Below are 56,069 nucleotides of genomic sequence, written 5' to 3'. Positions count from 1 at the left end.
TACCCGGAAGGTTCGCTGCAGCCGTGGGACAAGGCCAAACCGTATGAGGTTGTAGATCTTGGCGGAGTGGTTCACATCATTGTGGTTGCCGCGGCCTACCGTTCGCCGGATGATCCGCTGCCGGGTGTGGGTATGGCGCAGGAGGTCGTCCCTGGCAAGACGCCGTACACCAAGGGGTCTGAGTTGATGAATGCTGAGACTTCGGCGTGGGGTCGTGCGATTGTCGCGGCGCTGGCGGCTGACACGAAGCGTGGGATTGCTTCGGCTGAGGAAGTGCGGAACCGTCAAGCGGAACGCGATGTGCCGGATTCAAAGCCTGCAGCTCAGCCCAAACCTGAAGATGCCGAGGCAGCAGACCTTCGGGCGAAGATCATCGCTGCAGCACAGGCTGCTCAGTTCACACCCGCTCAGGTGACCGGCCTTGTTGGTGAGGCCGGAGGCAAGGGCGGGTTGAACACTGAAACTGATCTGGCGGTCCTCCGCGCTGTACTTGCTCTGATACCTCCGTTCTGATGAGCGGCGATGTGAGAGACGTTCTCCTTTCTGAGCAACTCGATCCCACCTCGCCTGCCTACGTCAACGCTCGACTCTACGAACTCGAACAGTTCTTTCAGGAAATGCCTGATCTGTTGGAGTCGATCGAGGGTGCCCACGATGAGGCGACCGAAGCTCATTTGTTGGCTGAGGCGTGGGCGCAATTGGAGGCAGACGGGAAGACTGCGGCGGATCGTGAGGCGCAGGTGTTATTGAAGACGGCTGAGTCTCGGAAGGTGTTGCAGGCTGCGAAGTCTGCTCTGCGTCATGCGAAGGCTCGGGTGAAGGCGCGTTCGGAGGAGAAGGACACGTTGATTACGCGGTCGGTGAATTTGCGTCGTGAGATGGATTTGAGCGGAAGGGGCAGGCCGTGAGGGTGTTTGAGTTCGGGGATCTGATTCCCGATGACGTTGAGCGTGTGGGGTCGCCTGACGGTGATGAGTATGTGCGGGCCGAAAACGGTGCGTTCAAGTTGGTGCGGGATCCGGGCGAGTTGCCTGGATATCTGCGTTCAAATACGGGCGCGGTGGGTCCAGAACCGCTGCGCGCAGCTTGGTTTGATTTCGAGTTTCCTTTGATGGAGGTTGCGGTATGAGTGTGACGGCAGATCAGATTGAGGCAGTAGCTGAGCATGCTGAGGCTGTGCATCTTGTTGGTGCGGCTCAGCAGTTGCGCGGTCGGGCCGCTCATGTGCGGTTGGTGGAGTCGCAGCCTGCTGAGGTTGTGGAGTTGGCTGCGGCGATCCGGAATGCGTACTACAACGATGGTGTGCGGCGGGAGTTATTGTCGTCGCGGGATCCGGGTCAGTGGTTGCGTATGGCGGTGGAGGCTAAGTCTGCGTTGGATGCTGGTGCGGTTGGGCCTCGTGTGTTCGAGCGCGGCAGCATCATTCCCGACGATGTACAGAGGGTTGTCGACACAGACGGCGACGTGTGGACTCGTAGACCCAACGGCGAGTTCTCCTTGCAGGGGTCATCCGAGGACGGTTACATGCCGTCAAATACTGATGGCGAGGGCCATGGTGGCGATTTGTGGGGCTACTATCTGCCACTCACCGAGGTGCTGGACGAACCGAAACCGCCGACGCCGCGTGTCTTCCATAAAGGTGACGAAATCCCGGACGACGTGACGCTCGTTCGCACCGCTGACGATCAGACCCTCGCGGTGAGGCTGAAAACTGGCGTTTGGCGTTACGTGGAGGACCTTGAGGAGGCGCGAACCGCTCGCGAGAATCGACGCAACGGCTGGAGCGTGTTCGGGGAGTCGGAGTTTCCTCTGACAGAGGTGTTGGAGTCATGACACCCGAAGAGGTCGACCAACTCGCCCTCAACCACGCCGGCGAACCCGACATTCACAACGCAATCCAATACATCCACACCCTGCAACAACGCAACGACAACCTGTCCAAAGCGCACAGGATAGCCGAAAACCTTGCAGAACAGTATCGGATCCCGCTGACAGCGTTGCGCGGGTTGAACCGCAAGTTCCGGGCAGGCGAGATCGATCAGGTCCAATTCAATGCGGGCGTCAACTACCACGCCACCGACAACTAGGAACAACACAACATGGGTTGGCAACAACAAGCGAAATGTCTGACCGCCGATCCTGAACTCTGGTACGTCACCAACCTTCCTGCCGAGGATCCTGTCGGGGCAGCTCGCGAGTTGTGCGCTGGCTGCCCCGTGCTGCGGGACTGCGCTGCTGATGCGGCGAAACCTATCGACATGACAGCGCTGTTGGGGACGTTCGAAGAACCGGACCTCATTCACGTGTCTGGTGTGGTTCGTGCGGGAATCATTTGCGATGAGTAACGCACTCGCGCAGCTTCTTTCCATCGCAGAGGGTGAACCGGTCGCCGATTGGTACGGCGGATCTTGCGTCGATTGTGGGCGCAGCATGTACCGCAAAGGACACCTCGCGCAGGGCAAGCCGCGTGGATGGGTTTGCAAGGGCGCACAGGGCAAGTGCATGTCGTGCTATCAGAGGAAGCGTCGTCGGGAGCGGGGACATATGCCGCGCCGTTCTGCAGCGTTGAGCCGTTGCGTGGTGTGTGGGCGTTCGATCAGGTATGCGGATGAGCCTGCAACGGTGGGTGAGTTGGTTCGGTCGAGTTTGTCGACGTGTAGGTCATGTATTGCTCCGAGGCCTGACGATCCGGTGGCGTGTTCGTTGTGTGCGCGCAGGTTTGGGTCGACGGGGCCGTTGGGTGGGCGTGTGCGGTTGGGGATTCGGAGGTCGGGTGTGTGTACGACGTGTCGGGATCGTGAGTCTCAGAGGAGGAAGCGTGGCCGGGCGAAGGACGGGGCCGGATAGGCGGACGGTGGAGCTGGTGACGAAGCGGGCCGGCGGGGATTGCGAATGCTGCGGTATGGGTGCCGCGGAGCAGATACATCACAGGAAACCCCGCGGTATGGGCGGGACCAGAGACCCGGCTATCAATGCGGCATCAAATTTGCTTTTCATTTGCGCGGCGTGCCATCGCGATATCGAGTCGAATCGTTCATCGTCTATGGAGTTTGGGCATATCGTCCGGAATTCTGGGGATTCTTTGTCGACGGCGGTTTATCGGCGTGGAGTGAAGTCGCTTTTGGATGATGATGGAGGTTGGATGATTTGCGTATCAGATCCATAAAACCTGAGTTCTGGCGTTCGCTGGATGTGACGCAGCATTCGATTCCAACGCGGCTCCTGTTTATTGGGCTCTGGAATTATGTGGACGATAACGGCGTGGGGTTGGACTCGGCGGAACTCATTCGGTCCGATCTGTTCCCGATGGACGATGTCACTGAGTCCTCAGTGAGGGTTCACGGAGGGCTCACTGAGCTCTCAAGTAGTGGTCAAATCGTGCGATACATCGGGGCCGATGGTCGGCCGTACTTGTACATCTCGAATTGGGCCGTTCATCAGAAGATCAACCGACCTACTCGCTCGAATAAACCGCTCCCTACCAGCGACGGCGTCAAACTCACTGAATCCTCAGTGAGTCCTCACGGAGCCCTCACTGAGCCCTCACTGCAGGAGCAAGGGAGCAAGGGAACAAGGGAACGAGGGATCGAGGGTGGTTCACGCAAGCGTCCCAGCCTTCCAATCCCTTCGGATTGGGTTCCGAATCAGTCGCACATCGAACGAGCGCGTGCCCGCGGCATGAACGTCGAAGTGCTCGCAGAGGAGATACGTAACTGGGCGGAGTCCAAAGATGAGCGGAAAGTCAATTGGGACGCGGCTTTCACCAATTGGATTAATCGGGCCGACAAAAAGCCCAGTAACACTCTCGTGAATCAGGATGCACCTTTATGGCAGGAGTGAAATGGATTGATTGAGGTTGAATACGATCGTGAAGTAGCGTGGGATGAATTGCAGGAGAAAACCCTTCTCGGGTTGGCGGTCCAATTCCCTGACCGGTGCGGTGACGCGCTACTGACTGTTGAGCCTGACGATTGGTATCACCCGGCGCATAAAGAGCTCGCGGCGGTAATCGTGAAGATGTTGCGCTCGAAGCAGTCGGTGGACACGGTGACCTTGGCAGGGCAGTTGCAGGCACAGGGTCTGACGAGGTTTTGGGATGCGGTGAAGATCTTCGGGCTAACTGAGTTGGCTTGGAGGCCTGAGAGCGCTTCTCAGATCGCCGCAAGGCTTAGGGAACTCTCTGGTAGGCGGAAGCTTGCTGACGCGTGTCAGCGGACCACTCAGCGGCTGCAATCGCTCTCCGACATCGACGGGTCAGCGGAAGTTCGCGTAGCGACCAAACTATTACGCGAAGCCTGCGATGCCGCAGAAGACACCGCAGCGGATCGAGAAACGCCACTCCCCAGAGGTATGAGTGACTTTCTTGCAGCCGAAACTCAAGCGCGTCAATGGCTCGTTCCAGGGCTACTTGAGCGGATGGACCGAACTGTCATCACTGGGGCAGAGGGTGGCGGTAAATCCGTTCTCTGCTCACAAATCGCGGCATGCCTCGCCGGCGGAGTGCACCCATTCGGCGGCAACGTCATGGGTGACGGAAACCAATCAGTGCGAGTGCTCGTAATCGACTGCGAAAACTCCGACGATCAGTCACGCCGCAGATACAGGTGGGTCATCGACCGTGTGAAAGCGATCCGAGAGCAGCACGGGCATGGCTTGGTGGACTGGAACGATCAGATGCGAATTGATACGAAACCGGCTGGGATCGATCTTCTGTCGGGTCGAGACATTTCGTGGCTGGAGAACGCGATTCAGTCGTTGGCACCCGACCTGTTGGTGTTAGGGCCGTTGTACAAACTGCACCATCGTGACCCGTCTGAGGAGACTTCGGCGCGGGAAGTGGCTCACGTGATTGACGGGTTGCGTGAGCGTCACGGGTTCGCGTTGCTTACTGAGGCGCACGCGGGCAATTCGAATGACATGCAGGGGCAGCGGGTTATGCGTCCGATCGGGTCTTCGTTGTGGCGTCGTTGGCCTGAGTTCGGGTTCGGTATTCGCCGGGCGAAGAGCGATCCGGGTTTGGCTCGGGCATCGATGGTGGATGTGGTGTCGTGGCGCGGGTCTCGTGAGGAGCGTGCGTGGCCAGCTTCATTGCAGCACGGAGCGGTGGGATTGCCATGGATTCCTGATGCCGAGTACTACGACTCGATGAACAACTATGAGTAGGAGTGTTTATGGCTAAATCTGTTGTGGCCGAGGACTTTGAGAAGATTCTTGTGGCCGTGTTTGTGTTGATCGGTTTGTGGGTGTTGTCGCCTTGGTTGTTGATGGTGGCGTTGGGTGCGATCTATCCGTGGGGGATCAGTTTCTGGCAGGCGTTCTTCGGCCTGTTGGTGGTTGGTTTGGTCGGGGGACGCTGGCACGGCTCACGGCGAAAGGTAGGTGCGTGATGCCCCTGAACATCACGTTCTCGACAGGGCAGAAGTCGTCAATCACGTTGAAAGACATCCGCGAACTCCATTCTGCAACCCGGGACTGGCATGAGAACACGAGGGTCGATTTGAACGTCGATCGCGGCTACAACCAGTTAGATCCTGGCGGGACAACGATCACGTGCTCTCAGGACCAGAGACTGGAACAGGGGAGCGCGAGGCGTATGGATGCTCGCGGCCCGAACGCATGACCAACCTGGTTTGGCGAATCATGCCACCCGAGGAGGTCGGCGAATTGGAGGCATGTCAAGCGCTGGAACCTAAGCGGCGCGCCAGACAGATGCAGTGCGTCTGTGGTCGATTCGTCAAGCGGTCTACGTTCTGGCGACGGGGTTACGACGTCAATGGCATGTCCAGTTGGGGCTGGCACTGCTCCCAGTGTGGCGACATGGTCGAACGATCGTGAAACGCCTGAAACATTCTGTAAAACAAACCATCTAACGAAAGAGAGCATCACATGGCTTTGGCCAATCTGAGTGGCAAGGGTTTCATCATCGGAGAAATTGAACTCAAATTCATCGGCGACCGACCCGTCGCCAACTTCCCCGTCGCATTCAACAAAGACAAGAAAAACGAATCAACCGGGCAGTGGGAGAAGGACAAGAGCGCAGTAATCCGTTGCGCCGCATGGGGACCACTCGCGGAGTTCGTGAAGGAAAACTTCGACGCGAAGACTGAGATTGAACTGTCGGGTGAGTTTTACATCCGCCCGTACGAGAAGGACGGGGAGACTCGCCAGTCGGCTGAGTTGACGGTTCGGACGGTGTCGAGCCCGATCCCGAAGCGTAAGAGCAACAATGACGCACCTGCGGACCCCTGGGGCAGCGCATAACCCATAGCTGAATACACCTGCACGGGAGGATCACACAGCTGTGGTCCTCCCTTTCTCATGCCCAAAGGAGAAAACATGACTGCAATAGCCTGGCCCACAGCTCAACCCGCCACCGGGTATGCCGGCCACGCCGAGATCTACGACATCGAAGACGGCCCCACAGCCCACGGCAAACAACTGTTGGTGTGGACGATCATCGAGCCGGATGCGTCGGATCCGGATGTTGAGCGTGCGTCGACTGTGGTGTTTACGCGGTTTGGTGGGGTGCCGTTGTTTGAGGGTTCTGTTCGTTCTCATGAGAAGGCGTTGGCTGCTTGCGGGTATGAGTTGGTGCCGGTGGAGGAAATCGCAGCATGAGTGAACGTCTAGAACGAGCACAAGTGTGGGTAGATACAGCCCTCGAATCCATAGGGCAAAGCGACCACGAATCCGCGACAGGTGAACTTCTGATCGCCGTCGACCAACTGATCACCGAAATCCGTGAACTACGAATCGAGTTGGGCAAATGACGCTTGTTGATGGTTTGTGTGTCCGATCCGAGTTCCCACCCGAATGGTGCTGGCACTGCAGAGACCTGCCCGACGACCCATTCGATGGCTTCCCCAACCCAGAACAGGAGACTGAACATGAGTGACTTCGAATTCAAGCCCTGGCCCAAAACGCCACGCCTCAAACGATCCGTCGTGATCACCGAAAAGATTGACGGCACAAACGCCTGCATCTACGTCAACGATGACCAAACATTCGTAGGCGCACAATCACGCAACCGCATCGTCACCCCAGACAACGACAACGCAGGATTCGCCCGCTGGGTTTACGCCAATGCCGGCGCACTCGCAGACACCCTCGGGCCCGGATATCACTACGGCGAATGGTGGGGTAGCGGAATTCAACGCGCCTACGGCCTGAAGAACGGCGACAAGCGATTTAGTTTGTTCAACGTGGATCGTTGGCAGTCACATGCTGATGAGTTGGCGGCAGTCGATTCTTTGGGTGTGGTGCCGGTGTTGTACCGCGGCGACTTCACTACGAATGCGGTGGATGACACTGTCGCGGAGTTGGCTGAGTCTGGTTCGCGTGTAGCTGATTTCGATCGTCCTGAGGGTGTGATTGTTTATCTGCCGGCTGCGCGTCAGGGTTTCAAGGTGCTGATCGAGAATGATCATTTGCCGAAGGGGTTGGCAGCGTGAGCGATATTCGCGAGTTTGATGAGATGTGGGCGGACTACGCCACCGCCAACTTCGGATTCCCGCAACCTGGATTCCTAACGGCCTACTTCAGCGATCCGCATACGAAGTGGCTTCTGTTCTCGGTGCCGGGTGGCAACTACAAGTGGAAGCGTGAGGTTCCGTTGCAGTGTGACGGGCTGGGTGATCCTGGTGCTGATCCAGCTGCAGAGTGGGATGTGCCAGACAAGCCAACTGACTATGAACTGCAGTCAGACGCAATCAACCCCAACCACTACCGCAGCCACCCCAGCGGCATCGAATGCATTCAGATCACCGAGCACATGGGGTTCCTGCTCGGAAACGCAACCAAGTACATCTGGCGTGCAGACCTCAAGCATGACAGTCCGATTGAGGACATCGACAAGGCAATCTGGTACTTGGAACGGTACAAGGCACTGAGATCGTGAAACCGTGCGTTGACTGCGTGGCCGAGAACATCACCACCAACCGGCCAATCGCCACAGACAAACGAACCGGCAAACCAGTACCCGGACCACGCTGCACGACCCACCACCGAGCCAAACGTGCAGCCACCAAGGCGAAATCACACGCCCGCTACGTCCAAAACACCTACAAACTGCCGCCAGGAATGTACCCCGCAATCCTGGCGGCACAAGGCGGACGTTGCTACATCTGCCAAAGAGCGTCAGGAAAGGCGCGGATGCTCGCTGTCGATCACGACCACAGTTGCTGCCCTGGCGGGGAATCGTGCGGCAAATGTGTTCGGAGCCTTCTCTGTTCGCCGTGCAATCAGCTGTTGGGGCATTTGCGGGATGACGTGGAGGCGTTGCGTCGGGCAGTTGTGGTGATTCGGGATAAGCCCGCTCAGGCGGTGATCAATTCATTGAACTAGGAGAACACATGATTGAAAGTCGGATTGAGAAGCTCACGCGCATCGGGCAGGAGATGGCGGCAGCCGTCGCTGAGATGAACGCTGAAGCCGTAGACCTCACGCCTGACCTCACCACCGAACTTGCAAACCGGCAGATTGAGGGTGAAGCAGCGTGGTGGCGAAGCGTCGACTTCGACCGAAATGCCAGTCGCACTTTCGAGTCAATGACCGGAGATTCGCAGCAGGCTGTGCGAACCGGGGTTGAGCGGGTCCTCGCGCATCTCCAGTCCACTGGCCGTCTCATCCCTGCCGGCGGTATGGCACTCACCGCCGAACAGGTGAAAGACGTGCGGATCGTGCTCGGCCTGAATGGTTCGCAGGACATCAAGGTTGTGCTCGATGCGCAGGCCCGTCTCCGCGCCCTGTTCCCGGCAACCGAACCCGCCGAGGATGGTTGGGGTGACGTGAACCCGAACGATCCACTGGGCCGCACCTACCGCGAGACCGCTGAGGAGTACTACTCCGCCCCTGCCGAACCCGCCGAGGAGGAGACGAAAGCGGAAACGTGCGCAGGCATCTTCCAGGGTGATCGCGCTTACCTGTGTGCGCTGGCGGCCGGGCACTACGGCGATCACACAACGGCAAATGGTGAGCACTGGCAGAAGTCGTCCTCCTCGCCGGCTGTCCCTGCCCCCACCGAAACCGGACCGTGGAAGCGGATCGAAGACGTACCCGAGAACGTGATGGTCCGCGGCACAGACGGAACTTGGCGAGGTGACCCTGACGGCTGGCTCAGATCACCCGGCGCCCGCGCAAGTGCCAACCTCTGTGCCCCGTTCGTTGCGGCCGAGGAGGGGTGAGCATGAGCGCGGACGGCTGGCGGATCTTCCTCATCTGCCGAACAGAGAAGTGCAATCACCCCGAACACGAAAAGTCAGCCAAAGCGAAGTGGAAGACGTTCCTCGCAACCGAAACCATCTTCGCCGGCGCGAAACTCGTACACGCGGAACGCTGCTCGATGCTGTGGCAGGCCAGCCACGGCGGCACCTATGTCGATGCTCATCGGCGGCATTGCGGGGAGGGAAGTGTTCGACACGTTGCGTGTATCGCGAACAAGCCGTGGTTCATCGACCTATGGAGTGACACACATTCATCTGCCGGCGAGCAAATGACATTGGGGGTGGCGGCATGAGCCTTGAATACATCCGAAAGAACTACCAGGTACCAGCGAGCCGAGGCCAACGGATCACATTCTTCGGAGGCGACGACATCGACTTCGGAACAATCGTGGGATCAACCAGAGCTACAGCGCATCTCCGAGTGCGACTCGACAACGACCCGACACGGATCCATTCGTTGCATCCGACATGGAAAGTTCACTACGGAGACCTGTCCAGGTTGATCGGTGTTCGCGAACTATCAGGCAGGGACGTTGTCGGCATTCCAATGGACCAGCTCAGTGCCGACGCGATTGAGGAGATCCTGCTGGGCTACGACATTGGTAGCGACCACACTGTCATCGATTTCGCCGATGCAGCACAGGGAATTCTGGAATACCTGCTTTCGTCGGTCGTCACCCAAGGGGCCGAGGTGTCCTCGTGACTGGGGTGGATGTTGAGCACACGAAAGCGCTGATAGCCGAGGCGATTCGAGAAGTCCCATTATCTCGTCGGCGTGCGATCACTTTGGACCCGCCCATTGCGTTCAAGTTGGTGTAGCAGGCGGACGCCCTGGTTGCGGCTGTCGAGCGAGTCCAAGCACTGCACACGCCCGACGAGTTCGGGATGTGCGAAGGCTGCGGAAGCAACGAACACGGATATGCCATCGTCCCTCACCCTTGCCTCGCAATCCGAGAATTGGAGACACCATCATGAGCACAAAGATTTGGAACTGGGGCGACTTCGACAACGGGCACGACCCAATCGTTGAGTGCCCCGGGGAAGTTCATCAGCCCGGCATCACCATCGACAACCGATATGGCGACGACCTCAACATCCGATTCGATCAGCTCGACCCCCTCATTAAGCACCTCAAGGCGTGCAAGCAATTCCTGTACGAGCGCGGACTCGACGAGCCCGAAGGGGGGCAGCAATGAGCGCATTGACCACCTGCAACAACTGCGGCCACCTAGCCCAATCCGATCGCGAGGTCATGGAATGGGCACTGACACGAGAAATGCCACGCCGCATTCCGAACAAGTGGGACGTCAAAGACCTTGTCGGAACAGTCTTCGCGGTCATCGAATCGCTGGGATACAGCAAGCCTTCGGAGGAGTCGTTGTGAGTGAGATCCGATCACAGGCCACACCAGCGAGAGACGAACTGGTGCACATATTGGCCGGCGCAGTTCTCGACAACCCCGGTGGCATTGGGACGCTGCCACAGCACGCGGCCGACCGACTCCTCGCCGCTGGTTGGTCGAAGCCTCACACGGTGAACAGCGCGGCCGAGTTGGATGCGCTGCCGGTGGGGTCAGTCGTCTGGACACAAGCCCTAGTAGGTCCAGTCGGTCACATCTTCGTCAAATGCGCACGCATGTGGATTATTCCGTGGCACGACACCGCCGAAGACCCGCTAGAGCAAAACGGCAGTGTCACCGTCCTCTTCACTCCGGGGGATGCGGGATGACGCCGCAGGTTCCGTATGAAGAGATGCGGCGACTGTGCGGACTGCCCGACATTGAGCACCTCGATCTGATGGCTCTCATCCGAAAGCATGGACTGAACCAGGCGATCAGCTTCATGCAACTGACCGGCACTTTCCAGCAGCAGGAGGACGGGAGAATTCAGTGGACGCCCGATCCGTCGCCTTGGTGGGTTCCAGTCGATAGGCCATCGATCGAATCAACCCAGTGGACGTATGGCCGGCGTACTGGAAGCACGGGCGGTTTCCTTGGTGGGCGTAAACCTGAGGTTGCTACCCCGCTACCGAAACCCTCAACCAGTCCGCCGATGTGGGCAAACAACCCAGCCCGCACACGCAGAACAACATTCAAACCAACACGACGAGTCAAATGACCACCCCACAGAAAGGGGACCCATGAACGAACTCATCGACCTAGTCAAAGACACCCCGGACGTGATCGAGTTCCTCCGCCGGCAAGCGTACGCAAACAGTAGTGCTGCGGCGGGTCGGGATCAGTCGGATGTTGAGCGTGTGGAGGATGCTGAGCGTGTGTCGACTGGTGCGCGTCCGAAGTCTAAGCCTCCGTTGAATGTTGATGCGTTGGATTGTGCTGACGCTGAGGCTGCTGTCCTGTTTCGGTGGGCTGATGCGTTGGGGATTCCTCATCGGGGCTGGGTGTGGCGTGTGCAGGGTGTGCCGCGGGGTGTCTTGTATGGCGATTTGACGGCTGTTCGGGATATTCGTGCGTGGCTGTTGGGGGCGGTGGGGTTTGTTGCTCCTGAGGGGTTTGTGGGGGAGGTGCGTTCGGTTCGGAATGTGAATCGGATGTTGTGGCCTGAGTTGGATGTGTTTTTGTCGTCGGAGCAGGATTTCGCGGCTCGTAGGGATGCTGAACCTGCCTTGTTCTGACATGCATTGGTACCGTCTGTCGTGTGCCCCCTCTTGGTGATATCGCACAATGAACTATGCGCACACTTCTAATCGACACCGAGTACGAACTCGAAGACTGCGACCTGACGAGCTTCGAATCTCCGATTTCCGCGTTCGACTACGAGGTTGTTGTCTGGCATCCAGCAAGAACCCACCTGAAGCTGATCGGGAGTACGCACAGCAAGTTCGAGAATTGCCCAGCGCCCAATCAAAATGTCTCTGTGCTTTGGCGGGCTGCGATCGAGCGGAGAAAGACTGAGTTTGCTCGACTTCTCGAGCTGGGACGAACTGTGGTAATCGTACTGTCTCCTGCTCTGCGCATCGCCTTAGACACCGGTGAGCGGCACTATTCTGGGACAGGGCGCAACAGGGTGACGACGACTCTACGCGAATTTGTAGACCTGATGGTGGCAGTTCCAGTTGACTTGCAGGTCGGGCAGGCTGTGGGACTAAATATCGAATTGGTCCACCAACGAATCTCCACTTTGTGGAAGCGCACGGAACACCAGTGGATATACCGAGCATATTTCAATACCGTTCCCGGCATCCCGCTCCTCAAAATAGCTGGCACAGATCTGATAGTCGCGTCGCTCGTTCAGGACCAGGGGAGAGGTATGACGATCCTGATCCCCGAGCTTTGGATTCCAAGCGATGAAGAAGGCGAAGGTGATCCTGCGGAGGGGCAAGGACCTGACGATGAAGATACGGACCCCCTTGACAGTCCCCGCGCTCTGCTTGAGTGGATTCGGCTTTTGCAAGAGCCGAGTGCAATCGAACGTCCAGAGTGGTTTGAAGAATATCGTTTTGAATCCGAAACCAAGCGGCTCGCCGATCAGTCGCAGCTTGAGAACCAAATCGCAGCCCTCGAAGCAGCATTGGAAAAGTTGAAGGCTGAGCATGCTGAGGACGAACGGTGGAAGTGGTTGATCTCAGCCCAAGGCGCAGCTCTGGAAGCTCAGTGCAAGAGGGCATTTGAACTTCTTGGCTTCGAATCGTTGGAATCTGAACCAGGTAGGGCCGATCTGCGATTGGAACATGAAGGCCAGGTGATCGTGGTTGAGGTGAAGGGGGTAACGAAGAGCGGAGCAGAGAGCCACGCTGCTCAGCTTGAGAAGTGGGTTGCCACCGAGTTGGAACACGGAGTGACAGCGAAAGGAGTTCTGGTAGTCAACGGGTGGCGGCATGTGCCGCCATTTGAGCGGACTCAAGCCAACTTTCCGGATCAGATGGTGAAGTACTCGACAAACCGAGACCACTGCCTAGTTTCGGGTCTTCAACTTCTGGTTATGGCGCGGTACGTCTTAGAAGACGAATCAAAGGCAAAGGAGTTCCGCGACTTGCTGGTACAGACCTCTGGGAGGCTTTCACAACACGACGACTACACCGCGGTACTCGGTCGCGTTGTGGATGTCGAGGCTACCGACGATGAATGACCGGCGGGTATTCCATCCGGGGGATTGAAAGGCTATCAATGGCGACAGTGTGGCTGGACGTGTGGGACGCAACCCGATACGTCAACCGATCCACCAAAACCCTCCACCGCTGGCGGAAAGAAGGACTCGTCAAAGTGGGCAGGGGTGGTGGGCGTTGGTATTTCGATAAGGATTCGTTGCGGGCGGCCCGTGTGTTGTGTGAGCGCAGGCAGACTGGCTCGCAGTTGCAGTTTCGGAATCGGCGTGGGTTTGAGTTGGCGGGTCCGGGGCGTGGGCATCGTAAACCGGTTCGGGATGGTGGGCAGTTAGTGTTGTGGTTGTAGTTGGTTCGCAGTTGGGTGTCTCAGATATTTATCGCTACCCGCCGAATCAACGGTTGTCTCCTGCACACAATGAGCGGGAGTATCTGCCCCGTTACGCAAACAGGCAAAGCGGCATTCCTCAAAAGAATGTGTGTGCGAGTTCAACTCTCGCACGGGGTACGGCTCACACGTCGGTGTGAGAATCTGCGGGCGTTGGCCAGTCGCGGCAGGTTGGTGTTGACCCGGTGAGCTTGTGGGTGTTCCCGTGGTCCGCCTTGGCGGGTGGTGGTCTGGTTCAGGCCACCACCCTGCCTACAAACGGGCCTACCAGTTACACGTAGCCGTTAGTGGCCTGGATGATCACCGAGTAGCTGTAGGGAGCCGCCGTCTCCGAGTCGCACGGTGACACAGGGCATCTGCACGGTTCGATAGCCGTGAGGTGCGTAGACTCGTGCGCTTTGGCCAAGTCGATTGCTTCGCGTATGTCGCTTGTGAGGACAAGCCATTCGTTCGTCTTCATTTGTTCCCTATTCAATTTTTGAGGCGAAGCCTTTTCGCCTGCTGTGAACACTATTTCATGCCTGCCTACGGTGCCGCAATTCTCGCCTGAATCCGCCAGTTAATCCGCACCAATTGAGTTGTAGGGGGGCGACTATGGGTAAGTGCCCTATGGTCATTGCCACGTTCGCGCTACTTATCGGTTGTCTTGCGCCTTTTGAAATGGCTTCGAATGCCAATGCTCGCAACGTGATCGTTGTCGACGGCACCGGACGGGACGGAGCCGTACTACACGCACCCGAGATCAAGCCAGGCGACACTGTCACGAACATTGTGTATCCGGGGACCGTGTTGTGGCCGAGCTACAACCGGAGCGTGGATGCGGGCAAGCAAGCGTTGCGTGAAGCGTTGGCGGAAGCCCCTGAGGACACACTTGTGGTGGGCTACAGTCAGGGCTCGCGAATCGTCGGAGACGTGTTGACAGAGGAACAGAAGCCTGGTGTCGAAGGGGTTCTGTACTCGGACCCCAGGCAGGCCGGCGCGGGTATCGAGACGCAACTGCCGTTTCATTTGCCAGGTGCGTTGATGTCTGGTGAGCGTGAGGGTTTCGCGGTTCCGGTGAAGTCCCATTGTATCCCTGGCGACGGTGTCTGCGACTGGAGTAACGATGATCCGGTGGGTTCGATCGTCGGCTACCTCAAGGTCCATACCCGCTACTTCGAATGAGCGCTCATGTCACGTGCGCGGCGCAAGAATCCGAATCGGTTGTCGGTGAGCGAGATTGAGTTGCGGCTGAACTTGAAGCGCGAGTTCACCGAGCGTGCTCTTAAGTCGTTGCAGGCTCAGATTGGTCTGATTCGTTCTGTTGTGAGGAGTGAGTGTGTCCGGTCGGATGGTCTTCCCCTACGAAGAGTTACCTGAGGGAGAGCGAGGCGAGTTCGCGTATCAAGAGGTGTGGTCGAATCCGTGGTCGATTCCGCAGAGATTTGTGCTGGGGACGGTGCCGAATCCTCCGAGGTGTGTGGTGCAACGTGCAAGCCGTGGACTGAGGCGGCCTGTGAAACCGGGATACCTGCACGTAGACATCTCCACGAGTGGTTCGTTCGCGTTCGGGTGGAACTCGTATGGCATCTACTACGACGAGCTGCCTGAAACTGACGCGTCAGCGCGAGCGGTCGCGAAGATCCAGACCATGCTCGATGAGATGCGTAGGGAGTCGGTTTGGTGAAGCGGTTGTGGGAGTGGCTGGTTGAAACGTATTACGACTGGCTTGTGAAGTTCATGTTGTTTCAGATGAAGGTTTGAGTAGTAGCCCCAGGCGATGTCTGGGGCACTTTTTTTGTGTCATAACGAGGGAGACCTGTGAGTACCAAGCCCGTTGTAAGCACCACCGCGACCATGAATGTCGGTCGCTTGACCCTCGACGTTCTAGAACAGTTTGTTGCTGCCACACGTGACTGGCCCAGGGACGCGGTCGTGTCGATCACGCAGAGTTCATACCGAAACGAATCGAATTCGTGCATCACGGCGACGCTCAGCGGTGCAACGTGATTGGGGTCCTTTTCATGATCCTTCACATCATCTTCAAAGGACTAGGAAACAATTGAACGTAACCGTATACAGCAAGGCCAACTGCCCAGGCTGCAAATTCACCATGAAGAAACTCGACAACAACCACACCCCATACACAGTGGTGAAGGTCGATGAAGATCCTGCCGCGTTGGCGTTGATTCAGTCGTGGGGGTTCACATCCGCCCCGGTCGTGGATGCGGGTGGTACCAGGTGGGCTGGATACTCGCCCGACAAGTTGGATGCGTTGAAGGTTGCGCCGGCGGAACGTGAGGTTCACCGGTCTGCGGGTGTTGAGGACCGCACCGACACCGAAGACAAAGGGTGATCGTGGAACTCGTTGAGGGACAGAAAGTCACCGTGCGCATGGGCGGGCGGGAAATGACAACCACGGTCGTGTATCGGAAGCCGTGGGAGACAGTGGAGACGTTGAAGTCTGCGGATCCTTACTGGCGGGAAGCTGGGGTGGCTGATGTTTTGTAAGGCTGGGGCGTGGCTCGACACACTCGATGACGACGACCGCGACGCATTCACCACATGGCCGGGATCCATGGCGCGACTCTTCAAAGTGTGCGTACGGGCAGGGTTTACGGGTGGATTGACCGCGGTTAAGGATCACATCCAGGGGAGATGCTGCTGTGAGTAGAACCTTCCGAACTGAGAGGCCGAGAACCTGGCGCGTCCGCGAATGGTTCCGAGCCGACGACCACACTCGGCTGCGAACCCAACTGGCGGACGCTGCGAAAGAACACAACGGATCAGGGTCGACCGACGTTGATGCGCAAAACTGGATTCGCCGCGTAGGCGTCTGGTGCGACTAGGGGGATTGCATGGGTGTACTAGCTGAGTTGATTCGCGAAGATGATGAGACCGAAACGCCACCACCAGAACCAACACTCACCAAAGGTGACTGCCTACTCAGCAGTGACGGCGGCGAATTCAAAAACGTCACCATGCTCGAAGACATCGGCACCGACTGGACACCCATCTTCCGGAAGTTCAACCTCGACCCCGATCACTTCGAAATCATCGACGACACTGTATCGATCCGACTATCGCAGTGGCAGCAGTCGAAACGCACTGACAACGGCGACCGCGACGTAATCGACTTGCAGGCATGGAAGTACAGTGCCCGATTCAAACGAATCTCGACAGAGCGGGTACCGGAATCGGTAGTAGCTGAATGGCGCGACTCACTCCGAACCGTCGTCCGGCCCGCAACCCCGGCCTCAAATACCCGAACACGTATGTCATGTTCATCGCGGACCCGCAACTTGGGAAGAAGAACACCGGGCAGGCGGTCGAGAACTGGAAGCGGGGTGTGGCCGGCCACTGTGATGCGATCCGCACGCTGATAAACCAGAACCGATCACCATCCGCTGTGCATGTGGCATGGATGGGTGACGAGACTGAAGGTGTTTGCAACAACTACGGGAATCAGCCGCACACAGTTGAACTGAACCTGTCGAAGCAGTTGGAACTCGACTTCGATCTCCGCGTGTGGACACTCAAGCAGGTAGCGGAACTCGGGTTGCCGATCAGCGCGTCATCGGTCATATCGAACCATGGCGAGTGGAGCCGCAACGGATCCAAGGAACCCGTCACGTCTCAGGGCGACAATGCTTCCACGCATATCGCTCGGCAGGTGCAAAAACTCTTCTCCGAGACTGAGGCGTTCGGCGGGTCGCACATCGACTGGACAATTGGCGACGGTGACCCTGCAGTCCTGGTGAACCTATCCGGTGTTGACTGCTACTTCTCTCACGGCTACATCGAGAAGGGCAAGGGAGGGTCAACGGAGATCCGCACGAAGTCCGCAATTGAGCGTCAGATTCTCGGTCGGACTGACACATTGGGGAATGTTCCACTCTGGTTCATGGCTCACTATCATCACTTCTACACCAATGAGTTTGAGGGACGGACGTTGTTCGGGATGCCTGCCCTCGAAGCGGAACGATCCTCCGAGTACATGCTGAATCAGTACGGGGTGTGGTCGAAGCCGGGGATGTTGGGGATGTTGGTTGGTGAGCATACGGAGCGGCGTTGGTCGGATCTGAGCGTGCTCTGATGGCTACGAAGTATGTGGTCCGCAAAGAGGGCGGCCAGTGGGTTGTCCGTAAGCGTGCCAACTGGTTTCTGCGCTATTTCGGGTTCGCTGAGTGGGATATGCGGACGGTTCATCAGTGGCGGTTTGATTCGTGGGCTGATGCTTTCGAGGATGCGTTCTGGTGGTGCGAGCAACAGCGAAACAATCGGACGGACATGATGCCGATCCACTACTACGAGGGATACATGAAGTCTGAGTATCGGTTGCCGTGAACCGTAGTCAAATCTGTGGGGTTGATTCTTTGGAGTCAACCCCTTTTCGTTGACAAGGGGAAAAACGTGAACGCGCATGACGTGTTTGTTGTAGACAGTGCCGGCGTCACCACCATCGAACGCAGGGAGCAGTTGCCTTGGGTTCGGTTGTGGGATGAGAACTGGAATTTGGTGCGGGTGGTTCAGGCGGGTTGGCGGATTGATGAGCCTGAGGTTGTGGTGCTGCCATGGTCTGACCCCGCGGCCTTGTGGTTGTGGCGCAAATCGATGCTCGGGAAGGTTTACCTGACAGTCGATTGCGGCAATGGCAATCGTTGGAGCGGACGTGTCAGTGGTGCTGAGTTCTCTGATGGCGGTTGGGTGTCAGCACGGTTTGAGAGTTATGGCGTTGTTGAGGCAACGCGTGACGCTCTGGATTTGTTGATGGATTGGCTTGGGGTGCCGCGTTTGGATGTTTCGAGTGTGATTGCGCCGCTGGTCGAGGACGCAGAGCGGGCGTATCGGAAGCGGTACCGAATGGATGGGTCCTTCGACTCACCTCGCGTCTATCTGCCGAATCTGGAGGTGTGATGGGTGTGTTTTCGGATCAGGAAGCAGCCGAACAGAATCCACGTCGAGGCGAATACATGATCGTGCGCTGATTGGTCGATGCGGAGAATGAGTGCGTCCTCGCGGCGATCAATTCGGGTTGGTAAGAGCGTGAGGGTTGTTCGGTGAAGTCCTGCTACTGTGACTTCTCAAAACTGGAGTCTGGCCGAGGAACCGTCTTGCCACCCGAGATCGGGTCTAAGGGCGACCCAGTTCGTTGACGAACACGCAGTAATGTGCCGATCTGATGTACGTCCAATTCGCTAAACTAGGTGATTGCATTCCGCATACTCGCGAAAGATCTTGCTCGAGCAATCAGAAGGTAGGCGATGGGAGTTCCTGGAAAAGCGACGAAGACGAGGCTTGAGTACAGGGAGTACATCAACAGCCCAGCTTGGCGAAAGAAGCGCGAAGACTACTGGCGATCAGGGATGCCGAAGAACTGCTATTGCTGTGGCACTCCTCGACACTCAGGTATGCACCTTCACCATCGAACCTACAAAAATCTCGGAAACGAACGACTGATGGACCTCGCTCCGATGTGCCAAACCTGCCACGAACGGATTCACGACCTCCACCGGTCAAGCGAGCGCTGGAAGATGAAGGGCCTGTGGGCGGCCACAAAGCAGATTCGTAAGTTGAACAAGGCGTCGGGAAAATTGCTCGACCGGTAGCTCCATTTAGTGCAGCGGAGTACGTGGTTGCTTTCAGGAAACTGGTGTGTCGTTGCGGCTGTGATGATGAACATATAGGCCTATGAACCCACACGTGACACGAATCCTGCCTTGCCAGCCACTGCGGTTGGTGTTGACCCGGTGAGCTTGTGGGTGTTCCCGTGGTCCGCCTTGGCGGGTGGTGGTCTGGTTCAGGCCACCACCCTCCAAAACTTTGGGATGTGGTCGTGATTACAGAACGCCCCAAACCTTCAACCCGAGTTCAGTTGCTGCGGACTGCAGTGCCTTGTCTCCGAGGTCGATGGCCTTCTCGCGCTCCAACCTTGGCCGCGGCTTGTGCCTATAAAGAGTGGAGGCCCTTGCGTCAGGCGATAGTTCGATGCCAGCCTCTTCAAGAGTGGACTCACCCTTGTCGGTGGCGATTCCCGTTCGATAAAGGGTTTGTCCCACCCCTTGTACTTCAGCCTTCGCGTGCAGGGCGAGGGTGTATCCGATTCGCCTGACATCGCTGGCGTTGTAAATGATCTCGACGCACGCATAGCGTTCAACCTCGTTTTCCTTCTCGCCTGAGCCTTGAAAGAGGTGGAGTGAAGCTGTGAGGATGCCGAGCGCAACTCCTTCGTCTACCGCCACCCACCGCAGTAGCGGATTTCTGCCGGCTTCGAGATCTTCTTGAACGTGCGCTTCGACTAATTGAGGCATGTGGGAATCTTCTCACTTTCGCAATCGATTCGCAGCGATGCGGGCGATTTGAGCGGCGTCCGACATGCGAGAACGCGTCGAAACAGCAACGAATCGTGCCGCTCGACACCTCGCTGTCGGGTTGGGCTTCCTGTGGTGGTGCCAGTGCGGACAGTTCGTCTGATCCGGTGCGGACAGTTCGTGTGATGACGACTCGGGTCTTAGGCTAAAGTCCACCGCATGCTGCGATTTAGGACGGTCACAAGTTGACCATCGTCGAACCGGTGTTGGTGTTGCCAACTGACTCGTTGCCGGATACCGAAATGAAACAGCAGATCAGCATTGCCTATGTCCGAATGGTGGTAGCTGCGGCGGGATGCACAGTTCTCAGCTGGGACACTGACTACGACGGGGTTGACATCTCGATCAAGTCATCTGCGGAGTACAACGTGCGACTCGGGCCGCAGATCGATATTCAACTGAAATGTACAAGCCAAACGAAAGTTGTGCGTGAAGATGAGATTGCGTGGTCAATCGATGCGCGCACCCACAAGTACCTGACTTCGCCGAAGCGTCAAACGCCCGCCTTGCTGGCCCTGTTGGTGGTGCCTGACGACGTCGACGGGTGGCTGGACCACGACGAATCCCGGCTCCTTACAGCGAGTTCGATGTATTGGGTGCTGGGCTTGGATATTCCAGAGCTGCCGGATGGGCAGCAGTCGATAACGGTGAAGATCCCGCGAGCGAACCTGTTCACCAGAGACGCCCTGCTGGGCATCATGCATGCGGTGGGAGAGGGGTGGATAGGTGGACATTGAGCGGGTAACTAGTGACACGCTCCTCCCTCCTCAAGCTCTTAAGCGGTTCCTTGGGGCGAACCGGTGGGGGGTGGTGGAGAACTACGCAAACGAGTGGGAGATATGGCGTGCACCCGAAGGTTTGAAATCGCCTACTATCACTCTCATATTCGATCGCGAGTACTTCGATTTTGACGCGAGACTCTTCGAAGCTAACAAGCTAATTCAGAAGGCCTATCAGATTGATTCAACGGGCCTCGCGGAACGGATCACGTCACTGTCGGCGGACCTCTTTTTTGTGAGAATCCAGCAATTCTCTAGTGATGGAACTATTCCTTTCAAACAGGCTCAACGGGCGCTCGACAACATTTCTACGATGGTGAGAGCAGCAGCGACGACTGTGGCCAGCCCTTCTCATTCTCATCAGGGTCGACGCCCAGTTGAGGTTGAAGATTTCCTATCTGAAAACCTTCGTTTAGGCCATACGAAGAAGGGGAGTTTTGTTGTCACAGCGGTCGCCCGCTTTGATGACGAGCCTTCTGAGTTCAAAAACATGGCTTTGGCCAGCGAAACTGACGAAGCGTCGGATGATCCGCCTATACACATCGACCGCGAATACGAATCCGATGACGAACTGCGAGATGCTGTTGACGATCCGATAATGCCATTTGGTCGTCGGGTCATGCGGACTTTGTCGCGAGGTTTGGACGCAGCGAGAAAGGTCGCGAGTGACGAAACTTCGATCGGCCTAGCTCTGGAAGAAGGCTTGAGCCTAGAGCTTGCTGAGGCGCTCCAGAGGATTTCGAGTGAACCAGGTCTCCAAACGATCGACGTGACCTTCGATTGGTCACCCTCAGTGCCGCAACCAACTTCAGTTCCGGAACGCGTGGTCTTCGAGCAGAAGACGATCCAAGCACTTGCTGCAGTAACCGAGGCGCTGCAAATTCACAATAAACCGCAGAAAGCTGAAATCCTCGGTTCGGTGATCGGTTTGTCTCGATCGCTGAATAATGGCGAGCCAGGGGATTCAGGCCCAGTCACCATCCTGGCGGACGTTGACGGTCACCTTCGAAAGGTGACCGTCAACCTCGAGGGTGAGGAACACCGATGGGCAATTCGTGCCTATCAAGATCATTTTCCTGTGCTCGTAGAGGGGGAACTCGTAAAGCGAGGGTCGTGGCGACTGGAAGGGGCCGTTGCTCTAAATATTGAGGCAGCGCGCCAGTTCGCATCGGTGAAGCCCAAGACGCAATCAGCAATCGAAAGTTCCCGCAACGAGTCGAATGATGATGATCCCGAAGTAGACAGCAGCACACCCGCAGACTGAAGGCGGGCTCGCGGAACGGGGACCGACATGCTTCTGGCCGTGGCCGTGTATGCCGATCACCCCAACTACGAGAGGATGCGGGCAGTTGAGCGGCTAGTTGTCCTGTGGAGGAATGTCGGTACCACCAAGTCCAAGTTGAACAAGATCAGTTTTAGGATCATATTTGGTGTTTAGGCCCCGCACCGTCCTCCTGTACGCGCTATGCATCTCCGCCTGCGCTTTCCAGGCTGGATCAAATGCTGGGTACGGTTCCAGGTCTTGATCGATTTTGCGCCAAATTGCGTAGAGAGCATCTCGTAGGTCTTTAGTAGATTTGGACTCATCTAGACCCAAAAGTTGCAGCTTGGTTTCAACGGTGCGCAAACGGTTTAGGGAATTTTCGACGTCCTGCGCGGTCGGCGGGATCATGTCAGATTCTCCCAGATATGACGCGTGAGATGCCCCAACTGTGCTCCACGCGTGGTCTCCAGCTTCCAGTGCTTCTACCAGCGCAGATACCGCCTCAGCGCGCCGTCTTTCGATCGCGGCCACGGTCTCTTTGTCGACATGCTGCTGTTGGTTGCGGTTAACCCCGTAGAGGGTTACGCAGGCGACGATAACCGCCGCGCTAGCCGCAATAAGTGTGGCCACGGGTTGTGTAAGCCATGTCGAGGACTCCGGGGAATATTTTGCACGATGACGGGCGCAACCTGGGCGTGGAGGAAGTTCACCGAAGAATCGTCGCATACAGGGTGGTGATTCTTAACGGGGGTTAAGTAAAACCGGTGTGTCCCTGCGACTGTCATGATGGACATGTAAGCCTTACAGCCCACGCGTCAAACAAATCTTGCCCTGCCATCCTTCGGGTTGGTGGGGCTTTTTTGTGCCCAAAACCTGGAGGAACAACCTTGACGATCAATCGCATCGACAGTGACCTTGGTATCAATACGACGGCGCAGGGTTTGGCGTCCTATCGGGATGAACTGTTGGAGCTTGGGTTTCATGCTGCGACGGTGGATGAGCTTGTGCGTGATGCTGCGTATGCGGTTCATCGCCGCGAGTTGCGCGTGAAGTCGCTGACTTACCGTCCGGATATCGATACAGCTGTGAATGTTGGCGGGCACGAGTTGCCGTCGCCGTCTGCGATTGTCAAAACGTCTTTCGAAGAAGCGCTAGCGGCGTTTAGCTCCTCCATAAATCGATGACCTGGAGGTGCCCGTGAAGCTGTTCGTAGATGACGAGCGTCCCGCGCCTGACGGCTGGGTGCTGCGTATGACTGCGGAAGCCGCGATCGAGACGCTTCGAACGCACCGACTCCTGCGGCAGCCGATCGACTGCCTGTCCCTCGATCATGACCTCGGGTATGCCACCGACACAGTGATGCCCGTCCTCTGCTGGATGCAGAAGTACAACTTCTGGCCGGTTGAGTTGTACGTGCACACAGCCAATGAAGACGGCGAGGAAGTCATGCTCGGCTTCATCGAGGCGCACGCTCCTGCTGGGACTTTGAAGGGCTACGGCTGCAACTTCTGGGGAACTGGCTGCGACTCGCAGGTGCGGAACTGGCTAGGCGGAGGTGCCCGTGAGTGAACGACTTACCCGGGCATACGAACAAGTCGACGCCGCGATCAAAGAACTCACCACCGCAGCCGACGAAGCCGAAGGCACACAAGAAGCGTGGATCGTCTCCCACTATGCACTCGTGGTTGGGCAGCAACGCTTCACAGATGAAGGCACTGTCGACTCAACCCAGTACTTGGCGTTGCCTTTTGGTGGGCCGCTCACATATTCCATCAAGGGATTGTTGAGTGAGATCCCTGAGTTGATCGGGCAGACAGAAGAGACAGACCTCGAATGACCCGCAAGAAACCACCAGCAATCGCATACCACTGGTCACCAACCATCCACCGAGACGGCATCAAAGCCTCAGGGCTGAAGGCGAACCACGGCGGAATCACACGAAGCAAGCCAACTGTGTGCCTATCGCCCACGCCAGTGGATGCGTGGAGCTTGATCGCGGGGCCAACTCGGATGGCCGAAACAAACTGCCGGCGAATCTGAAACGCAGAAACAAATCTAAACAGAAACTTCTCAATCAGATTTTTGTTAATCAGATTTTTTCTGAAACAGAATCCGCGGGCGACAGCGGGCAGCGCGAGCATGGCCAGCACGGTGAGCACGCCGACGAAGGCAACTCACCAAAAGCGGAGAAGCCGGCGAGAAGACACGACTCCCAACACGGACACACTCGCACACCGGCTACCGGGCCAGCACACAGGCCAGCAGCCAACGGGTGCAACACAACAGCACCTGGCATCCGTACACATGGCACACGTACACACAGGGCACAGGCACCTCGCACACAGGGGGACCAGACAGTCCCACACAGACAACAGCAACAGACACGCCAACGACACGATGAGTATGCGAGGTGAGCACCCATGCCACGAGCACGCACACGCGTCTGTTCACAACCCGGATGCCACCACATGCAACCAGAGCCAGAGTGCAGGCAGCACAGGGCGCAGCGTGACGCCCACCAGTGGGCAACCACACCCACCAAGCGCACACGCACAGCCGCTGAGCAGAAGCGCAGAGCCGCAGCAGTAACCGAACACCGAGCACTTGAAGGCAACTGGTGCCCCGGACACAACAGAGGGCGCGCAATGGTGCGAATAGTTCAAAAGTTTTCAGGCCGGCGCGATGCTGGCTTGGTTTGATGCGGCGCGATGCTGCTGAAGGTGGTGGTTGTGGTGGCTCGTGGTGGTGCTCGTAGTAGGTCTGGGCCGCAGCCTGATCCGACTTCTGGTCGTTCTGATCGGCGTGGTGTGGGTGGTGGTGTGGTGTTGCCGGCTGAGGGTTATTCGGGGCCGGTGCCTGATTGGCCGTTTGGGTCTGGGACTGCTCGTGAGCTTGAGGTGTGGGGGAAGGCGTGGGAGTCGCCTCAGGCTGCTGCGTGGGCTAGGGAGTCGTGGCGTTGGGAGACGGTTGCGATGTGGGTTCGGTGGAAGGTTCGTGCTGAGTCTGCTGACGCTGGTCCGGGGGAGGCTACTGCGATGTTTCGTTTGGCGGATCAGGTGGGGATGTCGCCGGCGGGGTTGCGTGAGAATGGTTGGTCGATCGCGTCGGATGAGGTGGGCGTTGTTCGTGAGGAGAGTTCTGGTCCTGTTGTTGCGGTAGGTACTCCTGAGCGTCGGTTGCGGGCTGTTGATGTCGGGCAGTGAGTTTGTGGTTGATTTTCCGACGTTGGGTGATTTGCAGGATGGGTGGGTGCGGCAGCATTGTCGTGTCCCGAATGGGTTTCAGCGTGGTAAGCCGTTTGAGATGGCTGACTGGCAGTTTTGGTGTACGGCTAACCATTACAGGATTCGGTCGGATGCTGAGTGGGTTCCTGAGAATCCGTTGTTGAATCAGGCGTTTACGTATCGGCGTTCGCAGATTGTGGCTCCGCAGAAGACGGGTAAGGGTCCGTGGTCGGCGGGGATTGTGGCTGTGGAGGCTGTTGGTCCGAGTTTGTTTGCTGGTTGGGCTGGTGAGGGTGATGGCTATGCCTGCTCCGATTGGGGTTGTGGGTGTGGTTGGGAGTACCCGTATTTGCCTGGTGAGCCGATGGGGATGCGTCATCCTTCGCCGTTGATTCAGTTGACGGCTACGTCTGAGGATCAGGTTGCGAATGTGTATCGCCCGCTGGTGGCGATGATCAAGTTGGGTCCGTTGTCGGATTTGATGTATCCGCGTGAGGGTTTCATTCGTATTGCTGGTGAGTCTGGCGATGATGATGGTGACCGTATTGATGTTGTGACTGCGTCGGCGAATTCGCGTCTTGGTAATCCGATTAGTTTCGCGTTGCAGGATGAAACCGGTCTGTACACCAAGACTAATAAGATGGTGAATGTTGCTGATACGCAACGTCGTGGTGCTGCTGGTATGGGTGGTCGGACGTTGGAGACCACGAACTGTTGGGATCCGTCCGAGAATTCGGTTGCGCAGGCTACGTATGAGTCTCAGGTGCAGGACATTTTCCGGTTCTATCGGAAGCCGCCGGCTGGCCTGTCGTATCGGAACAAGCGTGATCGTAGGAAGATTCACCAGTATGTCTACGAGGGTTCGTGGTGGGTGAATCTGGATTCGATCGAGGCTGACGCGGCCGAGATTTTGGAGCGTGATCCGGCTCAGGCTGAGCGGTTCTTCGGTAATCGGCTGGTGTATGGCCAGGGGTCTTGGCTTCGTGATGGTTTGTGGGAGTCGAGGTTCGCTGGTGTCGAAGAAAGAGGCGTTGCCTAATCCTGCTCCTGGAACTGCGATCTCGTTGGGTTTCGACGGGTCGGAAAATAATGACTGGACTGCGATTCGGGCTGAGACGCGTGATGGTTTTCAGTTCACGCCGTTGTATGGGCCTGATCGGTTGCCGACGATTTGGAAGCCTGTTGATTGGGGTGATCAGATTCCGCGTGGCGAGGTGAATGCTGCTGTGGATGAGATCTTTTCGACGTGGCGTGTTGGCCGGTTCTATTGTGACCCGCAGGACTGGTATTCGGAGATCGGTGATTGGTCTCTTGCTCATGGTGATGGGCATGTGTCGGAGTGGCCGACGAACAAGATTGATCGAATGTTTCACGCTATTAGGCGTTTTGAGACGGATCTGGCTAGTGGGCGAATCACTCAGGATGGTTGTCCGATTACGGCGATCGCTATGGCGAATTGTCGGAAGGTCGCGAAGCCGGGTCAGAAGTATGTGTTGGGTAAGCCGGCGGATCATCAAAAGATTGATCCTGCAATGGCTTCCATTCTTGCTCATGAGGCTGCGGCTGATGCTCGTGAGGCTGGTTGGTCGGATGCTCCGAGTAGCCGAATGATTGTTTTCTGAAAGTGGGTGGTTGTGCCGATGGCCGACACTGTGAACGCTATTGACCTGATCCCGGTTCTTGAAAAGGGTTTGACGGCTGATCTGGCGAATCTGACGAAGTGGGACAACTATTTGGAGGGCGAGCAGCCTCTCAAGTACATGTCTGAGGCGATGAAGGAAGAGCTTGGTGACACCGCTGTCGAGTTGGTGTTGAACTGGGCTCGTCTGGTTGCTGATGCGTATGAGAACCGTTTGGATGTCGAAGGTTTCCGGTATGCGGACTCGGACACTGAGGATGCAGATCTGTGGGCGTGTTGGCAGTACAACGACATGGATGAGCAGTCTCAGCAGGGGCATCTGGATTCGTTGGCGTTGTCGCGAGCCTACGTGCTGATTTCCTCGAATGAGGAGAAGGACAAGCCGCCGCGGAATACGGTCGAGTCACCGTTTCAGGTGTGGGCGCAGCGCGATCCGAAGACCCGCAAGGTGAATGCGGCGATAAAGAAGTGGAAAGACCTGGACAAGGTCGAGCATGTCCTCGTGTACACGCCTGCTGAGACAGTGGAGTTCGTCAAAGACGGTGGCGACTGGAAGCAGGACGGGTTCGAAGACAAGCACAACTTTGGGATTGTTCCTGTTGTGCCGCTGGTCAATAAGCCTCGCCTGTTACGTCCGGATGGGATGACGGAGTTCAGGGACATCATTCCGTTAGCTGATGCGGCGAACAAGATGGCTACGGACATGATGACTTCGGCCGAGTTTCATGCGATGCCGCGCCGGTGGGCGTTCGGGTTGAAGGCGAGCGACTTCGTTGACCGTCAGGGCAATCCGGTGAGTTCGTGGTCGAAGATCAAGGGGCGTCTGTGGGCGTCTGAGAACAAAGATGTCAATGTTGGCACCTTCCCTGAGGCCGACCTCGCGAACTTCCATGGCACGATCAAACTGTTGGCGCAGTTGACTTCCCAGATGGCTGCGCTGCCGCCTCATTACATGGGGTTCAACAGTGACAATCCTCCTTCGGCGGATGCGATGCGTTCTTCGGAGTCGCAGTTGGTGAAGAAGGTTGAGCGGAAGCACACGTTCCTCGGTGGGGCGTGGGAGGACGTTCAGCGCATCAACTTGATGTTCATGCGAGGGAATCCTGAGCTGGAGGATCGCGATTACCAGTTGGAGACGGTGTGGCGTGATCCATCGACACCGACTGTGGCGCAGGTTGCTGATGCTGCGGTGAAAAAGTATGAGTCTGGTTTGGTTCCGTTGGAGCAGACGCGTATCGATCTGGGGTACAGCGCTACTCAGCGGGAGCAGATGCGGAAGATGGATGAGGAAGTCTCTCCTGCAAATCAGATTGCCGGCATTGTGAAGGCGAATGCTGCCTGATGCTGCGGCCGCGCACTACGCGGAGCAGCGGGGGATTACGGCTGAGGTGTTGGGGATCGCCGCCGATATGTGGGGTTCTCGACCGCCTTCCGATTTCGATGCGTGGTTCGACCGGAATTTGCCGATGCTTATGCAGTTGGTGGCTTCTGGTCAAGGTCGGGCGATGGCCGGGTCGGGTGTGTATGTCGCTGATGTGCTGGACGAGTTGGGTATTGGCGTTCAACCGGATGCGGTGCCGAATCTTGATGGCTTGGTCGGTGTGGCCTCTGATGGGCGTGCGCTGGAGTCATTGATGTACGGCGCTGTGGTCACCGCTAAGGGCCAGGTTGCTCAGGGTGCGTCTACTGCTCAGGCATGGGCGTCGGGGCTTTCTGCGTTGCTTGTGAGGCTGCAGGTACAGGTTGCGGATGCGTCTCGCGCTGCAACGTCGCTGCATATCGCATCGAGGCGACGAGTCGGGTACGTGCGAATGCTCAATCCGCCGTCGTGTCCGCGGTGCACAGTGTTGGCGGGCAAGTTCTACAAGTACAACGTGGGGTTCCTTAGGCACCCTGGGTGCGATTGCCGGCATATCCCATCTACGGAAAACCGCTCCGGTGATCTGACCACCGATCCGAACGAGTATTTCGAGTCCCTTTCTGTGGAGCAGCAGGAAAGGCAGTTCACTGTTGCTGGCGCGCAGGCGATTCGCGAGGGTGCTGACATCAGTCAGGTTGTGAATGCACGTCGGGGGATGTCCACGGCGCAGGTGTTCGGCGAGGAGCTGCTCGCGACTCACGAAGGTGTGACTCGTAGAGGTGTCGCTTACCGGGCGATGTCGAACGCGGGGTCTGCCCGTAGATCGACTGATGTTCGCGGACGACGTAACTTTCAGGCGAGTGCACCTAGGTTGATGCCTGAGTCGATTATGGCGATGGCCGAGGATCGTCCTGATGCTTTGCGTCTCCTGAAGCTGTATGGCTACATGGCGGACGAGGTTCCCGCGCGATCGAAGCCGGTTCCTTTGACCGGCGGGGGTGGTGGGAAGCCTCCCGTTAAGCCTCCGACGCGTGGTCAATCGATCCAAGGGGGCGATCCGCCCCGAAAAGGCAATGTGGACCGCACGCAGGTTAAGCATGTGGAACAACACGAGTTGGACACTGCTGAGCGGCTGGCGCTGCTGGGTCATAACGTGACGTTCCGCCCACCGATCGCAGCTCGCCGTGAAGATGTTCTGATCGAGGGACCTGACGGGGCTGTCGCGTGGGAGTTCAAATCGCCTACATCTTCCAGCAGAAACACCATCATGCGGCAGATCACCAAAAGCATGGGTGAACAGGCGAATCGTTGGATTCTGGATATCAACCGCTCGGATATCAGTTTCGAGGCCGCTGAAGAGCTGTCTTCGAACTTGATTGGTAGATATGCTGATGTGCACGAGATCTGGATCATCGGTGCCGCCGGCGCAGATGGTTTGCCGCTACAACGAAGGATTGGAGGCTCTGATGGCTAACGTCGATTACGTGGAAGTGTCAGGCGCTTCCTCCCTGAATGATGTTGTTTCGGCGGTTTCGGATGTTCTCGGGGCTGCGGTGCTGGATGGGCCGCAGCCGTGGATGACTCCGGATGATCGCACTCGGGTGGGGGTTTCCCCGGATCCTGAGGATGCCGGCACTGTGTTGGTGGAGATCTACTACGCGGGCGGTTTGGCTGCTCGCCGGCGGTGCGCACAGTCCATCTTCGATGCGCTGGTTGCACGTACTCAGTGGGGTTTGCTGTTGACGTCTGATGACGCTCCTGGTGAGGGTGTTGTTGCTGAACGGGTCCGCTCTGCTGCGTAAGCGTGAGCTTTGCCGTTGAACCCCGAAGTGTTTGATGCTTCGGGGTTTTTTCATACCCGAAACCGGTGAAATCTTGGTAACCAACGCAACTTGATAGATCCCAATCTTTGAGGCCCTGTGAGCTTTCTGCTCCGGGGCCATTTTTGTACCCAAATTCTTTTGGCCACGGTCTGTGGCTGTTCTCATTCCCGTCCGGGCGATCCGGTGCGGGCCAATTCCCCCGCGATGGAGGCGTTCTACCTATGTCTGAAGTTACCCCTGCTGTTCCCGTTGTTTCTGATCCGAATGTTGTGCCGCCGGTTCCTGGTGTCACTCCTGAGGCTGTACCTGTTGTGCCCGCAGCTCCTGCGCCGACTGCTCCTGTTGTTCCTGCCGCGACGGCTGAACCTCAGTACCCCGAGGGTCTCGGTGACCCCGGCAAGAAGGCGCTCGATGCCGAACGTGCACGTGCAGAAAAAGCTGAACGAGATTTGAAGGCTTTGCGCGACAAGGCTGCTGCTGATGCGAAGGCGGCTGAGGATGCGAAGCTGTCGGAACTTGAACGGGCGCAGAAGATTGCGACTGAAGCGACCGCTGCGGCGGAGAAGCAAGCGCAGGAGAATCTGCGTCTTAACTTCGCTTACAACAACGGCGTCCCCAAGGAATGGGTGAATCGCCTCGAAGGCTCGACTCCCGAAGAACTTGCGGCTGACTGGGCGATCCTGCAGCCGACGTTGGTGGCCCCGGTGGCTGCTGTCGATCCGAACGCACCTCGCGTTCCTGCTCCGGTTCCGTCTCCGGGACCGCAGCCCAGTCCGACCAAAACCGAGGATCAACTCCTCTACGAGCAGGTCTACGGGTCTGCTCCGAATCGAAAGTGAGACAAAACTTATGGCTGAATATACTCCGATCCGTAAGCCTGGCGCTGATGTGCCGATCGCTACGTCGGCTGCTGTGACTGGCGGGCAGGTGGTTGCCATTTCCGGTAACAGCACTGTCGCTCCTGCAGGTGCCGCGTCTGCTGCCTGGTTTGGTGTCGCGGCGTTCGATGCTGCTGTCGGCGAGACGGTGACTGTGCATCGTGGCGGTGTTCACGAGTTGACCGCAACGGGCCCGATTGTTGCCGGCGCGAATGTGATTACTGCTGCTGCTGGCGCTGTCGCCACTGCTGGCGCTGGCACGTTCGATCAGGTTGTGGGAATTGCGATTTCCGCTGCTGCTGGCGGCAAGGTACGTGTCGCGCTCCGCTGAGTGCCGCTCCTTTTCTCTTATTTCATTCTTCGAAGCCCTCACGTTCTCGTGGTGGGCTTCTTTAGGCTCTGGAGGGCCGAAAATTGGCTATTACTTATCCCGCTGGTCCGCCCACTTTCTCTGCGGACACTGCAACGATCAACCGGTTCCTGAACAGCCCCACGGCTGTGGCGACTCGGGTGAATGAGATTGCGAATCAGCGTTTCATCTCTGATTTCATTTTGACTTCCCGCCAGGATGTGTCGGGCGGCGCGATCGTGTTCGATCAGGATGACCCGCTTTACACTGATCGTCCGGTTGAGGCGATTTCGCCTGGCGCTGAGTACCCGCTGGCTGGTGTCGGTTCGGGTACCCCGCAGGCTGTTCGGGTCACCAAGTGGGGCCAGGACGTGCCGATCACGGATGAGAAGATCAAGCGGTCGAACTTCTCCCCGGTTGAGAAGGCGTTCAACACGATTGTCAATCAGATTGTGAAGACAATTGACTCGTTGTCTTTGTCGTTGGTTGCCTCTCAGGTCACGGCCACTCAGGCTGCCGCATCCACTTGGAGCGGTGTTGATCCTAAGATTCTTCGTGACATCATGCTCGCGAAGGCTAAGGTCACCGGCCTGAATAAGGGTTATGACCCTGACGTGATCGTTGTCGACGATGCTACTTGGGCGATCCTCGCATCTGACGACAAGCTGTCCACCCTGATGGCCCGCGAGGACAAGGGTAATGCTGTTTACTCGGGCGAATTCCGCACAATTGCGGGTCTGACGATTCTCCCGACCCCGAACCTGCCCGCTGCTGGCGCTTGGATCATTGACACCAACGCTCTTGGTGGTATCGGCGACGAGAAGCTGGGTGAAGGTTATGCCGGTGCCATCGTTGAGACGAAGTCGATTCGTGACGAGGACAACGATCAGTGGCGTGTTCGTGGCCGGCGTGTGTGTGTTCCGTATGTGAACGAGCCTGGTGCTGCTATCAAGATCACCGGAATCTGAGGGGTTTGAGTATGTCCTATGTTGTTGTTGCGCCCCTTGTCGGGGTGAATGGTGCTGATGGAAAGCTGAAGTACCTGTATCAGGATGCGGTTGTGCCGCTTGATGTGTCGGAAGCGGATGTTGCGCGTCTCGCTGCGGGTGGCCTGATCGAGAAGCTTGAAACCGAAACGGTTGAGGCTGAGACGGTCGAGACCGAGAAGGTTGAGCCTGTTGTGAAGACCACTCCCGCAAAGGCAGCCCCCAAGAAGCCCGCAGGGGCATCGAGTGACGGCACCGCTTAGCCCGCTCATCACAGTTGAAGACGTTCAGTTTCGTCTGGGGGAAACCTTCGATGACGCTGAACGCCTTCAGGTTGAGTCGTTGATCGACTTCGCGTCGGCTCGACTGCGAGCGTATCCGCTGGACATCGACACCCGTATCGCGCAGGGCTCACTGAGTCCTGCGCTCGTTACGGGTGTCCTGGTCACTGCGGTGGCCCGCGCTGTAGATGCTATGCGAGTGGGGTTGCGGGTCCGCTCGGAACAGTACCCGGAGATCAGCACCACGTATGTGGATGTCGATCCGTCGCTGATTTTCTTCTCCGCTGATGATCTGGCTGTGCTCGATCCAGCGGTGGGAGTTCAATTCGGTGGCGCTTTCACGATTGTGCCGGGCTGATGCGGCGGCTACCTGAACCGTGGGTGCTGTTGCGCGACAACCCGCCCACGCTCGATCCGTCCACCGGAAATCGGCGTCCGAGCGACCCGACCGAGGTTCCATGGTCAGGTTTGCTGCAGCAGAGGCAGTTGGCGTCCTCATCTGTTGATGCTGGCAACGTGGAGTTCGTGGACGGCCATGTGGTGAGTTCTTATGTGCTGCTGCTTGATCCGGGCCTCAATCCGCACCCTGTGCCGCGTGATAAGTTCCGCGGCCCTGATGGGACTGTGTTCACGGTTGTCGGCCGCCCTCGGGTTAGGCGTCCGGTTCGTGGGACACGCAGGCCTGCATACATTTCCGCGATTGTGCGGAGTTCAACTGATTACCAGGAGTGACTATGGCGATTGTGTCCTATACCGACGAGGACGGTGTGCATTTCACCGATGAATTCTCGAAGACGTACGAAAAGCATCTGAAGGCTGTGGCCGACAAGGGTGCGGTGAAGCCGGCGGAAACGCCGAAGCCGGAACCTGTGAAGCCTGTCTCGAAGCCGGATGTGAAGTCTGACCTCAAGGTCAGCTAATGGCGCGGGTCACGATCTACCGTGACAACGCGCAGCGGGAGGCTCGGGAACTGTCCACCGAGGGTCGCAAGGAAATCGCGGAGAAGATCAAATCCGAGTTCGATGCGACAGCTCCGAGGCGCACAGGGGAGTTCGTTGGGGGTTCGGCGCTGGTAGTGGAAGGTGACCGTGTGTTCGTTGAGGACAACGATCCGGAGGCGTTCTGGAAAGAGTACGGAACGTCGAGGATGCGCGGCATTGCGGCGATGACGAACGCTGCCCGCAAGCACGGCAAGTATTCCGGGTTCAAACCTCGGGGATCGAGGGCCTGATGACTGCTTTCACACCGTTCGCTCCTGGAGCTATCCGCGACTTTCTGATCAACAATGCCGAGTTCACTGCACTTGTTCCTGCGGTAAACATTTCGACGCGGGACATCCCTGATCCTCTGACTGGTCCGTTCGTGACCTTGTCCGCTCCCAGTAATTATGGGGAGGATCCGATGTTGCGCCGGCCGATGATTCAGTGCGATGTGTGGGTTCCGAAACTTGAAATCTTGGGCGGGGATACGGATCCGGAAGAGTTGGCGTGGAACATTGCTGACATTGCTGGGCGTCTGGTGCACAAGGCTCCATCGTCGCAGCGACGGTTCCGGAATTGTTCGTGGGCTGCGAAGTGGATTGACGGCCCGATTACGGATGTTGATGCCGAACGTGGTCCCGAGAATCTGTTGTTCCGTGCGCTTGTGCGTTGGGACTTGAAGATGATCGTCCGCTAACTCGCCACCGATGTGTGGCGTCTCAATTGTCCTGCCCTGAATGTTTGCCGCGCCAGGCGCATTCGGGGTGGGACTCACTTATTTCTGCCCGCGCTTGGTGTGGGCTTTTCTGGAGGTTTTTTGTGAGTACTCATGCAGATCCGAATAAGGCTTATGTTTGGCAGGATGGTGACGCGTTCCGTGCTCCTGCTGGCACTGCGGCACCTACTGATCCGTTTGGTTTGACCCTTGTTACTGGCACTGCGCCTGGTGTGACTTGGGATGCGTTCGGCGGTATTGAGGCGGGGTTTGAGCAGAACCCCAGCCAGGACACCAAGGAGTTGCCGATCTGGAACTACCGCCAGTCGTCTTACAAGATTGCTCGCGGCCCGCGTTCTGATCGTTTGAAGCTGAAGCCTGTCGATTACTCGAAGGCGACTGTGCTGACCCTGTTGCAGGGCGGTGAAATCGTTGAGACTGCACCGGATTCCGGAATCTTCAAGTGGGTGATTGGGGATTCGGAGGAGTTCGCGATCCTGTTGCGCCTTGAGGATGAGGATGACAAGCAGGTGCTGTATTGCGAGCGGGCGACGTTGTTCACTCCGCCTCCGCGTTCGCTTGGTGGAGACAAGATTGATGGCTTTGAGCTTGAGTTGCTGGCGTTGTCGCCGGTTCAGCTTCTGACTAACAGTAACCCGCTCGCACCTTAATTTGAGGAGTTTTTTGTATGCCTGGCGCACCCCGTAAGTCTGTTTCGAAGGTTGAGCCCACTGTGGTTGAGTCTGAGGTGGTTGCAGATGAGGTCGATGATGCTTTTGACCTTCTGTCCGTGTTGGACACTGAAGATCTTCCACCTGTTCCGGTGAAGTTGAAGGATGCGAAGTTCGACATCCGACGAAGCTACAGCGGTGAAGAGTCGATTCAGTTTGGTGCCTATTTGCGTGCCGATCAGATCGAGTTGGCGATGAAGCTGATCGCAGGCGATGAAGGTGGTAGTGCGATTGCACGACATCTCGGTGACTGTTCAATTGAGCAGGCTGTGAAGCTGATCAACAAGCTCGGGAACATTTCGACGCTGACTTCGGGGGAAGCGTTGGCGCTCTTGCCTGCCTCACTACGCGGGATGGATGGAGCGCTGCCCTCACAGGATGCGAACGCTACTACGGTCGAGGCCTCCGCGAAATCTTGAGGGAGCCACTTCGGGACTGCGCGTTGAAGATCCGTGCGGTGATGGAGTGGCTTGAGGCGGAGAAGCGGGATTCTGAGAATCTCGCGATGCTGGTGGATCGCGATGATTACTGGTTGAACTCTGAGTACGCGAATTGGATCGCAGATCCTGATGACAAGGATGCTCAGAGGGAGCGGGACAGGCGGAAGCGTGAGGGTATTAAGCCTCCGCCTCTGCCTGTGTTGCCTCCGGTGGGTAAGCGGTCTGTGTCGGATACGTCTTTGTTGGTGGCGGAGTTTTTGGAGAAGCGTGCTGTGGTTGAGCCGCCGAAGCCCAAACCGCGTTTGGCGAACCTGGTGACACAATGGCAGGTCGGCTGATCCCGAGGATTTACGGATTTCCGCTTGTGTAGTCGACATCCAGGTTGGCGTTATAGGTGCCGCCGGTTTGGGTGGTGGCGCAGTTGAAGGAGTAGTCGAACGCACCGACCGTCGATGAGAACACCCCTTGCAGGCGACCTGTTGTGTAATAGAGCCCGTTCCCATGGTCACTAGTAGTGACCTCGGAATAGACAGGATCTTTCGCCGCCTCTGCGAGATCGCTCATCCGCTTGATACACGCAGCTTCTGCAGCGGCGGTCGCAGGATCTTGCGTCGCCGTGGGGGCCTGCTCAACGGGCTGTTCCTGCTCTGATCCGCACCCAGTAATCGCTACAGCTACTGCTGCCAGTACGTAGGCAAGTTTCATTTTCATATTCAGATCATCTCATGCGGTCTTCTCAAGCCAGATAACTCTGTACGCGCTGAGCGACAACTGAATATTCATATTTCCGGTAGCCCGTGGACTTCGAGTCTTCGGGCTACCGGCGTTTCCATAGGAGGTGGCCGTGGCTGGTGGTCGCATTGATGTCGAGGTCGCAGCAGACCTGTCCGAGTTCAACTCTCAGTTCGAACAAGGCCTTGAAGGTGCAGGCGAGGCCGCATCGAACTTCGCGGGAAAGATCGCCGGAGTACTCGCCTTCACAGGTGCTGCTGTGTCGTTCGGGTCGATCATTGACAAAGGTAACGAGTTCACGCGAACTCTGAACGCGATGTCTGGTGTCTCCGGCGCTACTGGCGAGCAGATGGACGCCATCAAGGCGAAGGCGATGGCACTCGGCAACGATGTTGAGTTGTCCGCCACCTCAGCTAATGATGCTGCTGCTGCGATGACGGAACTCGCCAAGGGCGGGTTCTCTGTCGACCAGTCGATGGAAGCAGCGAAAGGCACTTTGCAGCTTGCCGCTGCAGCGCAGATTGATGCCGCCGAGGCGGCAACAATTCAGTCCCAGGCTTTGCAGGCGTTCGGACTTGATGCAAGTTATGCCGCAACAGCTTCCGATGTGTTGGCGAATGCCGCGAACGCGTCGAGCGCTGAGATCACAGATATCGCCGCGGGATTGCAGCAATCGGGTGCCGTCGCGAACCAGTTCGGGCTTTCGATCGAAGAAACGTCTGCAACTCTGGGTGTTCTCGCCAATGCCGGCATCACGGGATCTGACGCAGGAACGCTGCTCAAGTCAACGCTTCTGTCTTTGACTGACACGAGTAAGCCAGCTCAGGCTGCGATGGAAACTCTCGGCCTCACTGTGTATGACACGCAGGGCAATTTCGTTGGCATGGAGTCACTGTTCGGGCAGTTGAAGGACGCTTCTGCCGAGTTGACTCCCGAGATTTATCAGCAGGCGTCGGCAACGCTTTTCGGCTCGGATGCCATGCGCCTTTCTGGCGTCGCCGCTGAGCAGGGATCCGATGGCTGGAACTTGATGCGGGAGGCTATCGGTCGGCAGGGTGCCGCGGCTGAACTCGCTGCTGCGCAGAATCAGGGCTTGCCTGGCGTATTCGAGAAGATCGAGAACACATCCGAGCGACTGCAGCTGCAGTTGTATGACCTGATTGACGGGCCACTGACTTCGTTCGGTAATACGGCCGTTGGTTTGGCGGACGGTGCGCTGGACAAGTTTGATGTGGCGCTTGGTAACTCGGGTGGCGTGGTCCAGGGCTTCAACGAAGTTATCTCAGGTTCTTTGACGAACCTGCCGATGCTGTCGGGGACGTTCAACAATGTTGTTCGCGCCGGCGACTCGATGCGTGAGATGGCATTGAGTATTCGCGACGGTCTTGTTGAGATTGCGGAAGGCGCAACAACTTCTGGTGGCGCGCTCGATACGCTGCAAGGTGGGCTTTCGCTGGCAACGGGCGTTGGAGCGACCGCGCTCGCAGTGCTAACCCCGGTTGTCGGCGTTGTAGCCTCTGCTGCTGGCGCTTTCGGTTCTTTGCCGGGGCCAATTCAAGCTGTGGTTACCGGGTTGGTGGCGTTCAAGATTGCGTCGATGGCCAGCTCGGCCTTCATGGCGCGGAGCACTGACGGCATGGGCCGGATGGCAACCGCTGCACACGGTCTCGGCACCCGCATTCAGGGCATCGGTCCGGCCACGACAAGCGCTTACACCGGGTTGCGATCGATTGTGACCGCGAGTGGCGGGCTGGTGAACACCGCTCGTGTCGGCACCGTCCAAATGGGGTCCTTCGGTTCGTCCATCCAGCGCCTCGGGACACACTCTCCCGCGATTGCAAGCATGCAGGGCGCATTTGTGAACGCCGCCGCTGGTGCATCTACGTTCGGCCGTACAGCCGGCACCGTCGCTGCTGGGTTTGCAGGTCTCAAGACTGCTGCTGGTGGGCTGATGGGCGCTCTGGGTGGTCCCGCCGGGCTTGCGGTGATGGGTGTCGTTGCAGCACTGTCGATCTATTCGATGAATCAGCGGAAGGCTGCGCAAGCAGCCGCTGAGCATGAGGAGTCAATCAAGAGCCTCATTGGGACCTTGGATGAGCAGACTGGCGCGATCACAGAACGGACCTATCAGCAGAAGGCATCTGAACTTGCGGATAGTGGCGCAATCAAGTCTGCCAGGGATTACGGGATCGCTGAGACTGACCTTGTTGCGGCACACCTGAATCAGGCTGACGCACTTGGTCGCACGAACCAAGTCATTGACGACAATATCAAGAGGTCGCTCACTTCTTCTGAACTGTACCGAGATTCAGAGAAGAACTACAAAGCGGCTGGCATCTCTCTGCAGGACCTTACTGACGCACTAGGTGGGGCTCCCGGCAAGTACGACGAAGTTAACGGAAAGATCCAAGACTGGAACCGCAACATGGGTGCGTCTGGCGCGGCGAACTCGTCGATGATGGAATCGTTGGGCGCACTCAAGGGCGGAATGGACACCGCTGGCCAGGGAGCTGCGAACCTTGGCACTGAGATCGGTAAGTCGAACGTCGACCTTGCTGCTGCCCAGCAGCGCGCTTCGGATGCCGCTGCGGCTCTAGAGAAGGGTCGTTCACCTGCCAGTCAGTTCAGCGATGCAATGCAGAAGCTGGGCGGCATGGCAGGCAGCGCCGAAGAGAAACTCTCCGCGCTCTCGAATGCGCTGACCATCTTCAACGGTGGAACTGTTGGGCTAGAGCAGGCGCAATCCCGCCTTGCGGAAGCGAGTGACGCTACAAAGGCAGCGTTCGCGGATGCAGCTGGCGTCGGTGCGATTGTCAACGGCGCGTTTGACGTGAGCACTGAGACTGGCCGACGCCTGCTGGACGCGACTAACTCTCAGCAGCAGGCAACTTTGGCGAATGCTCAGGCAGCGTACGAAGCGAAGAAGAATGTTGGCGATCTTGCTGGCGCGCAGGCTGATGCGACCGCGGTTGTTGCGGCCTCGCGTCAGACGTTTTTGGACCAGATTGCCACGATGGGGATCGTTGGCGATGAGGCGCAACGGATGGCCGATAAGTACATCGGAATCCCCTCCGTCATCTCAACACTCCTGACTCTCGACAATCAGAGCTTCAAACTGAACGCGCAAGAGTCCGAGAACATTATCGCAATGCTGAGTGGGCTTGAAGCAACGCCGCAGGTGACTGCAATACTCACGAAGCTCAAAGAGGGTAAGGCGATCACCACTCAGGATCTTGCTGAGTTGTCGAAGTCCACGGCTGATCCTGCAGTTGTTCTGAAGATCGCAGAGGCGTTGGCGAATTCACAGCAGGTCAAGGACGATCTGGCTGGGATCAAGGACAAGACGGTCACGATCAGCGTTCAGTACAACTCGATTCGAGACGTGGCGCTGCAGTACGGACCTGGTTCGCCTGAAGCATGGGCGGAGATGGCTCGCCAGCAGCAAATAAGTGGGCGAGCCCTAGGTGGACCGATTGAAGGCGGCATTCCAGGTAAGGACTCTGTTCCGATTCTGGCGATGCCTGGCGAGCACATGCTCACCACTGCGGATGTTGACAGTCTGGGCGGGCAAGAAGGTGTCTTCCGGTTCCGTGCTGCGCTAGCGCAAGGCAAGGTCGGGAAGTTCGCGGATGGTGGGGCTATCGGCTCTGACGGCCTCGACAACATGATCAACTTTGCCCGAGCCAAGGCCGGTATCGGTTACGACTACGGGCCGTGGGACTGCTCGATGTACATGTCTCACATCGCTGCAACCGGCATGGGGCAGCAACCGCGGCGTCTGTGGACGACATACTCGATCCTCGGCGGTGACCTTCAGGGCATGCAGCTTGGTGGCAGTGAAGGCCACTTCCGGATCGGTGTCAGCCAGGAACATATGGCTGGCACGTTGTTCTTCAAGGACGGGTCTCGGGTCGATGTCGAGAACGGTGGCAGTAACTCCGGTTCGACGTTCGGCGGTAACGCTGCCGGCTATGACGACAGTCAGTTCCCTGCGCAGATCCATCTTCCGGATTCGGCGCTTTCACCGGCATTGCAGATGGCTCTCACAGGTGGCTCTGGCGCGTCGTACTCGGGTGGTGTGGCGAACGAGCCGTGGACTGAGAAGGATGCTCTGGCGCTGGAATCGGCTCGTGTAGCGGTCATTCAGGCGAAGGAAGCTCAGGACAAGGTCAACGCGAACGAGAAGAAAACTGACGCTGACAGGCAGCAAGCTGAGTTGAAGGTTCAGCGGGCGGAGCTGAAAGTCCGTGAGCTTGAGCAAAAGCGTGACGGTACGGGTGCGGGTAAGGCGATTGGTCCTGCGCCTGAGCTTCAGGGCGCGATGACTGATGATGCGATCTCGTTGCGGAACGCTGAAATCGCTGTAGTTGATGCGCAGCTGGCTCGTGACAAGACGTATGCAGCGGCCGAGTCCACATCCATCGACCGAGAGAAAGCCGACATAGCCGTGTTCTCGGCGCAGAACGCTCTCGAAAAGGCGAAGGCGGGGGACGGCGCGAAGACCTTCAATCTGAAGGATCGCGTAAAGAGCTACGGCACTGACGTAGTCGGCATTCTGGTTGACGCCGCATTCGAACAACTTCCTAGTGCGCTTTCGGAGTCTCGTTGGATCACAACGGACTGGGAAGGGCTGATGGGGGTTAAGCCGAAGCCTGTGGCTGCGGCTCCGTCGTTCTCTCAGGCCGAGATTGATGCGCAGTTGCCGGCAACTCCGGGCGCGCCTGGTTGGCAGACGGCTATTGCTTCTGTGGCTGGCGATGATTGGCAGAAGCGACTTGCTGACGCTTTGAACATGCCGACTGTCCTGCGTGATGGCGGTGGTCCGGTTCCTCACGGCACGGCTGCGTTGAATTTGTCGGGCGCTGAGGAATGGATGCTGACGGCGGACGAGCGACTGAATTTGTCTCGTGACTTCGCGTTGATGCGTGGCGCAACGAACCGTGGTGGCGACGGTGCGTCTCTGGATCTGTCTGGACTGATGTCGCAGGTAGATCGCCTGGTCGAGCATGCTGACCGACCGAACGTCACCTATCAAACCAGGGATATTGATGCGGCATTGCGGCAGGACCGCCTTGATCGCAGGAAGCAGTCTCTGACGTTTTCACGAAGAAGGTAACGAATGCCCGACACTCTTGTCGAGCTGGAGGACATTCGTGGCAACTTGTTTACATTGGCAGGCCCAGGACAAGGCGATCGTGGCATTGTCCTGGGTACTGATGTGGACGGTATCTACGATGCTCCAGTCAAAACGATTCAAAATTCGCATGCATTCCAGACGGGTTCAACGTATGGGGGCAAGCGAAACCTGCAACGCGACATCGTATTCGGAGTCTACGCACACCATGATGATGGTGACAAGAACTGGAGTTTCAATGACTCTGAGTGGCGTAAGGGCTGGTCGTATGAGCAGGACTGCAAGCTGTGGATCACTACCGAGGATTCGCGGCGCTATCTGAAATTGCGGATGTCTCAGCATCCTGAGTTCAAACCTGAGCACGATCCGAATGGGACGCAGATCGAAAAGGTTGTAATGACCTGTGTCGCAAACGATCCGTGGTGGTATGAGAAGAACGATGTGACCGACCTGTGGGAGTCGCCTACGAGCACTCTCAATGGTTCGATCAATTACGGGACTGTGTCGGTGTCGAATCCGACGGATGTCCCGATCTGGCTGAAATACGTCGTGCATGGTGCAGCGAAACCGATGTTGCCGGACTTCAGTTTTGGTGACGACCGCTACGAGCGCGCCGAGATTGATGCAGACCGGAAGCTGTGGCTGCCAAAGATCACGGCCGGTGACACGATCGTGTATGACACCGACGAGGAAGCTGATCAGGCCACGTCACGCCTGAAGATCCCGTACTGGCAACAGATGAACGGCGTCACGTTCTGCTATCCAATCCCGCCGTACACGAAAAAGATTCAGTTACCGGTGGGGATGACGTTGGCCGCGGCCGGTATGGGGATTCAGGTGCGTTGTCCGCGCCCGTGGTCTCGTCCGTGGGGGCTTCAATGATTGGGGGTGTTCGATGACGGCACCTTCGATTACTGATTACGATGCTGCGTTCGCCGAGATCACCAATCGCCTGAAGGCAGAGAAGAAGCGCCGGCTGGTTCCTCCTCTTGTCCGGTTGTGGGATGGGGATTGGAATCTCCGCGGCATTGTGAAACGCGAGAACAACGCCTCGTTCCAGTATCTCGATAACGAGACTGGGATCGGTTCGTTGGAGATGCCGCTGGACTATTTCATGTCGAAGTGGCTGGTCGACGTTGACGGCCGCGGTACGACGAACGTGCACATCACAGTAGACAAGGACGGCTCCCGGTGGGGTGGCCGGATGGATGAGTTCAAGATCATCAAAGATGATCAGGGACGCAAGTTCATTCGAGTGTTCTTCAAGAACGACTATGAAGAGCTGAAACACATTCTGGCGTGGTCGAATCCGTTTCTGCCGGCTGAGATTCAGTTTCCGCGATTGTGGGTGTGCTTCGGGCGTGCTCGTTGGGCGCTGAAGACGACTCTGCTGGTGAATCTTATGCGGCTCGAATCGTCGTTGTTCATGCTGCCTGACGATCCGATGGATCCGGGGCAGTGGTTCAACTTCGATCAGTCGACGTGGTGGAATGTCGTCAAACCTGATCTGACGCCGGATCATTCGGTGGGTGCGCTTGTGCATTCGCGTTTCAAGAACATGCACGAGGTTTCGAAGAAGATTGTTGCGGATGCGCAGTTGTCTTGGGAGCCTCGGCGTTTCTTGGCGGGTGATCCGCCTCCGTGGCCGGGCGCGAATGTGCGGCATGGCTGCCTTGTCTGGGATTTGATCGACAAGTCCGGTTGGAATACTGGTACATCGTTCGGCGGCAACATCTTCAGTGGTCTCGTTCATGAACTGATCAATATCGGTGCGGATGGCAAAACTGAGAATGTTGAGCAGGTCGATGACCCGAATGTCCCTGGCGAGTATCTGACTCCGGGCTATAAGGGCACGATTCCGTCGATGCCGGGTGTTGTTTACCGCGAGGGTGAGCACACGGGCATTCAAGCATCGGAGTTCAGCCATAGGCCGGCTACTGATGTTGGGGTTGTAGCTGGCGGCCACTCGATGCCGGGAATGAACGAGTTGATCTCTGCGACTGTGCAGATGGTCGGCGACCTCACGGCAATGATTCCGGGCGTGCCACCTCTAGGCGGTGTGGCTGATGCAATTCTGAAGCCTTTGTACACCGATGTGTTCATGGCGTTCGGGAAGTGGAAGAGCCCGCAGAGGGCGCAACGTCTCGGCAAGAACCATTATCACGAGCGGTGGGCTGACGGGGCGGACAAGGCGTACACGCTGTCGTTCCTGTTGGCTATGCGGTCCGGCATGTGGTCGACACGTGAAACGAACAGTGTCACTTTGACTGTCGCTGACGGTGCGCCGTGGCGTATCGGTCAACTTGGTCACGGCCATTTCTTCCTTGGTGATCGTGTGGCGTTCTCAGTTCTGGGGATGAAGCCGGGACGTTTGTTCGTGGAACGTGTTTCGGAGTTGACGCTTGCGTGGGATCGGGACACTACGCCGACTTGGCAGATTCAGATCGGCCAGCGTGAAGCTGAGGATCCGATTGCTCGGATGGCTGAAGATTTGCAGGACTTTTTGGGGATGCTTCAAGAATTGGGGGTGGTCTAGTGTCGGATCGTATTCCTACGCTGGAGAATTGTGATCAGTCTGATCCTGAGCAGGTGCTGCAGTGGATTGCGGTGCAGCTGCCGTTTGCCGGGAAGCAGGAGTACACCCCTGGACCTGATCAGCGTGCTGCGTGGTCGAAGCGGTGGGATTCGCTGGCGATTGTGTATGCGCCGAGTTTGGTGAAGTTGGCTGACGAGAACGGGAATATTCATGTCAGCCAGCTTCCGCAACCGAAGCTCAAACTTCGTGTTCCGCATCGTGGTCAGCAGCATTACTTGAATGGTGCGATGCAGTGGGTTGATATTGATGAGCCTGAGCTGGATCCGGTGGCGCTGCCTGATATGGGGGAGTACACGCGGCATGAGCAGGAGTTCGTTGCAGAGCAACTGCGCTATCACGGTGTTGTGAAGGACGCTGCGTCGGAGTCGGATTCGGCTGAGGTTGTTGACTCTTCGGAGTTGTTTGATCCGGCTGATCATACGGTTTCTGGGGTTAATGGGTATTTGTTGGCTCCAATTCCGTTGTCGGAGAAGCGGCGTGTGATTGCTGCGGAGATGGCGTCGAAGAAGCCTCGGCAGGGGATTTTGAATGCGCCGCAGAATAGGGGTTTGTGATGGCTGCGAAGTTTTGGCCGTTGGAGCGCGGACTGGTGGTGACTTCAGGTTTCGGTTCGCGTTGGGGGACCACTCACTGGGGCACTGATTTCGGTAAGGATGGTGGCTCTGGTGGGCTGCCGGTGTTCGCGGTTCAAGGTGGAACTGTTGTGGGTTCCGGGGCGGCGTCCGGGTTCGGTCAGTGGGTTGTAGTGGATCATCCGACTGCTGACGGGTCGGGCACGACTGTGTATGGGCATGTGATCCCGGAGGTCGCGGTCGGCGCTCGTGTTGAGGCTGGTCAGCGCATTGCCCGTATCAATCCTGTGAAGGGTGCGGGGAATGGCAATGTTGATCCGCATCTGCATTTGGAATGGCACAAGTCAGTGTGGTCGGCGAATGGTGCGGACCGAATGGATCCGTTGCCGTTGTTGGATGGTGCGTCGTATCCCGGTGAGGCTGCGCCGAAGCCTGATGTTGGGGGTGAACGGGTGACGTTCTTCGGGATTGATATTGCGTCATATCAGGCTGGCTTGGATATGTCGCGGGTGAAGTCTGAAGGCTTCTCGTACGTGATCGCGAAGGCAACTGAGGGTGCAAGTTACACGAATCCGGAGTACCGCCGGCAGCGTGATGGGGCTCGGGCGAACGGACTGTTGTTCGGCTCTTATCACTATGTGAAGTCGGCGGATTCGGCGCGGGCGCAGGTTGACCGGTATGAGTCGGTTGAGCCTGACCGGAGTATTCCGGTGATGCTGGATCACGAGTTGTCGTCTGGCGATGCGGGTGTTTTGCGGGCGGTGTTCGCAGAGTTTGTTGCTCGCGGTTATCGCGTGAATTTGGTGTATCTGCCGCGCTGGTATTGGTCGGGGCATATCGGTTCACCGGATCTTTCGGGTTTGCCGCCGTTGATGGCGTCCAACTATGTGACCGGTGGCGGTTTCGCCAGCGTCTTGTACGACAGGGCGGGCGGCGACGGGTCTGCTCGTTGGGATGGCTACGGCAACAACAGTGTTGCGGTGTTGCAGTTTTCTGATCAGGGCCGTGTGGCTGATTACTCGTTGGATGTGAATGCCTTCCGGGGCACAGTGGAAGATTTGGCTGCTCTGTTTGGGGTGGCCCCTTTGGAGGTTGTTATGTCTCTTGCGGACGAAGAGTTGGGGAAGTCGTTCCCTTCGCGGTCGATTTATCGTGATCATGATCAGGTTGTGGATACGTTGGCCGGGTTTGTGTTGAACATGGACGCACGTATTCACGAGGATTTTGTTGTGGCTCAGGCGAAGTTGGGTGTGCCTGAGTATGTGGAGAAGGTTCGTCGTGTGGCGGCGAATGGTATGGCTGGTGTGGGTGATCAGGATTCGAAGAATCGCGCTCAGGCTGTGTTGGATGGGTTGGTGAGCGATGTCTGAGGTTACGCAGGTTGCGAATTCGTGGCGTACTACGGTTCGTACTGGGTTTCAGGTGGGGTTGGCGTTGGTGTCGATTCTGCCGGTGTTGTTGTTGACTTCGGGTTTGTCGGCGACTGTGGTTGGTGCGCAGTTGATTGCGGTGTCGGCGGTGGTGGCGAAGGTGATGGCGTTGCCGCAGGTGAATGCGTTCATCGAGCGGTTTGTGCCGTGGTTGGCTGCTGAGCCGGTTCCGGTGACCGCGAAGCATCGACCGAAGCCCGCGGGCGGCGTCGGTGAATCCGCCTGAGACGCATCCTTTGGTTTTGTGGGTGGGGGTGATCGCGGCGGTACTTGCTGTCGTCGCGGTCATTGTCGCTAAGACCAAAGAGATTGCTGCTCCGATTGCTGTGTGGTTGTCCAGCATTGAGGAGCGCAGGATCGAGCGTCAGGCTCGTATTGAGGCTGCTGCACGGATTTTGAATGATGCTCGGGTGGATACGCTTTCGGTTCAGGTGCGCGGTTTGGCTGGGCAGTTGGATGAGGCGTTGCGGGAGATTGTGTCGTTGCGTGCGGAGTTGCATGCGGAGCGTTCTGCTCGTGAGCGGTTGGCTGAGCTGGAAGCGGAGAATGCGGTGTTGCGTACCCGCGTGAATGGTCTTGGGGGTGTGTAGTGACTACTCCTGGTATTGGTGCTCCGGATGGGGCGTATGTGGTTGGTTCGCGTTACGGCCAGGATGTGCCGAGAACTGAAGCTGGCGTCATGGCGCTGGTCAAGGGGCAGACCGCTAGTCCTTGGCAGGGGGCCCAGAACAAGTTCCGGGTGAATGGCCGTGCTCTAGAGGAAGATTTGCGGCTCGTTAATAAACATGAGTCGGAGATTGGGGAATTGGTTGACGCCTACCGTCAGCTAATCCTTCAGGGCGAGGCCCAGGTGTTCACCAAGTCTGGGATGTATCGCAAGACTGAGGGCTGTGTGTCGATCGAGGTCATCATGATCAGCGGTGGTGGCGGCGGCGGCGCGGGCAAGTGGGACATCCGCGGCGGCGATTATCGGGGCGGTGGCCATGGCGGCGGTGGTGGCGGTGAACTATATGCGAAGATTCCGGCCATGCTTTTGCCGGATGAAATGCTGGTAGAGGTTCACTGGGACGGGCTGGGTGTCGGTGGTGTCGGCTCTGAAGCGTCAGGGACTGGCGGCGGTACCGTCAAGTTCGGCAACGTCCTTACAGCGGTTGGCGGCAATGGCGGATTGGGCGCTTCTGGCAACCTCCGACCCGCTGCGACTGGCGGTACTGGACTAATCGTCGGCGGCACCGGCGGGTTGGGCTGGGTGGTCAATGCCGACAACACGGAGTCTCCGCAAGGTCGCGGGTCGGTGGGCGGCAACTCCACATATGCTGGCGAGCTTCGCGGCGGTGGCGGCGGTGGCGGCGGAGGGTCTCCATACATTGGCTATTCGTGGCGCGGTGGAACTGGCGCGGCCTTCCCTGGCGGTGAACCTGGATTCGATGGAATGTCTCCAGCGCAGATCATTGCGACCGGCGGTGGTGGCGGCGGGGGCGGAACGGACGCCCGAAGGAATGGCGGCAACGGCGGCTGGCCCGGTGGTGGTGGAGGTGGCGGTTGCGGCGGGACGCTTGCCAGCAACAACGGCAACGGCGGAAATGGCGCTTCTGGTGTTGTTTACATCATTGAGCGGATGACGTAATGCCTTATGTCGAACTGAAAATGTTTGGGGAGAACGGAATCTGGGTCAAACCTCCGCGGCTCTACGCTGTGGAGTTCGTGTGCCGTGGCGGCGGCGGTGGCGGTAGTTTGCTAGCTGGAACTGGCGCTGGGCATGGCGGTGGCGGCGGTTCAGCCACTCGCTCCTTACGCAGGGTCCTCGCATCTGACTTGCCTGACTCCCTGGAAGTCGTTGTGGGCCAAGGTGGCGCTGGTGGACGCCCCGGCGGCAACCGGAATGGCTCAGATGGCGGAGAATCCCAGTTCGGCGACCTCATTGCCGCGGGAGGCGGGACGGGCGCAACCACTTCAAGCCCAGGCTCTGGCGGCATCGGTTCATTCGTTGGCGCTAACGGTGGAGCCGGGGGCCAGAGAGGGCAGGACGCAGTATCCAGCAAGCGGGACATGTTCACTGGCGGGGCTGGTGGCGGCGGTGGGGGTCAGCCTGGCGGTTCCGCCGGTTGGCGCTTCCCGGGCGAAGGCGTTCCCACTGCAGGGAATAACGGAGTCGGCTGGCGCATGTGGTGGCAGGTTCTCAGCTCTGGGTGCGGCGGAGGTGGAGCTACTTCGTCCACATCTGGCATGGCTGGCGCTGGAGGTTTCCCCTCTGGCGGTGGCGGCGGCGGCAATGGGAATGTGGCGGCCGGCAATGGCGGGAATGGTTGCGTCACAGTCATTGAATACATTTATGACAATGAAGGGTAGTGGCTACGTGAGCAAAATTGCGAAGGTACTGGTTGACGATTACAAGGGCGCACCGGGCCGGGCGAGACTGTTTCGATTGTCGGAAACGTTGGATGGTTACGACGAGGTTCTGATCTGGCTTCAAGATTCGATTGGACCGATGGGGCCTGAGGTCAATGTGGTTGGCACTAACCTTATTACGGGCAAACCTAAGCTGGGGTTTCCGCTTCCCGGTTCGTGCAAGCTACAGCACATGGTTGAGTTTGAAGACGCCTGCTTGTGGGCGCTGGCGACGGCTGGCGGATACACGATGGAAGCGGCTGACCCGGAACCGGAACCCGATGAAGCGAGATTCTCTCAGGATTTGCGCGTCTATGAACTGGCTTACAAGCTCGATGTTCCATCGGCTCGCGTCATCAAGACGCTCGAAGCCCTTGGCATCGAAGGTAAGACACCGAGTTCGAATGTTGGCCCTGCGGATGCTGAGCGTGTTCGCGACTACCTGAATGAGGCGACGGATGGCTGACATTCGCAAACCAACACCCAAGGGTGCATTGAACCTGCCTACGGTGGGGGATTTTGTGTACTGGTACGCGTTCGAGGACGGTATCGAGTTCCCAAACGGCACTCAAATGTACTTTCTGTTGGGCGATCCTGAAGACACACAGTTGAAGTGGGACTTCGCAATCACGGGCGATACAGCGTCGATCAAGATTGAGTCTGAGGTGGTTGCAACTGTCGATACGGGAACAAAGTATTGGTTGATGCTGAAAGACACCACAACAACCCCGACAACCGAGACTGAGTTGCAGACCGGAACCGTGAAGAAGGTGAACGCATGATTCTGGTTGGTAGTGACGGGGACCGGATTGTCTTGGGGGAGGAAGCCACTGGCAGTGGAGGTGTGCTCGTTCCGTTGGAGGGTCCTCCCGGCAAGGACTCAACCGTTCCAGGCCCCCCTGGCCGAAACGTCGATGGTATTACCCTCTCCGGTGACAACCTGGTCTTCGACATGTCGCAGGGTGCAGATATTGCGGTCGCCGTCCCGGCGATCACCGAAGCGAACCAGGCCGCGGGACGGGCTGAAGATGCTGCCGATATCGCAGTCCAGACCGCAGCAGGCATCCAGGATGTTGCGTCCGATGCGGCTCAGGTGGCGGAGGATCTTCTGGCTGTGGAATCCGCGGCGTCCGCAGTCGCGACCGACCGTCAGACGGTTACTGATGCGCGTGATGTCGTGGTCACCGCGAAACAGGATGTCGAGCAGGTCAAGATCGACGTAGTGCAGGCGAAGGGCAGTGTTGACAACACGGCTGCCTTGGTCGACCAAACTCTCGCGCAGTACGGCGTTCAGTTCGTCGCAGAGAGGGAACTGTCGCAGCAAGCGGTGACGGACGCGACGGCGCAGGCGCAGCGAGCTGAGGATGCCGCTGACGGCATCGTTGCGGGTTCTGTGCTCGACAACGCAGTCACGACCCCGAAGCTGGCTGACGAGGCTGTCACGAAGGCGAAGACCTCACCGGCTGTGCAGGCCTCGCTGAACAAGGCCGACGGGTCGGTGCAAGGGGATGACGCTCGACTGACCAATGCGCGGACACCCACGGCGCACGTTCACGCCGAGGCTGACGTCACAGGACTGACTGCGAAGTTGGCGACCAAGGCTGACATCGACGGCAACGGGTTCCTCGTGCAGTCGCAGATCCCTGCCGTGGCAATCCGAGAGTTCCTCGGTTCGGTCGCAACTCAGGCCGCGATGCTCGCGCTTGTGGGGCAAAAGGGCGACTGGTGCTCAAGGTCTGATCGAGGGTCTGACTTTCAGATCATCGGGAACGATCCGACACAGCTCACGAGTTGGCGTGAGAACACCTATCCCGCTTCACCAGTTTCGTCGGTCAACGGACGCCAGGGAGCGGTCACAACCCAGACCGTCGACATCACCGACTCGACCGCAGTGGGACGTGCAGTGATGAAAGCGGCCGATGCTGGTGCAGGCCGGCTGGCGCTCGGCGTTGACGCACCCTCTGACACACGTAGTCCATCTCCTGGGTCGGTGACCATCGCGACGATGGCTTCGGCTGCGAAACAAGACACTCTCCGATTCGGACTCTGGTCGGACACCCGCAAAGTTGGTGTGGGTGACGGATTCGCGCTTGACGGCTGGGAGTTCACCTACCCTGTCGTGGTGACGGGCTGGAAAGTGCAGCTCGGAACTGCCGACGCAGTGGGCGGCATTGCCACCTCTGTTCAGATGAAGAAGAACGGCAACGATGTTTCTAGCGCAACCGTCAGTGTCGCAGCCGGATCGCTCACGGGTTCAGTGACAGGATCGTTCGCTTTCGCGGCCGGGGACGTCCTCACCTTCAGTCAGACCACTGTCGGAACGACACCCGGCAAGCGAGCTTCGATCATTCTGTCGATGACGAGGACCTGACATGTCGATGTATTGGTTTAACTCGGGCTCAGTCGATCTCGTACCGCAGATATCGGCAACCGCGTACCACTTCAAAACCACTGGCTCGACGCTGTCGTTCAACCTGCCGCCGGCCGAAGTGGGCGACATACGCATTGCAGCGGTCGCCTCGATCCGCGCCTATGTCACTACCCGGCCACCGACGGGGTGGGTCACAATCCAAGACAACGGCAGTTGGTCCAACAACAACTTGTTCGTTTTCGGGCGGGCCAAACAAGCTGGCGATTCCGATGCCGTGTCTTGGGCCACCGCTGGTTACGACAGTGAGTTCATCGTCTTCGTGGCGGTGCTTCCCAAGGTCGCCGCGGTGCCGAACGCTTCCGCGAAGTCCGAAGGTACTGGGCTCACGTGGCCGACTCCGGCAGTGACGACGACTATGCCGAATTGCTTGATCCTGCGATACGCGGTCAGTTCCGGAACAGGTGTCTCCGAGATCGTCTGGGGCCCGGACGTCGAGTCGGTTTTCTCATACACCATCGCCGACAAAGTAACTCTCGGTGTCGCAATCCAAAAGGCACGAGACCCAGGTGTCTACGCGGCAGTCAACGCCGGACAACCAGCGAGCCGAAGATTCTCGACAACAACGGTCGCAGCAGCACCTGCCGCGTAGACCTGCCGGGCGCGCTTTCCGGACGACTCCATGCGCCGCAACGGGACAGCGTGGGTGCTGCGTATAGGTCCAAAACAACGAATGGGCTACCGCCCCATAGCGGCGGATTCGTTAAAGCAGAGCGAATTGTTGCCCAATCTATTTCGCATATCTCAAGGAGAACAATGACTTTTGCCAGCCAGCCAGGTTCGATTGACGGACCTTCAACAGTTTCGAGAGTTCTGGACCCCGCGGAGGGGGCGGCACCGGCAGTCGCGGTCCACGATAGTTTGCCGGGTTTGGACGCCACAGGCATCAACGATTCGTCACAAGCATTACAGGACGCAGTCAACTCCACACTTGATGGCTCAAAGCTCATCATTCCGCCGGGGACGTATCGAATCGACTCGACTATCAATATTGACAACAAGTCGATTCAGATCTCCTGTTACGGTTGCCAGTTTACGAAGACGACGCCAGGCAAGATCTTCAATTTCAAGGCCTCCACCGAGACTGTGTACTCGGTTTCAGCGCTTACAGTTACCACTGCAGTCGAGGAGACATCGCAGGACGCGGTCCAATTGACAATCGCGGGAACCCCCAACTGGTCTCGCGGCGACATTGTGAAACTCGTAGCTGACGACGTTCTCGTGGGTGTTCGACCTGGCTCGAACGGAAACGAATCCCGGACCGGTCAATTCATGGTCGTGCATTCCTCCGGGTCCGACACGGTGGAACTTCTTGGAACACTTCGAGATCCGTTTACCAAGAATATTCGTGTAGCACGTCTGACTCGACACGCAGTCTCGATCGAGGGTGGCACCTTCACACACCCAAACACTGGCGGAGTCGTGGGCTTCACCCAGCTCATTGCGCCGCGTATCAACAATGTTGATATCACCTCAACGAATGGCGAAGCGATATCATTCAATGGGTGCGTGGCGTACCAGGCCGACGATATCGTCATCAACTACGCCCAAAACGATCCGGCCAACGGAATATACGGCTACGGCATCCTCGACAACGCATCCGCCTACGGCAAGGTGCGCGGGTTGCATGCGATGCGCGTTCGACACGCGTTCACGGACGATACACAGCGAATTGTCGAGAACTCGGTCGCACTCACTTACTACGGACGTACCTTCGGCGCGACAATCTCGGAATCTCGGGGTATCGCGTGCAGTCAGTCGGCGTGGTCAACGCATGCGGCATCAGAATCGGTGAGTTTCGTCAACTGTGATGCGATCGATTGCTACACCTTCGCCGGCCTCCGGGGTCGGAATCATCGCATCTACGGTGGCAATGCCATCGACTGCTATCTCGGTTTCAACATCTTCTCCGAGGACATGGACACGGATTCTTACGGGCATATCGTGGATGGTCTTCAGTTGATCCGGCCCAAGCGGAGTTACGTTGTGGAAGTTAATCTCAATCCCGTATCGAAGGAGCGCGAGAAACGCCCTTCACACATCCGCAACTTGTCTGTCGAGGGTATGGCCGCTCCGCTGATCAATGTGTACAACGGCACATTACGGGTCAGCGGGATAACGGCGACTGCAGCGGCCACACTTACCAAAGATGCGGGTGTGTTCCGGTTGCGTAATGCAGTTGTTGAGGGACGCGGTGTCGATGTCGATTGGCGGAACAACACTTCGGGGGCAACTTTGCGATTCGCCTCGGTGGAGGGAGTCGCGGTTTCGGAACTACGACTCGACGAGGTGGCCTTCCGGTTCTCCGAATCGGTTCGTACCCGACGCACCGCTTTGTGAGTGTCGATCCTACGAACACGAGTTCGGTCGTACGACTCGGCGGCGTGGAATTGGGAGGGAAGCCGGTTGTCATCTCCGATGCGCTGGCGCCGGGTTCATATATCGAGTGGGCGGCAGGGCCGGATTCGGCCGCGTATGTTGCGTTGGCGACTACGGCAATTGAAAACCCTGTATCGACAGCACAAGTCGCGTACACGTCCGCGCCACAGGTGACGATGAAACTTCATGCGAGTGACGGGGCGCGAACGCTGGCTTCACTGCCTGCATCTCAGCAGAAGGGGCAGCGACTGGTCATCTTTTCGTCGTCAACTGGAGCAGTGACTATTCCCCATGCGATGGCGTCGAGGATTCAGCTGGCAGGTGGCGTGGACGTAAAGCTAGCTCAGTATCAGTCAGTGTCCCTCTTTTGGGACGAGACCTGTTGGCGTCAAAGCTAGCCATGGCGGTCGGCCGACAGGACCTGAAGCGTCATTTAGCTCAAACCTTCGAGCGCGGGGGATTTTGGTGCTTCATGAACTTCTGATCGCGGCAGTTCCCGCGGATGGATTGGATTGAAATAGCTGTGATCTGACCCTGACCCTGACACTAGTCAACCTGGCACTTTGGATTCGCGCATCTGGCGCAAGACGCGCCACAGCGAAAATGCACCGGACGCCGAGTTGTTCAGTATCGAACAACCTGAGAAGAAGGCAAATACGGCCAAAACGAAGCGCCCACAATCTCTATGTACGACACCACTTTTAGTATTGCCAACAAGAAAGGCAACCAATGCCGCTCGAATACTGCACTGCCCGAGTCCATCTCACCACCGACGCTGCAAACGACATCCCAGATGGAGCACCAGGCGCTGAAGTGGGCCGTGCAACCATCCCCACTCTCGATGAAATACCGAACAACTCTGTTGGACTGGCACAACTAAGTCCTGACGTGCGGGAGATAGTCGAATCTGTCGCGACCAAGATTGACCAAACAGCCGGAGACAGTCGATACGCTCCGGCTGAAGGTTCGCCTGTCTATTCCCTGAAAAACGTGATCGACGCCGAAGAGTACCGGCTGGCAGGGGATCTGTACGACCACCAGCGAGTTCAACGGGCCGTGACAGCAGCAGCGAACCTCGGAGTTCGTGAAGTGCTTCTCAAAAAGGCGAAATACACCTTTCGTCAAGGCATCAATATGAACGGTTGCCACGACTTGACTATCCGCGGCGCCGGCCCATTTAGTACTGAGATCTACATCCCAGGAACGCCGGCCGACGCGACTGTCTACTCCGGGTTCTGGACCAGCGGAGACTGCAGCGGCCTGCTCTTCGATGACTTCACCATTCGCGGCACTGCTGTCGATGACGTCACCGGCCCGCGCCGAGCACGGACGTACTCACCCACTCCCGGTGTCTCTCAGGCTTTCACCTTTCGTGGTGACCTAATCCCGACAAGTGAGGGTGTAACACCCAACCCGGCCTACCCAGTGGTCCGGGATATCGAGATCGGTCCGGGCATCCGAGTCAAAGGCACTAGGACGCTACCGTGGTTGTTCGCTGGGGTGCGGGGCAAGGCCACAGCGCGTGGTGCATACGTCGAAAACACGATGGACGCTTCGTGGATCTTCTGCGAAATCGTAGAAGCCCACAACCTCACAAGCATCAACTCCGCAGACAATGCATTTAGCTTTTCTCGCGGAAACAAGTGCGTCAATTTCTCGAACCTCACTGCGATCAATCCTGCCTACTATGCAGTGTGGATTTCTGGTTTCAGAACTTCCAATCCAGGTGCGGACGGCCCGAGTTGGGCTGGCCCACACGGTGTTACCGGATCGGGCGTGATCGGAAGGAACTGTGGAATGGGTGGGCTTCTTCTCGATGACGCACCTCGCAATGGCACCGTCACCGGGGTGATGATCGACGGAGTACGTCGGGGGCCGAGCGATGAACCGTCAGCTCTCGGTGGTGTCGGGATCAGGTTCGGCGGATTTCAAGCAACGACCGGGTCAGCCCGTCCGAGTACGCCAGCAACTTCTCTGTCAGCGACTTCGTATTGATCGATTGTGCCAAAGGTGGCGTTCAACCCACAGGATCAATGGACTGCTCTGTCCACGACGGCAAGATCATCAACTGCGGAAGCGAATTCACGGAGGACGGTTCGACCGTCATATCCAGCTCGGATACAGCGCAGAACTTTGGGATCGGAACCGCGGGAATCGAAGCTGGAACTGTCGTTCGGTTCGGCGTATACAACGTGAAGGTAGTAGACACCAGGTCGACGCCGCGAACCAACTACCCTCTACCTTGAAGGAACCGTGAATTCGGAGTGGTTCAATGTGACAGGGCATGGCACCCGAAGGACCGCTGCAACTGATCGGGTCGCCACAGAACGTCGGCTGTTGGGATCCACAATTTTCGAATCCATGCTGACACTTCCGTCGGGCCTGCGCAGCGGGGCAACTGGAGCAGTAGGCACTGTCCGCGGGTTGGATGTCAATGGAGCTCCTGGATCCCGCCGACAAATCGGGCAAGCTCTTACGGGCGGGGTATCCCGCTGGGAGGTTGCAGTTACCGGGGACGCGGAGGCCGGGTCGAATGCAGGGTCGAACTATGTCGTTGCCGGGTACGCGGACAGCGGAACGAAATTGGCGGACTATCTGACCATTCGCAGAAGTGATGGCCGGGCCTCGTTCGGAGGGGCCGCGCAACTCAAGTCCTACTCCACGGCGGGCCGACCAAGTGCGTCGACATCAGGAGCTGGGGCGAGTATCTATGACACGACGTTAGGTAAGCCGGTTTGGTCCGATGGTTCAGGATGGAAGGACGCATCCGGAACGGTAGTGTGACCGCCGGAACCACTCATCGGTTGGTTAATGGCAATCACAACTAGGGGCATTGCCGCAATCCAGAAGATCTGGTCTACCTCCCGAAATTCTGTTTTGACTTGTGTTTTGAAGTTGAGATGCCCGTTTCAATGAAGACGATAAGGATGCCCCCAACCT

At 57.7% G+C, this 56,069-nt stretch carries 65 protein-coding genes, 1 tRNA gene and 1 pseudogene (1 of these 67 running past the window's edge); 64 read left to right on the top strand and 3 right to left on the bottom strand.

From position 1 onward, the window contains the following. The 28 genes and pseudogenes from P0M12_RS00335 to P0M12_RS00200 form a co-directional block, all read left to right on the top strand. On the top strand, positions 1 to 513 hold the 3' portion of the coding sequence (locus P0M12_RS00335; RefSeq protein WP_277377310.1) for a hypothetical protein. Its footprint begins 66 nt before the window's first position; only the last 513 of its 579 coding nucleotides appear in the window; its start codon lies beyond the left edge, outside the window; the stop codon is at positions 511 to 513. Positions 514 to 524: 11 nt separating this feature from the next. After that, a complete protein-coding gene (locus P0M12_RS00330) occupies positions 525 to 908 on the top strand; it encodes a hypothetical protein (protein ID WP_277377308.1) in 384 nt (127 codons plus the stop codon). After that, positions 905 to 1,129: a hypothetical protein gene (locus P0M12_RS00325; protein ID WP_210377349.1), complete on the top strand. Its 225-nt coding sequence runs from the start codon at positions 905 to 907 to the stop codon at positions 1,127 to 1,129. Before P0M12_RS00330 ends, P0M12_RS00325 begins: the two co-directional genes overlap by 4 nt. Next, positions 1,126 to 1,833: a hypothetical protein gene (locus tag P0M12_RS00320; RefSeq protein ID WP_277377306.1), complete on the top strand. Its 708-nt coding sequence runs from the start codon at positions 1,126 to 1,128 to the stop codon at positions 1,831 to 1,833. The genes P0M12_RS00325 and P0M12_RS00320 overlap by 4 nt, the downstream gene beginning before the upstream one ends. Next, on the top strand, positions 1,830 to 2,087 hold the full coding sequence (locus tag P0M12_RS00315) for a hypothetical protein (RefSeq protein WP_277377304.1): 258 nt from the start codon (positions 1,830 to 1,832) through the stop codon (positions 2,085 to 2,087). The genes P0M12_RS00320 and P0M12_RS00315 overlap by 4 nt, the downstream gene beginning before the upstream one ends. Before the next feature lie 1,759 nt (positions 2,088 to 3,846). After that, positions 3,847 to 4,077 (top strand): annotated as a pseudogene (locus P0M12_RS00310) (DnaB-like helicase N-terminal domain-containing protein); the annotation flags it as partial. A 273-nt stretch (positions 4,078 to 4,350) separates the two neighbouring features. Continuing rightward, positions 4,351 to 5,163 carry an AAA family ATPase gene (locus P0M12_RS00305; RefSeq protein WP_277377944.1) on the top strand — a complete coding sequence of 271 codons (813 nt, stop codon included), beginning with the start codon at positions 4,351 to 4,353 and terminating at the stop codon, positions 5,161 to 5,163. Between the two features lie 8 nt (positions 5,164 to 5,171). Further along, the gene (locus P0M12_RS00300; protein ID WP_277377303.1) at positions 5,172 to 5,387 is read left to right on the top strand and encodes a hypothetical protein; all 216 of its coding nucleotides are present in this window, start codon (positions 5,172 to 5,174) and stop codon (positions 5,385 to 5,387) included. Between the two features lie 499 nt (positions 5,388 to 5,886). Next, on the top strand, positions 5,887 to 6,261 hold the full coding sequence (locus P0M12_RS00295) for a single-stranded DNA-binding protein (protein WP_277377302.1): 375 nt from the start codon (positions 5,887 to 5,889) through the stop codon (positions 6,259 to 6,261). A 75-nt stretch (positions 6,262 to 6,336) separates the two neighbouring features. After that, positions 6,337 to 6,618 (top strand): hypothetical protein, encoded by a 282-nt coding sequence (locus P0M12_RS00290; RefSeq protein ID WP_277377301.1) that lies wholly within the window; start codon positions 6,337 to 6,339, stop codon positions 6,616 to 6,618. Continuing rightward, on the top strand, positions 6,615 to 6,770 hold the full coding sequence (locus tag P0M12_RS00285) for a hypothetical protein (RefSeq protein WP_277377300.1): 156 nt from the start codon (positions 6,615 to 6,617) through the stop codon (positions 6,768 to 6,770). The genes P0M12_RS00290 and P0M12_RS00285 overlap by 4 nt, the downstream gene beginning before the upstream one ends. Positions 6,771 to 6,887: 117 nt before the next feature. Further along, positions 6,888 to 7,451, top strand: coding sequence for an RNA ligase family protein (locus P0M12_RS00280; protein WP_277377299.1), 564 nt, complete (start codon positions 6,888 to 6,890; stop codon positions 7,449 to 7,451). Then, complete coding sequence (locus tag P0M12_RS00275; RefSeq protein WP_277377298.1) at positions 7,448 to 7,897, top strand: DUF3310 domain-containing protein; 450 nt, start codon at positions 7,448 to 7,450, stop codon at positions 7,895 to 7,897. Before P0M12_RS00280 ends, P0M12_RS00275 begins: the two co-directional genes overlap by 4 nt. After that, positions 7,894 to 8,343, top strand: coding sequence for an endonuclease VII domain-containing protein (locus P0M12_RS00270; RefSeq protein ID WP_210377335.1), 450 nt, complete (start codon positions 7,894 to 7,896; stop codon positions 8,341 to 8,343). The genes P0M12_RS00275 and P0M12_RS00270 overlap by 4 nt, the downstream gene beginning before the upstream one ends. Before the next feature lie 8 nt (positions 8,344 to 8,351). Then, on the top strand, positions 8,352 to 9,182 hold the full coding sequence (locus tag P0M12_RS00265; protein ID WP_277377297.1) for a hypothetical protein: 831 nt from the start codon (positions 8,352 to 8,354) through the stop codon (positions 9,180 to 9,182). Positions 9,183 to 9,184: 2 nt separating this feature from the next. Continuing rightward, the gene (locus P0M12_RS00260) at positions 9,185 to 9,514 is read left to right on the top strand and encodes a hypothetical protein (RefSeq protein WP_277377296.1); all 330 of its coding nucleotides are present in this window, start codon (positions 9,185 to 9,187) and stop codon (positions 9,512 to 9,514) included. Next, a complete protein-coding gene (locus tag P0M12_RS00255) occupies positions 9,511 to 9,924 on the top strand; it encodes a hypothetical protein (RefSeq protein ID WP_277377294.1) in 414 nt (137 codons plus the stop codon). Before P0M12_RS00260 ends, P0M12_RS00255 begins: the two co-directional genes overlap by 4 nt. 268 nt (positions 9,925 to 10,192) lie before the next feature. Then, a complete protein-coding gene (locus tag P0M12_RS00250; protein ID WP_277377293.1) occupies positions 10,193 to 10,417 on the top strand; it encodes a hypothetical protein in 225 nt (74 codons plus the stop codon). Then, positions 10,414 to 10,605: a hypothetical protein gene (locus P0M12_RS00245; protein WP_277377292.1), complete on the top strand. Its 192-nt coding sequence runs from the start codon at positions 10,414 to 10,416 to the stop codon at positions 10,603 to 10,605. The genes P0M12_RS00250 and P0M12_RS00245 overlap by 4 nt, the downstream gene beginning before the upstream one ends. Then, complete coding sequence (locus P0M12_RS00240; protein WP_277377291.1) at positions 10,602 to 10,949, top strand: hypothetical protein; 348 nt, start codon at positions 10,602 to 10,604, stop codon at positions 10,947 to 10,949. Before P0M12_RS00245 ends, P0M12_RS00240 begins: the two co-directional genes overlap by 4 nt. Positions 10,950 to 11,360: 411 nt before the next feature. Beyond that, positions 11,361 to 11,855 (top strand): hypothetical protein, encoded by a 495-nt coding sequence (locus P0M12_RS00235; RefSeq protein WP_210377318.1) that lies wholly within the window; start codon positions 11,361 to 11,363, stop codon positions 11,853 to 11,855. A gap of 56 nt (positions 11,856 to 11,911) precedes the next feature. After that, positions 11,912 to 13,309 (top strand): hypothetical protein, encoded by a 1,398-nt coding sequence (locus P0M12_RS00230; protein ID WP_277377289.1) that lies wholly within the window; start codon positions 11,912 to 11,914, stop codon positions 13,307 to 13,309. 408 nt (positions 13,310 to 13,717) lie between these two features. Further along, positions 13,718 to 13,791: transfer RNA gene (locus P0M12_RS00225), tRNA-Leu, on the top strand. A gap of 540 nt (positions 13,792 to 14,331) precedes the next feature. Then, a complete protein-coding gene (locus P0M12_RS00220; RefSeq protein WP_277377288.1) occupies positions 14,332 to 14,835 on the top strand; it encodes a PE-PPE domain-containing protein in 504 nt (167 codons plus the stop codon). Between the two features lie 727 nt (positions 14,836 to 15,562). After that, positions 15,563 to 16,006 carry a glutaredoxin family protein gene (locus P0M12_RS00215; RefSeq protein ID WP_346772258.1) on the top strand — a complete coding sequence of 148 codons (444 nt, stop codon included), beginning with the start codon at positions 15,563 to 15,565 and terminating at the stop codon, positions 16,004 to 16,006. A gap of 924 nt (positions 16,007 to 16,930) precedes the next feature. After that, positions 16,931 to 17,746: a hypothetical protein gene (locus P0M12_RS00210; protein WP_277377285.1), complete on the top strand. Its 816-nt coding sequence runs from the start codon at positions 16,931 to 16,933 to the stop codon at positions 17,744 to 17,746. After that, positions 17,746 to 17,997 (top strand): hypothetical protein, encoded by a 252-nt coding sequence (locus tag P0M12_RS00205; RefSeq protein WP_277377283.1) that lies wholly within the window; start codon positions 17,746 to 17,748, stop codon positions 17,995 to 17,997. The genes P0M12_RS00210 and P0M12_RS00205 overlap by 1 nt, the downstream gene beginning before the upstream one ends. Before the next feature lie 66 nt (positions 17,998 to 18,063). Then, a complete protein-coding gene (locus P0M12_RS00200; RefSeq protein ID WP_277377282.1) occupies positions 18,064 to 18,567 on the top strand; it encodes a hypothetical protein in 504 nt (167 codons plus the stop codon). Between the two features lie 923 nt (positions 18,568 to 19,490). On the opposite strand, the gene P0M12_RS00195 is transcribed toward P0M12_RS00200, so the two are convergent. After that, positions 19,491 to 19,961 carry a hypothetical protein gene (locus tag P0M12_RS00195; protein ID WP_277377281.1) on the bottom strand — a complete coding sequence of 157 codons (471 nt, stop codon included), beginning with the start codon at positions 19,959 to 19,961 and terminating at the stop codon, positions 19,491 to 19,493. A gap of 245 nt (positions 19,962 to 20,206) precedes the next feature. Here P0M12_RS00195 and P0M12_RS00190 point away from each other — a divergent pair, with 245 nt between their 5' ends. Both P0M12_RS00190 and P0M12_RS00185 read left to right on the top strand, forming a co-directional pair. Beyond that, the gene (locus tag P0M12_RS00190; protein WP_277377280.1) at positions 20,207 to 20,758 is read left to right on the top strand and encodes a DUF4365 domain-containing protein; all 552 of its coding nucleotides are present in this window, start codon (positions 20,207 to 20,209) and stop codon (positions 20,756 to 20,758) included. Between the two features lie 73 nt (positions 20,759 to 20,831). Beyond that, on the top strand, positions 20,832 to 22,064 hold the full coding sequence (locus P0M12_RS00185) for a hypothetical protein (RefSeq protein ID WP_277377279.1): 1,233 nt from the start codon (positions 20,832 to 20,834) through the stop codon (positions 22,062 to 22,064). Between the two features lie 93 nt (positions 22,065 to 22,157). Here P0M12_RS00185 and P0M12_RS00180 read toward each other — a convergent pair whose 3' ends face one another. Beyond that, on the bottom strand, positions 22,158 to 22,694 hold the full coding sequence (locus P0M12_RS00180) for a hypothetical protein (RefSeq protein ID WP_277377320.1): 537 nt from the start codon (positions 22,692 to 22,694) through the stop codon (positions 22,158 to 22,160). 257 nt (positions 22,695 to 22,951) lie between these two features. Here P0M12_RS00180 and P0M12_RS00175 point away from each other — a divergent pair, with 257 nt between their 5' ends. The 20 genes from P0M12_RS00175 (at position 22,952) to P0M12_RS00080 (ending at position 35,808) form a co-directional block, all read left to right on the top strand. After that, the gene (locus P0M12_RS00175; RefSeq protein ID WP_210377300.1) at positions 22,952 to 23,248 is read left to right on the top strand and encodes a hypothetical protein; all 297 of its coding nucleotides are present in this window, start codon (positions 22,952 to 22,954) and stop codon (positions 23,246 to 23,248) included. Between the two features lie 13 nt (positions 23,249 to 23,261). Further along, complete coding sequence (locus P0M12_RS00170) at positions 23,262 to 23,633, top strand: cyclic-phosphate processing receiver domain-containing protein (protein WP_277377269.1); 372 nt, start codon at positions 23,262 to 23,264, stop codon at positions 23,631 to 23,633. After that, positions 23,626 to 23,901 carry a hypothetical protein gene (locus tag P0M12_RS00165; RefSeq protein WP_210377296.1) on the top strand — a complete coding sequence of 92 codons (276 nt, stop codon included), beginning with the start codon at positions 23,626 to 23,628 and terminating at the stop codon, positions 23,899 to 23,901. The genes P0M12_RS00170 and P0M12_RS00165 overlap by 8 nt, the downstream gene beginning before the upstream one ends. 1,198 nt (positions 23,902 to 25,099) lie before the next feature. Next, on the top strand, positions 25,100 to 25,267 hold the full coding sequence (locus P0M12_RS00160; protein ID WP_277377318.1) for a hypothetical protein: 168 nt from the start codon (positions 25,100 to 25,102) through the stop codon (positions 25,265 to 25,267). Beyond that, positions 25,254 to 26,327 carry a terminase gene (locus P0M12_RS00155; RefSeq protein WP_211921263.1) on the top strand — a complete coding sequence of 358 codons (1,074 nt, stop codon included), beginning with the start codon at positions 25,254 to 25,256 and terminating at the stop codon, positions 26,325 to 26,327. The genes P0M12_RS00160 and P0M12_RS00155 overlap by 14 nt, the downstream gene beginning before the upstream one ends. After that, complete coding sequence (locus tag P0M12_RS00150; RefSeq protein WP_257230614.1) at positions 26,302 to 26,910, top strand: terminase; 609 nt, start codon at positions 26,302 to 26,304, stop codon at positions 26,908 to 26,910. Before P0M12_RS00155 ends, P0M12_RS00150 begins: the two co-directional genes overlap by 26 nt. 18 nt (positions 26,911 to 26,928) lie before the next feature. After that, entirely contained in the window at positions 26,929 to 28,269 is a 1,341-nt protein-coding gene (locus P0M12_RS00145) for a phage portal protein (protein WP_277377267.1), read from the top strand. Further along, a complete protein-coding gene (locus P0M12_RS00140) occupies positions 28,259 to 29,761 on the top strand; it encodes a hypothetical protein (RefSeq protein WP_277377266.1) in 1,503 nt (500 codons plus the stop codon). Before P0M12_RS00145 ends, P0M12_RS00140 begins: the two co-directional genes overlap by 11 nt. Continuing rightward, positions 29,754 to 30,089, top strand: a complete 336-nt coding sequence (locus P0M12_RS00135) for a hypothetical protein (RefSeq protein ID WP_210377287.1) — start codon at positions 29,754 to 29,756, stop codon at positions 30,087 to 30,089. The genes P0M12_RS00140 and P0M12_RS00135 overlap by 8 nt, the downstream gene beginning before the upstream one ends. Positions 30,090 to 30,331: 242 nt before the next feature. Then, positions 30,332 to 30,949, top strand: coding sequence for a hypothetical protein (locus tag P0M12_RS00130; RefSeq protein ID WP_210377285.1), 618 nt, complete (start codon positions 30,332 to 30,334; stop codon positions 30,947 to 30,949). A gap of 10 nt (positions 30,950 to 30,959) precedes the next feature. Then, positions 30,960 to 31,319, top strand: coding sequence for a DUF2190 family protein (locus P0M12_RS00125; protein ID WP_277377265.1), 360 nt, complete (start codon positions 30,960 to 30,962; stop codon positions 31,317 to 31,319). Between the two features lie 179 nt (positions 31,320 to 31,498). Then, complete coding sequence (locus P0M12_RS00120; protein WP_277377264.1) at positions 31,499 to 32,305, top strand: hypothetical protein; 807 nt, start codon at positions 31,499 to 31,501, stop codon at positions 32,303 to 32,305. Positions 32,306 to 32,316: 11 nt separating this feature from the next. Continuing rightward, on the top strand, positions 32,317 to 32,586 hold the full coding sequence (locus tag P0M12_RS00115) for a hypothetical protein (protein ID WP_211921250.1): 270 nt from the start codon (positions 32,317 to 32,319) through the stop codon (positions 32,584 to 32,586). Then, positions 32,570 to 32,962 (top strand): hypothetical protein, encoded by a 393-nt coding sequence (locus P0M12_RS00110; RefSeq protein ID WP_210377277.1) that lies wholly within the window; start codon positions 32,570 to 32,572, stop codon positions 32,960 to 32,962. Before P0M12_RS00115 ends, P0M12_RS00110 begins: the two co-directional genes overlap by 17 nt. A gap of 376 nt (positions 32,963 to 33,338) precedes the next feature. Continuing rightward, a complete protein-coding gene (locus P0M12_RS00105; protein ID WP_277377261.1) occupies positions 33,339 to 33,524 on the top strand; it encodes a hypothetical protein in 186 nt (61 codons plus the stop codon). Beyond that, a complete protein-coding gene (locus P0M12_RS00100) occupies positions 33,524 to 33,835 on the top strand; it encodes an HK97 gp10 family phage protein (protein WP_210377273.1) in 312 nt (103 codons plus the stop codon). Before P0M12_RS00105 ends, P0M12_RS00100 begins: the two co-directional genes overlap by 1 nt. Continuing rightward, positions 33,835 to 34,281, top strand: coding sequence for a hypothetical protein (locus P0M12_RS00095; protein ID WP_276116669.1), 447 nt, complete (start codon positions 33,835 to 33,837; stop codon positions 34,279 to 34,281). The genes P0M12_RS00100 and P0M12_RS00095 overlap by 1 nt, the downstream gene beginning before the upstream one ends. Before the next feature lie 122 nt (positions 34,282 to 34,403). Beyond that, positions 34,404 to 34,970 carry a hypothetical protein gene (locus P0M12_RS00090; protein ID WP_276116670.1) on the top strand — a complete coding sequence of 189 codons (567 nt, stop codon included), beginning with the start codon at positions 34,404 to 34,406 and terminating at the stop codon, positions 34,968 to 34,970. A gap of 17 nt (positions 34,971 to 34,987) precedes the next feature. Further along, positions 34,988 to 35,449 (top strand): hypothetical protein, encoded by a 462-nt coding sequence (locus P0M12_RS00085; RefSeq protein ID WP_276116671.1) that lies wholly within the window; start codon positions 34,988 to 34,990, stop codon positions 35,447 to 35,449. Between the two features lie 23 nt (positions 35,450 to 35,472). Then, the gene (locus P0M12_RS00080; protein WP_277377258.1) at positions 35,473 to 35,808 is read left to right on the top strand and encodes a hypothetical protein; all 336 of its coding nucleotides are present in this window, start codon (positions 35,473 to 35,475) and stop codon (positions 35,806 to 35,808) included. A 10-nt stretch (positions 35,809 to 35,818) separates the two neighbouring features. Here P0M12_RS00080 and P0M12_RS00075 read toward each other — a convergent pair whose 3' ends face one another. Then, the gene (locus tag P0M12_RS00075) at positions 35,819 to 36,181 is read right to left on the bottom strand and encodes a hypothetical protein (protein ID WP_277377257.1); all 363 of its coding nucleotides are present in this window, start codon (positions 36,179 to 36,181) and stop codon (positions 35,819 to 35,821) included. Between the two features lie 133 nt (positions 36,182 to 36,314). Between P0M12_RS00075 and P0M12_RS00070 the strand changes: the two genes are divergently transcribed. The 14 genes from P0M12_RS00070 to P0M12_RS00005 all read left to right on the top strand — a co-directional run bounded on the left by P0M12_RS00070 (position 36,315) and on the right by P0M12_RS00005 (position 55,124). Beyond that, the gene (locus P0M12_RS00070) at positions 36,315 to 41,318 is read left to right on the top strand and encodes a phage tail tape measure protein (RefSeq protein WP_277377256.1); all 5,004 of its coding nucleotides are present in this window, start codon (positions 36,315 to 36,317) and stop codon (positions 41,316 to 41,318) included. Between the two features lie 3 nt (positions 41,319 to 41,321). After that, positions 41,322 to 42,218, top strand: coding sequence for a phage tail protein (locus P0M12_RS00065; RefSeq protein WP_277377255.1), 897 nt, complete (start codon positions 41,322 to 41,324; stop codon positions 42,216 to 42,218). A 13-nt stretch (positions 42,219 to 42,231) separates the two neighbouring features. Further along, entirely contained in the window at positions 42,232 to 43,872 is a 1,641-nt protein-coding gene (locus tag P0M12_RS00060; protein ID WP_276116675.1) for a phage tail protein, read from the top strand. Further along, positions 43,872 to 44,486 carry a DUF2744 domain-containing protein gene (locus P0M12_RS00055; protein ID WP_210377259.1) on the top strand — a complete coding sequence of 205 codons (615 nt, stop codon included), beginning with the start codon at positions 43,872 to 43,874 and terminating at the stop codon, positions 44,484 to 44,486. Before P0M12_RS00060 ends, P0M12_RS00055 begins: the two co-directional genes overlap by 1 nt. Next, entirely contained in the window at positions 44,486 to 45,874 is a 1,389-nt protein-coding gene (locus P0M12_RS00050; RefSeq protein ID WP_277377254.1) for a GH25 family lysozyme, read from the top strand. Before P0M12_RS00055 ends, P0M12_RS00050 begins: the two co-directional genes overlap by 1 nt. Continuing rightward, positions 45,867 to 46,160 (top strand): hypothetical protein, encoded by a 294-nt coding sequence (locus P0M12_RS00045; RefSeq protein ID WP_277377253.1) that lies wholly within the window; start codon positions 45,867 to 45,869, stop codon positions 46,158 to 46,160. Before P0M12_RS00050 ends, P0M12_RS00045 begins: the two co-directional genes overlap by 8 nt. Beyond that, complete coding sequence (locus P0M12_RS00040; protein WP_210377253.1) at positions 46,147 to 46,524, top strand: hypothetical protein; 378 nt, start codon at positions 46,147 to 46,149, stop codon at positions 46,522 to 46,524. The genes P0M12_RS00045 and P0M12_RS00040 overlap by 14 nt, the downstream gene beginning before the upstream one ends. An 89-nt stretch (positions 46,525 to 46,613) precedes the next feature. Beyond that, a complete protein-coding gene (locus P0M12_RS00035; protein ID WP_277377317.1) occupies positions 46,614 to 47,561 on the top strand; it encodes a hypothetical protein in 948 nt (315 codons plus the stop codon). A 573-nt stretch (positions 47,562 to 48,134) separates the two neighbouring features. After that, entirely contained in the window at positions 48,135 to 48,788 is a 654-nt protein-coding gene (locus P0M12_RS00030) for a translation initiation factor IF-2 N-terminal domain-containing protein (protein WP_277377251.1), read from the top strand. Next, the gene (locus tag P0M12_RS00025; RefSeq protein WP_277377250.1) at positions 48,781 to 49,104 is read left to right on the top strand and encodes a hypothetical protein; all 324 of its coding nucleotides are present in this window, start codon (positions 48,781 to 48,783) and stop codon (positions 49,102 to 49,104) included. The genes P0M12_RS00030 and P0M12_RS00025 overlap by 8 nt, the downstream gene beginning before the upstream one ends. Further along, positions 49,101 to 50,693, top strand: a complete 1,593-nt coding sequence (locus P0M12_RS00020; RefSeq protein ID WP_277377249.1) for a hypothetical protein — start codon at positions 49,101 to 49,103, stop codon at positions 50,691 to 50,693. The genes P0M12_RS00025 and P0M12_RS00020 overlap by 4 nt, the downstream gene beginning before the upstream one ends. 1 nt (position 50,694) lies before the next feature. Continuing rightward, entirely contained in the window at positions 50,695 to 51,342 is a 648-nt protein-coding gene (locus tag P0M12_RS00015; RefSeq protein WP_210377245.1) for a hypothetical protein, read from the top strand. Positions 51,343 to 51,506: 164 nt separating this feature from the next. Then, a complete protein-coding gene (locus P0M12_RS00010) occupies positions 51,507 to 53,090 on the top strand; it encodes a hypothetical protein (protein WP_277377316.1) in 1,584 nt (527 codons plus the stop codon). Positions 53,091 to 53,858: 768 nt separating this feature from the next. Next, positions 53,859 to 55,124, top strand: coding sequence for a hypothetical protein (locus P0M12_RS00005; RefSeq protein ID WP_277377315.1), 1,266 nt, complete (start codon positions 53,859 to 53,861; stop codon positions 55,122 to 55,124). Positions 55,125 to 56,069: the final 945 nt, after the last annotated feature.

Origin of the sequence: Rhodococcus sp. RCBS9, assembly GCF_029457415.1 — a bacterium.
Classification (GTDB): Bacteria; Actinomycetota; Actinomycetes; order Mycobacteriales; family Mycobacteriaceae; genus Rhodococcus_F; species Rhodococcus_F qingshengii.
The sequence above is the reverse complement of the archived record's forward strand: the minus strand, read 5'-3'. Positions and strand labels throughout refer to the sequence as shown.

Coding starts and splice junctions, on each gene's coding strand:
- P0M12_RS00320 (WP_277377306.1), top strand. CDS start 1,126: ATGAGTGTGACGGCAGATCAGATTGAGGCAGTAGCTGAGCATGCTGAG.
- P0M12_RS00315 (WP_277377304.1), top strand. CDS start 1,830: ATGACACCCGAAGAGGTCGACCAACTCGCCCTCAACCACGCCGGCGAA.
- P0M12_RS00305 (WP_277377944.1), top strand. CDS start 4,351: ATGAGTGACTTTCTTGCAGCCGAAACTCAAGCGCGTCAATGGCTCGTT.
- P0M12_RS00300 (WP_277377303.1), top strand. CDS start 5,172: ATGGCTAAATCTGTTGTGGCCGAGGACTTTGAGAAGATTCTTGTGGCC.
- P0M12_RS00295 (WP_277377302.1), top strand. CDS start 5,887: ATGGCTTTGGCCAATCTGAGTGGCAAGGGTTTCATCATCGGAGAAATT.
- P0M12_RS00290 (WP_277377301.1), top strand. CDS start 6,337: ATGACTGCAATAGCCTGGCCCACAGCTCAACCCGCCACCGGGTATGCC.
- P0M12_RS00285 (WP_277377300.1), top strand. CDS start 6,615: ATGAGTGAACGTCTAGAACGAGCACAAGTGTGGGTAGATACAGCCCTC.
- P0M12_RS00280 (WP_277377299.1), top strand. CDS start 6,888: ATGAGTGACTTCGAATTCAAGCCCTGGCCCAAAACGCCACGCCTCAAA.
- P0M12_RS00265 (WP_277377297.1), top strand. CDS start 8,352: ATGATTGAAAGTCGGATTGAGAAGCTCACGCGCATCGGGCAGGAGATG.
- P0M12_RS00260 (WP_277377296.1), top strand. CDS start 9,185: ATGAGCGCGGACGGCTGGCGGATCTTCCTCATCTGCCGAACAGAGAAG.
- P0M12_RS00255 (WP_277377294.1), top strand. CDS start 9,511: ATGAGCCTTGAATACATCCGAAAGAACTACCAGGTACCAGCGAGCCGA.
- P0M12_RS00250 (WP_277377293.1), top strand. CDS start 10,193: ATGAGCACAAAGATTTGGAACTGGGGCGACTTCGACAACGGGCACGAC.
- P0M12_RS00245 (WP_277377292.1), top strand. CDS start 10,414: ATGAGCGCATTGACCACCTGCAACAACTGCGGCCACCTAGCCCAATCC.
- P0M12_RS00235 (WP_210377318.1), top strand. CDS start 11,361: ATGAACGAACTCATCGACCTAGTCAAAGACACCCCGGACGTGATCGAG.
- P0M12_RS00230 (WP_277377289.1), top strand. CDS start 11,912: ATGCGCACACTTCTAATCGACACCGAGTACGAACTCGAAGACTGCGAC.
- P0M12_RS00220 (WP_277377288.1), top strand. CDS start 14,332: ATGGCTTCGAATGCCAATGCTCGCAACGTGATCGTTGTCGACGGCACC.
- P0M12_RS00210 (WP_277377285.1), top strand. CDS start 16,931: ATGTTCATCGCGGACCCGCAACTTGGGAAGAAGAACACCGGGCAGGCG.
- P0M12_RS00205 (WP_277377283.1), top strand. CDS start 17,746: ATGGCTACGAAGTATGTGGTCCGCAAAGAGGGCGGCCAGTGGGTTGTC.
- P0M12_RS00195 (WP_277377281.1), bottom strand. CDS start 19,961: ATGCCTCAATTAGTCGAAGCGCACGTTCAAGAAGATCTCGAAGCCGGC.
- P0M12_RS00160 (WP_277377318.1), top strand. CDS start 25,100: ATGTTTCGTTTGGCGGATCAGGTGGGGATGTCGCCGGCGGGGTTGCGT.
- P0M12_RS00155 (WP_211921263.1), top strand. CDS start 25,254: ATGTCGGGCAGTGAGTTTGTGGTTGATTTTCCGACGTTGGGTGATTTG.
- P0M12_RS00145 (WP_277377267.1), top strand. CDS start 26,929: ATGGCCGACACTGTGAACGCTATTGACCTGATCCCGGTTCTTGAAAAG.
- P0M12_RS00140 (WP_277377266.1), top strand. CDS start 28,259: ATGCTGCCTGATGCTGCGGCCGCGCACTACGCGGAGCAGCGGGGGATT.
- P0M12_RS00135 (WP_210377287.1), top strand. CDS start 29,754: ATGGCTAACGTCGATTACGTGGAAGTGTCAGGCGCTTCCTCCCTGAAT.
- P0M12_RS00130 (WP_210377285.1), top strand. CDS start 30,332: ATGTCTGAAGTTACCCCTGCTGTTCCCGTTGTTTCTGATCCGAATGTT.
- P0M12_RS00125 (WP_277377265.1), top strand. CDS start 30,960: ATGGCTGAATATACTCCGATCCGTAAGCCTGGCGCTGATGTGCCGATC.
- P0M12_RS00115 (WP_211921250.1), top strand. CDS start 32,317: ATGTCCTATGTTGTTGTTGCGCCCCTTGTCGGGGTGAATGGTGCTGAT.
- P0M12_RS00105 (WP_277377261.1), top strand. CDS start 33,339: ATGGCGATTGTGTCCTATACCGACGAGGACGGTGTGCATTTCACCGAT.
- P0M12_RS00100 (WP_210377273.1), top strand. CDS start 33,524: ATGGCGCGGGTCACGATCTACCGTGACAACGCGCAGCGGGAGGCTCGG.
- P0M12_RS00095 (WP_276116669.1), top strand. CDS start 33,835: ATGACTGCTTTCACACCGTTCGCTCCTGGAGCTATCCGCGACTTTCTG.
- P0M12_RS00085 (WP_276116671.1), top strand. CDS start 34,988: ATGCCTGGCGCACCCCGTAAGTCTGTTTCGAAGGTTGAGCCCACTGTG.
- P0M12_RS00075 (WP_277377257.1), bottom strand. CDS start 36,181: ATGAAAATGAAACTTGCCTACGTACTGGCAGCAGTAGCTGTAGCGATT.
- P0M12_RS00065 (WP_277377255.1), top strand. CDS start 41,322: ATGCCCGACACTCTTGTCGAGCTGGAGGACATTCGTGGCAACTTGTTT.
- P0M12_RS00060 (WP_276116675.1), top strand. CDS start 42,232: ATGACGGCACCTTCGATTACTGATTACGATGCTGCGTTCGCCGAGATC.
- P0M12_RS00050 (WP_277377254.1), top strand. CDS start 44,486: ATGGCTGCGAAGTTTTGGCCGTTGGAGCGCGGACTGGTGGTGACTTCA.
- P0M12_RS00045 (WP_277377253.1), top strand. CDS start 45,867: ATGTCTGAGGTTACGCAGGTTGCGAATTCGTGGCGTACTACGGTTCGT.
- P0M12_RS00035 (WP_277377317.1), top strand. CDS start 46,614: ATGGCGCTGGTCAAGGGGCAGACCGCTAGTCCTTGGCAGGGGGCCCAG.
- P0M12_RS00025 (WP_277377250.1), top strand. CDS start 48,781: ATGGCTGACATTCGCAAACCAACACCCAAGGGTGCATTGAACCTGCCT.
- P0M12_RS00020 (WP_277377249.1), top strand. CDS start 49,101: ATGATTCTGGTTGGTAGTGACGGGGACCGGATTGTCTTGGGGGAGGAA.
- P0M12_RS00015 (WP_210377245.1), top strand. CDS start 50,695: ATGTCGATGTATTGGTTTAACTCGGGCTCAGTCGATCTCGTACCGCAG.
- P0M12_RS00010 (WP_277377316.1), top strand. CDS start 51,507: ATGACTTTTGCCAGCCAGCCAGGTTCGATTGACGGACCTTCAACAGTT.
- P0M12_RS00005 (WP_277377315.1), top strand. CDS start 53,859: ATGCCGCTCGAATACTGCACTGCCCGAGTCCATCTCACCACCGACGCT.